Source organism: Mesorhizobium sp. WSM4817 (assembly GCF_055811135.1).
In genome coordinates, this window is record NZ_JBVVQQ010000011.1 from 111,978 (window position 1) to 166,352 (window position 54,375).

The following is a 54,375-nucleotide window of genomic DNA, read 5'->3' on the forward strand; positions in this document are numbered from 1 at the left end:
TCGTGGTCGCGCTGTCGGGCAGCGTGGCGCTGCTGGCCGACACGGTCCACAACATCGGTGACGCCACCACCGCCATTCCGCTGTGGATCGCCTTCCTGCTGGCCCGGCGCAAGCCGTCGCCGACCTTCACCTACGGCCTGGGCCGGGTCGAGGACCTGGCCGGGATGATCATCGTCGGGATCATCCTGTTCAGCGCCATCGTCGCCGGTTACCAGGCCATCGACCGTTTGATCAATCCACGCGTGGTGACGCATCTGGGCTGGCTGGCGGCGGCGGGCATTGTCGGCTTTCTCGGCAACGAGGCCGTCGCGGTGTTCCGCATCCGCGTCGGCCGCGAAATCAACAGCGCCGCACTCATTGCCGACGGCTACCACGCTCGCACCGACGGCCTGACCAGCCTTGCCGTGGTCCTCGGAGCGTTCGGCGTCTGGCTCGGTTTTGCGCTGGCCGACCCGATCGTCGGCCTGCTCATCACGCTTGCGATCTTCGGCATCGTCTGGCAGTCGGCGCGCTCGGTGCTGACCCGCATGCTCGACGGTATAGATCCTGATGTCATCGGCGACATCCACCATGCCGCCGCGCATGTGCCGGCAGCGCGCATTGTCGAGGCCAAGGCGCGGTGGATCGGTCACAGGCTGCACGCCGACATTGCCATCGCCGTGGAAGAAAGCCTGCCCGTCTGCGAAGCGAAGACGATCATTGCAGCGCTGGAGCACCAGCTGTTCGAGCACATGCCGGCGCTTGCGGCGGCGAATATTAGATTGGCGAACGCGGTTGCCGATCATCGCCATGGACATCCCCACGGCGAGCACGACAGCCACTAACGGTCGCTCCGACCGGCGCGTTTCCGTTCGCCGCGCGAAAGATGTTGAGACCGCCGCGTCTTAGTCCATTATCCCCGGGTCCATTATCTCTGGCTCGTGCAAGGCTTGACCCGAGCGCCAAACGTGGCCGGAAACCGGATTGAGAAGATGCCTCAGGCGCCACTTATCGCAACCCTTGTCGCCGGCCTCGGACTCGCCTTCATCCTCGGCACGTTGGCGAACCGACTTCGCCTGTCGCCACTGGTCGGCTACCTCGTGGCTGGTGTCTTGATTGGCCCGTTCACGCCCGGCTTCGTTGCCGACCAGGCGCTGGCGCGCCAACTCGCCGAGCTCGGCGTGATCCTGCTGATGTTTGGCATAGGGCTGCATTTTTCGCTGAACGATCTGCTGTCGGCAAGAAAGATCGCGATTCCCGGCGCTATCGGTCAAATGGCTCTGGTGACCATGCTCGGCTCCTCGTGACGCAGGCGATCGGCTGGCCGATCGGAGCCGGAGTGGTGTTTGGGCTGGCCCTGTCGGTTGCAAGCACAGTCGTGGTCCTACGGGCGCTGCAGGAAATGCGGCAGCTCGAAACCGATGGCGGACGCATCGCAGTCGGCTGGTTGGTCGTAGAGGACCTCGCCATGATCCTCGCGCTCGTGCTGTTGCCGGCCTTCGCCGGTGTGCTCGGTGGCAATTTCAACGGGCCAAACCTTAACGGCAATGACCTGTTTACATTGTTTGAGCCGCAGACCATCTGGAGCGCGCTCGGGCTGACGCTGGGCAAATTGGCGGCTTTCTTCGCGATCATGGTTGTCGTCGGGCGACGTGTCATTCCGCCGATCCTTCACTACGTTGCTCACACTGGCTCGCGAGAGCTTTTCCGTTTGGCCGTGCTGGCGATCGCCCTTGGTGTCGCTTTCGGGGCAGCCGAGCTGTTCGGCGTCTCGTTCGCTCTTGGGGCGTTTTTCGCAGGAATGATCCTTGCCGAATCCCAGTTGAGCCAAAGGGCCGCTCAGGAAACGCTGCCGCTGCGCGACGCATTCGCGGTGCTTTTCTTCGTCTCCGTCGGCATGCTGTTCAACCCGATGATCCTGGTCGAGCAGCCGCTGCTCGTCGGCGTGACATTTTTGATCATCGTCATCGGCAATGCCACGGCCGCATCGGCCATCGCATTGATGTTCGGCTATCCGTCCCACGTGGCCCTGACACTCGGCCTAAGCCTGGCGCAAATCGGCGAGTTCTCCTTCATCCTGGCGGGACTAGGTGTCGACCTCGCGCTTCTACCAGAGGCTGGACGTGACCTGGTGCTTGCCGGAGCCATCCTTTCGATCCTCGTCAACCCGCTGCTGTTTGCGGCGTTGGATCGGCTGACGCCGTGGCTGAAAGCACGAGAGCGAACCATCGCCACGCAAGAAGGCAAATCCGAACCGCCCGAACTCGCGGCTACCAGCCTGACAGACCACGCGGTGCTTGTCGGCCATGGACGGGTCGGAAGCCTGGTCGCGGAGACGTTGCAAAAGGCAAGGCAGCCTTACCTGGTGATTGAGGAACGGCAAGTGATAGTAGAACAGCTGCGCGCCCGCGGCGTTGATGTCATTGCGGGAAATGCCGCCCAGCCGGGCCTGCTTGAGGCGGCCAACGTTGCCTCGGCCCGGTGGTTGATCAGCGCCATTCCCAATCCGTTCGAGAGCGGCAATCTCATCGAGCAAGCCCATGCCATCAATCCAAGGCTCGAGATCATCGCCCGTGCGCATTCCGATGCCGAAGTGGATTACCTGAAGAAGTTCGGCGCCGACCTGATCATCATGGGCGAGCGGGAGATCGCGCGCGGCATCTCGGATCACATTCTGAGCCGGATCGATGCCCCAGCCGCCCCGGTCGCCGACCAGAGCCAAAACGCGCGCCAGGTCGACTCAAAACCGATGGCCGGGTAATGGCGGCAGCTGCGCCAACAGCATCTCCAGCTTCTTCCGCTGATAGCGTGAGGTCTGGCAGGCGTCGGTCTTTGAAGCAACGCTGGGTTCCGGCACCTGCAATCACGGCCGGCCGACCTATATCCAACTGAAGCTTGCCGATATCGAGCGGCTGTGTCGACGGCGGAAACGTCGTTTGCAACGGCAATAGCTTGTTTGTTCGCATCACTTTCAGGGAGATAAGGAGCCATGATTTCCGGCGCACACATGATCATCTACAGCACGGATGCCGAGGCAGACCGCGCATTTTTTCGCAATGTCCTACGTTTTCCAGCAGTCGATGCTGGCGAAGGCTGGTTGATCTTCGCATTGCCGCCGGCCGAGATTGCCGTTCACCCGGCCGCCGAAGTCGACAGCCACGAAGTCTATCTCATGTGCGAAGACATCAATGCTACGATCCAAGAGCTGAAATCGCACGATGTTGAATGCACTTCGGTCACCGATGAAGGCTGGGGCCTGCTCACGCATGTCTCGCTTCCCAGTGGCGGCTCGCTTGGCCTTTACCAGCCGAGGCATGCTTTGGCGCACAAAGCCGGGGCTGCTTAAGTGGCCGTTTTCCGGCTGCACCCGCTCATTGGCTGCCGATCACCATGCGGTTGCCCTCGCTGTCGCGAAATTCCGCCACCGTGCGGCCTGGCTGCCAGGGCGCCTCCTGCGGTTCGGTGATGATCTCGACGCCGCCCGCCTTCAACGCCGCGATCGTCGCGTCGACATCGTCGTCGACCAGCACCAGCACCGGCTCCGCGCCTGGCGTGTCGTCGGCGCGCCTCACGAAATGCAGGTTCGTCACGGCGTCGGGAAATTTCAGCTCGATCCAGCGCCAGCCGCTATCGCCCATCTTCTCGTCGGCCGTCACCTTGCAGGCGAAATGCCTGGTGTAGAACGCCTTGGCGCGGTCCTGGTCGAATACCGGCAGTTCGGCAAACTGGATGTGCATGGTCGTCGCTCCTGCTCCTCGATGGCTGCTGCCTAGCCGTCCGCAGGTGGAAGTCGATCCGGGCGGCCGAAAAAATTTATAGCGTGCGAGAATCTTTTCGGGAACGCGAAACGTCTTCTGCTCAGACCAACCATTCAGGAGACGAACCATGGGCTACAAACTCATTCGCTACAGCGTGAAAGACACCGGGCTGGAAGAGAACCGCGCGCTGGTGGCAAAAGTGTTCGAGACGCTGGATGAAACGGCGCCGCAGAGCGTGCGCTATCTCGTGCTCGAACTCGACGACGGCGAGTTCGTCCATGTCGTCGGCGAGGGAAACGACACATCTGCGCTGACCGGGCTTGCGGCCTTCGAGGCGTTCACGCAAAACCATGCGGAACGGCGCTCGACGCCGGTGAAGCGGTCGCCTGCCAAAATCATCGGCAACTACCGTGTGCTTGAGGAGAGCAAGGCCGGATAGAATGGACGCCATGATCCAACCGAAATTCGATCGGCCGGCGCTTGAGGCGATGCTCTCCGGGTTTCGCCCAAAACTGCACCGCTACTGCGCCCGCATGGCCGGCTCGGTGATCGACGGCGAAGACATCGTGCAGGAGACGCTGATCAAGGCGCTGCAGGCGGTCGACGGCAGCATGACGGTCGAGCGGCCCGAGCAATGGCTGTTTCGCATCGCGCATAATGCCGCGCAGGACCATCTGCGCCGGCGCCATCGGGAAAGGTCGCGCATGACCGAGACCGACATGACCACCATCGAGGATCCTTCCGGCAGCGCCGACAGCAGGCTCGCCGCGGCGAGCGGCCTGCGCAGCTTCATGCAACTCTCGGTTGCGCAACGCAGCGCAGTGATCCTTGTCGACGTGCTAGGCCTTTCGCTGCACGAGACCTGCGAGGTGACCGGCGCAACGCTGGCCGCCACCAAGGCGGCGTTGCATCGCGGGCGGGCGCAGCTGCGCCTGCTGGCGTCGCAGCCTGAGCACGTTGCCGCGCCACGGCTCGACGCCGATGACGAGCGACGGCTGCGCCGTTATGTCGATCTGTTCAACGCGCGCGACTTCGACGCGGTCAGGGCGCTGATCGCCGAGGATGTCCAACTCGAATTGGTCAGCCGGCTCCGCATGCGCGGCAAGGCTGAAGTGTCGACCTATTTCGGCAATTACGAGCGCATCAGCGACTGGGCGCTGTCGCTGGGTTTTGTCGACGGCCGGCCGGCGATCCTGATCCGCAACCCGCAGGAGCCGGACGGCGCGGTGCGCGGCTTCATGCTGGTCGAATGGCGGGAGGAGCGGGTCGTCCAGATCCGCGATTTTCGTTATGCGCCTTGGTGCCTGATCGATGCCGAGATCAGCACGATGGAGGGGTAGGGGAGGGTCGGCCTCCGGCCGCCCGCTATCCGCGCCGGCCGTCGCGCCAGCCAGCCGGCGAGGCGCCCGCGAGCTTCTTGAAGCTCCGGCTGAAGGCCGCTTCGGACTCGTAGCCGACATCACGCCCGACCGCCGAGACTTTGGCCAGCCCATCAGTGAGCAGTCGTGCGGCCAGTTGTACGCGCCATCGCGTGAGATACTGCATCGGTGGGCAGCCGACGAGACGCGTGAAGCGGGCCGCGAGGACGGACCGCGAGACGCCGGTTTCGCGTGCGAGTTCTTCAATTGTCCAGCCACGCGCCGGATTCTCGTGGACAAGCGCAACAGCCCGGCCGACGGCGGGGTCGCGCAAGCCGGCCAGCCAGCCGGTCTGCTCCGGCGGCAGTGCCTCAAGATAGCGGCGAACGACCTCAACGAACATCAGCTCGCTGAGACGCAGGCGGATGCATTCAGCGCCTGGCCGTTGAACGGACACCTCTGCCAGCGTTAGCTCGATCAGCCGGTCGAGCAGATCGCTCGGTGCGCCGGCCGCGCGCCGGATGCGTATCAGCGGAGGCAGGGCCCCAAGCAGAGGATTGAACGGCCGTGCATCGCAGCCAAGGAAACCGCAGACATATCTGGTCAGAAGGGGGCCGTCGCCGCCTTCGTTGACCACGAAGGGCAGTTGTCCGGCCGCCATGGCGCGAAAGAAGTCGAGCGAATCTTCCTGGCTCAAACCTGACCGCACTCCGGGCGCACTACACATCGCGTACGAATCCTCATGCGGGATCACAAGTATGTCGCCTTCGGCAAACTCCATCGGCGGATCGTCACCGATGCTGACCGAGCCCGATCCTTGGGTGATGATGTGGTAGGAAATCACATGTTGGGCGCGCGGCAGGATAAGATGGGCAAATGAACCCGCCCGCGGCACTTCCACGCTCCAGGGCGAAGAGGCATCGACCCAGAAGAAAAGCGCGCCGGTGAGCTTTACCACGCGCAGCACATCCGAAAGCACATCCTTGTCCGGCGCGGCCGAAGGTGCGGCATCGGCAACGACCTCTTCCGGTGGCCGCTCAGGCGATCGCGCCAGAACGGACGCTGCAGCAAGCGATCGAGACGCTGGGTCATGGAGCGTGCCCATGGCCAAGTCTACTATGCGCCGAACAGTATATCCACCGCGCATCCCGTGGAGTCCATGCGATCAACGGAGGTCGGCCATGTCTACCTATTGCTTCTTCGACGTGCGTGAAATCACCGACCAGGCCAAGGTCGAGCAGTATCTGGCAGGGGTCTTTGCAACGGTTGAACAGTATGGAGGGCGCTATCTGGTGCTGGGCGGGAAATCCGACCTTGTCGAAGGAGACTGGCAGCCGGTCTATCCGGTCATCGTCGAATTTGCCGATGGCGAGCATGCCCGGCGCTGGTATTCATCGCCCGAATACGAGCCGCTGAAGGCGCTACGCGTCGCCGGAACCCGATCCAACGCAGTGTTCCTTGAAGGTGCAACGCAGGGACCGGAGCAAGCGGCGGCCCAGACCCGCCGGGGCAAGATATCGAAAACTCCGGCTGAAATCTACGACTCACTGTTCGTTCCAGCGCTGTTCCGACAATGGGGGCCTATCGTCGCCGCCGAGGCGCGAATAGGGAGGGGCGACTGCGTGATCGACATTGCCTGCGGTACGGGTGTGCTGGCGCTCGCGGCCCTCGACCGCGTTGGCGCGGAGGGCAAGGTGGTCGGGCTTGATCCCAATCCCGATATGCTTTGCGTTGCCCGCCGCAAAAGCACTCGCATCGATTGGCGAGAAGGGCGCGCTGAGCAGATCCCTTTCCCGGATGAAAGCTTCGACGCTGCGGTCAGCCAGTTCGGCCTGATGTTCTTCGACGATCGAGCAGCCGGACTGCGGGAAATGATGCGCGTGCTTAAGTCCGGCGGCCGGCTCGCCGTCGCGGTCTGCGGACCGCTCGACCAGTCGCCCGGCTATGCCGCAGTGGCGGATATGCTTGAACGGCTGTTTGGAGCCGACGTTGCGAACGCGTTCCGCGCGCCCTTTGTGCTCGGCGATGCGGAGTTACTGCGCTCGCTCTGCGCGAAGGCAGGCATAGAGCGTGCCGAGGTGAAGCGACACCGCGGAACGGTCCGTTTTGCCTCGATCGAGTCGCTGATCTCGACTGAAAGAGCCTGCATCTGGACGTTGGGCGGGCTTTTGAACAACGAGCAGTTCAAGCGGCTCCTGGAGGAGGCCGAGCGGGCACTTATGCCTTACGTGACAGCAGCCGGCGCCGTCGCTTTCGACATGCCGGCGCTCGTCATCACGGCATCCAAGGACTGACGCTGGCAACCAGTCTGCGATCAGGCGCTGCCTGCTTCACCTTCCCGCAAAGTCTATCAAACGACACGCACGCGGCGCGTCACCTGGCCATTGCTTTCCCAGTATGTGTGTTTCTTGGCAATCAAGGGATCGTCCATTGCCGGTTGAACCTGTCCCGTGGTGCTGACCGCGCGCGAGGTCACCGTGTGTTCTCCAGGCGACGGACTTGGCCAATCCAGGGACCAGATCTTCCAGGCGTGTTCGGCCTCCTCGCTGCGGTCGATGATCGCCGGTGCCCATGGCGCTTGATCGATTTGCACTTCGACCCGATCGATCGGTGCCCCCCAGGCTGCCCCAATGATGCGGTAGTCCGAGTCCTTGCGGGTGACCTTCGCGGGCGCGGACTTTATCAGCGCTCGTCCGACTGAGTCCTCGGTCCACACGGTCTCGCCATTGCGCTCTTCCTCCCGGATGGTGACATAGTCACGGGCCATCAGAAGGCTCATGAAGCGGGTGTCGCGCACTTCGATGCGCTCCAGCCACTTGACGTTGGCGATGCCATACCAGCCCGGAGCAATCAGCCGCAGCGGAAAACCATTGGCCGCCGGCAAGGCGGCTCCGTTCATTTCGTAGCAGAGCAGATTGTCTGGGTTCGTCGCTTCGGCAAGCGACATGCTGCGCGCGAAGTTCTGCTGCATCTTGACGTCGCGGATGGCGACCTCGCCGGTGTCAGTGCCGAAAAAGACGACCTCGATGCCATCTTCCAGAACGCCGGCTTCCTCGAGGATCGGGGCGAGCGGCGTCCCTGCCCAGCGGGCATTGCCGATGCCGCCGGTGAAAAACGGAAAACCGTGGTTGCCCGAGCATTCCACTGTGGAAACGACCTCCTGGCGCGGCCGCGCCTTGATGTCGGCGAGAGTCAGTTTCAAGGGCTTCTTGACCAGGCCGCCGATCTCCATCGACCATGTCTTCTCGTCGATCGTTGGTCGATTGAAATGCGAGATGCTGAAGAACTTGTCGTTTGGCGTTATCCAGCTATCCAGATCCTCCCAGACAAGCTGCTTCTGGATGCCGACCGGATCGGGATTTTCGGTCGGCTGGTCCAGCCACCGAATAACCTCCTCGCTCGCCCGTGTTGGAAAAGCGTAAGCCCGACGCGAGGTATAGAGAGCAGCAATTGCGGCAAGGGCAGCACTTCCCTGAACGAGAAGTTCTCTGCGTTGAATATCAGGCATGTTGTTTCCTCCCAGTTGATCCCGAAACAGGCTGCACGTGCCTTGGGCCGCAGCCTGAACACGGATAGGCGCAATGAGCGTTTGCCCCACCCGGAGATTATCCGGACAGGTCAAGAAATCAGCGGCGACAAACATGTGAAGCCTTGGACGAAACTCTCGCTTGGGTTTCGCCGTTTTAAGGGTGCGCCTTTGAGAGGGAAGAGTCCAGGTGTATGATGATCGTCTAATATTTCTAGATCAGGGGGACAGCATGACGTCTTGGGAAATCAACGGACGCGAACTCGTCAATTGCACCTGCGAATATGGCTGCAACTGTCAATTCAATGCGCTGCCCGACAAGGGCCATTGCCATGCCGTGGCCGGTATCCAGATCGACGAAGGTCCTCATGGCGAGACCGTTCTCGACGGCCTGCGCATCGCCGCGATCTTCAAATGGCCCGGGGCGATCCACGAGGGCAACGGCGAAGCCATCGCTTTCGTCGACGAGAAGGCAACCGACCAGCAGCGTGACGCGCTGCTGCGCATCATGACCGGCCAGGACACCGATCCGTTCGCGACGATGTTCGCCGTCTACGCCTCGACCGTGACAAAAATGAATGAGCCGGTCTTCACCAGGATCGATCTCGACCTCGATGTCGACGGCCGCAGGGGCCGCATCTTCGTCAAGGACTACATCGAAACGGTCGGCGAACCAATCCGCAACAAGGTGACGGGCGCGGACTCGCGCGCCCAGATCGTGTTGCCGAACGGCTTCGAATATGCGGTCGCCGAGATCGGCAGCGCTTCGAGCACAACCAGCGGGCCGGTTCAGGTGACCACCAAGGACAGTTACGGCCAGTTCGCGCGGCTGCATCTCAACAATCACGGGGTGGTGCGAGCCTGACGCGGCGCATGAACGGCGCGTCGCCACTGGAACGGCTGCTCAGGCGCGACCGCGTCATCACAATTGCGGGCGTGGTGGCGCTGTGCCTGCTGGCCTGGCTTTACATCGCCGCCGGCGCAGGGATCGGCATGAATGCGTGGGAGATGTCGAGGCTCGCGTTATTCCCGCACCTGCAAACTCCGAACATGACATCCGATATGACCTCTGAGATGCCCGGCATGGACATGTCTGGCATGGACATGTCTGGCATGGATATGTCCGGCATGGACATGAGCGCGATGGCGACGGAGCCGCGGGCCTGGGGGACCGCGAACTGGGCGCTGATGATCGCCATGTGGTGGGTCATGATGATCGCCATGATGTCGCCGAGTGCGGCGCCGACCATCCTGCTCTATGCGCGCGTGCATCGCCATGCGCGGCACGGGGTCAGATCCAGGACAAGCTCGCGCCGACCGGCGTGTTCCATGGCAGGCTACCTCCTGGTCTGGCTGGGGTTCTCCGTCGCCGCAACCGCATTGCATTGGCTGCTCGAACGCGAAGCCTTCGTTTCGGCGACGATGATGAGTTCGCAGAGCCGCTGGCTTTCAGCCATCGTCCTGATCGGCGCGGGGATCTATCAGCTCTCGTCCTTCAAGAACGCCTGCCTGTCGCATTGCCGGGCACCGACGGCGTTCCTTGCCCGCCACTGGCGTCCGCACGCCCTTGGCGCGCTGCGTCTCGGCGCATTGCATGGGGCGTTTTGTGTCGGATGCTGCTGGATGCTGATGGCGTTGTTGTTCGTCGGCGGCATCATGAACCTGGTGTGGATCGCCGCGCTCGCCATTCTGGTGCTGGCGGAAAAACTGTTTCCTGCCGGCCCGTGGGTTGGCCGGGCAGCCGGCATCGCCCTGATCGCCTGGGGCAGCGCAACGCTTTTGGTCTGACGACCAGGGCCGCCTCTGTCGGCATTCAAAGCGTCGAGGAACTTTGAATTCTCGAATCCGTTACCGAATATCGTGGATGGGAGGCTCCGCCGATGAATGTCAGCGATGAAAGGACTGTATCGCTCTGGGCGGCGACCGAAGTCGTGCCCGATGCGGTGCCGCTCGGGCAAAGCGAACAGGTCGATGTCGTGGTCGTCGGGTCTGGGATTGCCGGACTGTCGGTCGCCTACGAACTGGCCGTCGCCGGGCAAAAGGTGGCTGTCCTCGATCGCGGCCGGATCGGAAGCGGCATGACGGCTCGCACCACTGCGCACCTGTCATCCATCTGCGATGACTATTTTTCGGAGCTGACCAAATTGCGCGGCGAGGACCTGGCGCGGATTTTTTACCAAAGCCAATCGGCCGCTATCGACCGTATCCAATCCATCCGGGAGGCCGAGCGTATCGCTTGCGATTTCCGGCGCCTTGATGGCTTTCTCTTTCCGGCTTCCGGCAGCCAGGAATCCGATATCACGCGCGAACTGGACGCCGCTCTGAAGATCGGTGTCGAGGTCGAGAAGACCAGGGGCGTGCCATTTGCAGGCTTTTCGGATGTGCAGGCCCTTCGATACGCCAATCAGGCGACCTTCCACCCGCTCAAATATCTCCGCGGGCTGGCCGCGGCCATCCGCGCGCGCGGCGGCGTGCTTTATGCTGATACTATCGTCGAAAAGGTCGAGGAGACTGATGGCGGCGTGCGTGTAACCACGGTTTCAGGCTTTACCGTGTCTGCCAGATCGGCCGTTGTCGCCACCAACTCGCCGATCAACGATCGGGTCGCGCTCCACACCAAGCAAGCGCCGTATCGAACCTACGCGATGTCGTTCGAGATCGCGGGCGACACCATTCCGGATGCGCTGTATTGGGATACTGAAGACCCTTATCACTACGTTCGGCTTCAGCCTGGCGACGGTCGGACCGACTTCCTGATCGTCGGAGGTGAAGACCACAAGACAGGACAGGCCGATGATGCCGGTGACCGTTTCGCGGCCCTGACGGCCTGGACCAAAAGGCTGGTGCCCGATGTCGGCGTGGAAATCAACCGGTGGTCCGGGCAGGTGATGGAGACCGTCGATTATGCGGGGTTCATCGGCCGCAATCCTGGCGACAGCCGCGTCTTTGTGGCGACCGGGGATTCCGGCCAGGGCATTACCCATGGCGTTGTCGCCGGCCTGTTGATTTCAGACCTGATTCTGAAGGAGGAAAGTCCCTGGCGCGAACTCTACGAGCCGTCGCGCAAGACGGCAGGCGCGATCGGCGATTACCTGTCGGAGAATGCGACGGCGATCAAGAGTTTTGCCGAATATATCGCGCCTGGCGAGATCGATTCCGTCGATAAGCTGCGACCGGGAGAAGGTGCCATCGTCCGCGAAGGGCTCAGCAAGATCGCCGCATTTCGCGATGACGACGGCACGCTCTACAAGCGCTCGGCCGCATGCACGCATGTCGGCTGCCACGTCCACTGGAACTCGCTCGAGCGCTGCTGGGACTGCCCCTGCCACGGTTCGCATTTTGCAATCGATGGCACGGCCTTGAACGGACCGGCCGTGGCGCCGCTGGGAAGCGAGTAGGGCAGTAGGCAGTAGGCAGTAGGCAGTAGGCAGTAGGCAGTAGGCAGTGGGCAGTGGGCAGTGGGCAGTGGGCAGTGGGCAGTGGGCAGTGGTGAGGAAGCCATTCCAGGGGCCATTCCCCTACTCCCCTACTGCCTACTGCCTTCCCTTACTTACAATTCCTTTTCGGCCAGCTCGCGAAACGCATCGGGGACCGATCGCGATTGGCCGAGCGCGACCGAGGCATAGCCGACCGCCTCCCAGCCGAAGCGGTCGCGGATCTTGTCGATGGCGTGGTCCGCGGTCCAGCGCGCCGCACCCTTCCTGGTGCCGGGGCGGAGGCGGTCGTCGTCGAGGCCGAGCGGCAGTTCCAGCTGCAGGGCCGGCTGCTTCTCCAGATGCGAGACGGCGATCGCCAGCAGCGAAATGGTCTTTTCGTGCGGATGATCGACAAGCACCTTGCGCACCAGCGCCTCGGCGATCTCGGCCAGCATCGCGGTTGCCGAAATCGGCTGGTCGAGCGTGATCGAACGCGTCACCGAGCGCAGATCGGCAAAGCGGACGCGGACCGTCACCGTGCGGCCGGGCCGGGATTTCGCCCGCAGCCTGGTGGCGACCCTGTCGGCCAGATGCAGCAGGGTGGGTACGAAGATTTTTGCCTCGGCCGGTTTCCTGCCGAGCGCCGATTGCGCGCCGGCCGATCGTGCCCGGCGCTGCGTCTCGAGTTTTCGCGGATCGCGGTTCCAGGCCAGCGCGTTGAGTTTTTCACCTGCCGCCGGGCCGAGCAGACGCTCCAGCGACCCACCATTGGTCTTCGCCAGTTCGCCGATGGTGCGCACACCAATGCCGGCCAGCCGCTCCCTGGTGACCGGACCGACGCCCCACATCAGCTCGACCGGCAGATCGTGAAGGAACTCCAGCTCGTGGCGCGGATCGACCACTACCAGCCCGTCGGGCTTGGCCACCTGCGAGGCGATCTTGGCCAGGTGCTTGGTGCGCGCCACGCCGACCGAGATCGGCAAGCCAAGCTCGGCCCGCACGCGGCGGCGGATGGTTGTCGCGATCTCGGCCGGCGGGCCGAACAGGTGGGTGCAGCCGGCGACGTCGGCAAAGGCCTCATCGATGGAAATCCGCTCGACCACCGGGGTAAAATCGCCGAGCACTTGAATAGCCGCATCGCCGAGCCGCTGATAATCCTTGAAATGGCCGCCGACGAAAATCAGCCCGGGGCAGAGTTCCCGCGCGCGCCGCCCCGGCATGCCGCCGCGCACGCCAAAAGCCCTGGCCTCGTAGGACGCGGCCAAGACGACGCCGCCGCCGACGGCGATCGGCTTGCCGCGCAGGGCGGGGTCGAGCAACTGTTCGACCGAGGCATAGAAAGCGTCCAGATCAGCGTGGAGGATGTTGGCTTCCATCCGGCCCGTTCGCCCGCGGCGGTTCGAACGCCGCATTGTCCTGAGGGTGGGTTTTGTGCGAACATAAAGAGAACAAATAGGGCGGATTGTCAAGGAGCGTGGAGGGCAGGTGGAGGGTAATCGCTTCAGGTCTGCGCTGCCCCTCATCGCCCTGCCGGGCACTTCTCCCCGTATAGGAACGGGGAGATGGGACACTTCGCAAAGGATTTCGCCAATCTCTGGCGTTCAGAAATGGAGCCGACGCTGCGGCCAGCCCCTTCTCCCCGTCACCATACGGGGAGAAGGTGCCGGCAGCGCGGCAGCGCCGACGTTACTCACCTCCAGCCTACGCCGCCTGCCGTGCCCAGAGGCGGTGGCCGTAGCGGCGGAAGAAGCGCGCCAGCAGAAGCTGCTGCCTGGCGCGGGCGAGATCGGCGCCGCGCCTTTCCTGGCGCCAGCGCGGCATATTGCGATAACAGGCGATGAAGCGGGCGGCGTCCTCGAGCGCCTCCTCAGTCGACTGCGCCGGGCGGATCGCCGCCACGAACAAGGCCTCGCCGAGCTTCAGCCGGTCGACCAGCGCCTTGCGCTGGCCATGGCCGAGGCGCGCCCGGCCTATGCCGTCGAGGCGGATAGCCGCGAGGGCGGCGAGCATGGCCGGGCTGTCGCTGGTATAGCCGCAATCGCGGGCGAACTGGGCGGAGAGGGCGTCCATCTTCGTCTCCTTGGCTGGCGGCGGCGCGACGGAGACCCGGTCCCGTCGCCCGTTCGTCTGGAGTATTTTATATAAGCATAACTCGAAAATCGGCACAAGTTAAACTTTTGCACGGGTTGAGCGGAACCGACTCGACTCTTCGGGAAAAACCCCTAATGATGTGAACAAAACAGGAACCGAGGCACCAGGGACGATGGCATTGCCGGGCAAGGAAGCAACGATCGCCGAGGTCGTCTCGATCGCGGTCGAGTGTATCGATTGCGGTCGAAACAGATGGTGGAAGCCGGCGGAGCTGAGGCGATTCGGGGTGACCGCGCAGACGCCGCTGGCGGCGCTGTCGGGGCGGCTTCGCTGCTCGGCCTGTCGCGCCGATGGCCTGCCGGGCGCGGCGGTCTCGATCCAGGCGGCGTTCATCGACGAGCGGCAGCAGCGCCGCGCCGAGGCGCGGATGCTTGGCGAGCGCGAGGTTCCGCTGGAGAGATCCAGGCGGGCTTGATGGGGAGTGGCGATTCCTTCTCCCCTTGTGGGAGAAGGTGGCCTCGCGAAGCGAGGTCGGATGAGGGGTGTTGGACGGATCGCCAACGCCTGCCTTTGCTCCAGGGAAGTGAAGCGAAGGCGACGGATTGCCGATGCCTCATTCCGTCCAGCACCCCTCATCCGGCTCGGCGCTACGCGCCGATCCACCTTCTCCCACAAGGGGAGAAGGGCGCGCTCCGCCGCCGCCCTAGTACCCCAGCAGTTCCTTGAGCGGGATGACGCGCCAGACGTGTTTTATCGCGTAGCGGTTGAAGGTCAGCGACTTCGGCGGATTGTACTGCTCGACGACCAACTCGGCGGCGGTCCGCTTGACCAGCTTTTTGATGAAGGCCTTGCCGTTGCGCTCGTTTTCCTCGGGAAACATCTCGACCACCACGTGGTCGCCGGGCACAGCGTCGCGGCCGCCGCAATAGAGCATCTCGCCGGGCTCGTAGCGCGGCACCATCGAGTCGGAGAGCACGTGCAGGGCGAACACCTTGCGCAGATGGGCGATGCCGGGCGGGCGCTGGACATAGCCGGCGACCTCGCCGTTGAAGGTGAAGTCACCGTCGTCGCCGCCGACCGCGGCGCCCAGAAGCTCGATGTCCATCGGGCCGGCGGGCAGGGGGGCGGCGTCGGTGACGATCTCGGCGTCGGCGACATTGTCGGCGTCGTCGAGGAAGACGACCTCGCCCTTGCCGAGCGCCACCGGGTCGACGCGCAGGAAGGCGGCGGTCTTCAAAAGGTTCTCGGTTTTCGGCAGGTTGCGGCCGGTTTCCCAATTGCCGACAGCGGCGACGTCGGTGTCGTTGTGCTCGGCAATATGGCGCATCACCAGGCCGCGCTGCTTGCGCGCCTTGCGGATCGCCGCCCCGACCTTGATCGACAATGAGGTTTTCGCCATGGCGCCATCTGAAACATAAGAATCGGTTTCGTCCATGAAAGAATGGCTTGCATAATTTTTTGAGTTATGCTTATATATAGCCATGCACAAGCCACGCTCCATCTCGCTTTCCCATCCGTCCCGGCTGTCCTCCTCCCCGGCCGGGACGAAGCCCGAGGCTCGCGCCTCGGATCCGGTGGCCCTGCCGTCAGCGGCGGCGACCGGAACGGCCGGAGCCGTCCCCTCACGGCTCCGGCCCCGAATTTCGGCGCGTGCAATGCGGGCCTTTCGTGCAGCCGCACCGAGGACGGCACGGTCATCGTCTTCGCCCGGCGCACGGGCAGGGCGGTTTCCCCTGGGAGAGGTAATCGGCGACGCCGCGCCGCCCCTCACCTGCCTGCCGGCATCCTCTCCCCGTGAACGGGGAGAGGGGGCAGCTTCGGCATCTACGCAACCCTTTCGATCTCGATGGAAGAACATCATGCCCGCCTATACCGACACAAAATTGCAAAGCATCGCCCGCACGCCGGCCAGGCTGGCGCCGCCGGTCTGGCTGCCGCAGCGCCCGTTGGTGCGCGAGATCCAAGGGCCCGACGGCGAGGCCCTCAAGCTGCCGTCGCCGCGCCCCGCTGCCGCCGTCGGGCGCCAGCCGCATGTCGCGGCCATGCGCTTCATCGACTGCCTGTTCAACCGCTGCCGCGCACCGCTCGACCTGACGCTCGAGCAAAATCCCGAAAACGACGCGCCCGGCAGCCGGCCGGCACTGGCCATGCTGTGCTGCGGCTTGCGCACGCGGCCGCTGAAACGCTACTGCGCCTATCACGCGGCGCGGTTCTGCGACCATCGCCGTACGGCTCTCGCGGACGCAGCGTGAGCGGCATCGGTCGAGAGTCTTCTCGCCAAGCACGGCGGCCCGGTTCCTCGCCCCCGCTGCGCGGAGGAGCCCAGGTTCTGCGAAGACAGCAATGAAACGAGGAGCCACAGATGAGCAAGAAGACCGCCCAAAAGGCCAAACCGCCCAAATTACCCACGGGCGAGGCCGAGCAGGTGCGCATCCGCAAGCAGGTCGGTCATGATTTCGCGCTGAAGGACGATGCCTTTGGCCGCAAGCGGCTGGCGACCGGCACGCTGGAGGCGAGGCGCGTCTATGAGGTGTCCAATAACGGCCACACCGCGACCGGCGGGATTGTGCGGGTGCGCAATGTCGACCCGCTGACCGGCATCACCTCGCTGTCGCGCCAGCAGCGCGAGGCGGGCATGCGCTACCGCGAGGATTTTCGCGTCTCGGCACAGGACGGCGTCAAGCCGATGGCGCTGATCGAGCGCGTCGACGGCGGACCCATCGGCGGCGGCGTTGCCGACCGCATCCTGTCCGCCGGCCGCGCCTATGCCGACGCCACCAGGGCGCTTGCGCATTGGGAGGTGTCGGTCGTGGTGCAAAAAGTCTGCTGCGCCGGCGAAACGGTGAAGAGCCTGGCCGAACAGACCGGCGAGCCGCGGGATGTGCTGTCGAAACTGCTCAAAATCGGGCTGGACTTGCTGGCGGTGCATTACGGCATGATGCTGATGCGGCGGCCGCGGTGAAGGGGCAAACGGGGCGTTTGGCAATGCGTTTTGGCCAGCGTCCTCCAATTGAAGGGCGCGGGTTTCCCGACGGCCTGTTACGCTGCGCCATTGCTGGTAAATCACAATGCCAAAGATGCCGCAAAACGCTCATTTCGCAGATACGGCGCCGACGTCTTCGGCGCTGACCGCGTATGACGAGCACTGCATGCTGACTTACATCCGGCTGCTCGATGCTTCGGCGGACAGCGCCGATTGGCGTGAGGTCGCCCACACCGTCCTGCACATTGACCCGGAGCAGGAGCCAGAACGGGCATTCCGCGCCTGGGCGACGCATCTGGCGCGTGCCCGCTGGATGACCGAGGTTCGTGTCGATCGGCATGATCGTGGCACGGAATGACGCGGGAGATTTTTCGTGGAACTGCCATCCCGGTCTGACCGTTTAGACAGGAAACCAACTGGGAAGCGCCCGATGAACTCTTGGCAAATCAACACCTTGGAGGCCTGCTGCCTGCTTGCCGTCCCGCTGTCGATGATCCTTACGGTTCTGGTGGCGGGTTTCATCCTTGGCTGAATCTGCACTGTTCAGTGAAGGAGACGGCACGCATGGCGGCACCGGCGTGAGTTGCGCCTTGGCATTCATCGCGCGCGACACCTTCAGCGACGACAGAAATGATCCTGCCTCTCAGTCCTTGGCGCGCTCCACATAGGCGGCATCAGCCGTCATCACCACCACGCGGGTGCCGGCGGTGATGTGCGGCGGAACCAGCGTGCGCACGCCGTTGGACAGCGTCGCCGGCTTGTAGGATGAGGACGCCGTCTGGCCCTTGGTCACCGGCTCGGTCTCGACCACCTCGAAGGTGGCGCGCTGCGGCAGCACCAGCGAGATGGCGATGCCGTTGTACTGTGAAATCTGCACCGCCATGCCTTCCTTGAGATAGGGCGCCATCTCGCCGACCACGCTTTCCGGCACCGCGACCTGGTCATAGCTTTCCGGGTTCATGAAATGATAGCCTTCGGCGTCGTGGTAGAGGAAGGTATGCTCGCGCTCCTCGACATAGGCGCGCTCGACCTGCTCGGTGGTGCGGTAGCGCTCCGAAACCTTCACCCCGTCGGAGATGCGGCGCATGTCGAGCTGGGTCACCGGCGTGCCCTTGCCCGGATGGATGTTTTCGGCAAAGAGGATCACATAGAGCTTGCCGTCCTTTTCGACGACATTGCCTTTGCGTAGGGAACTGGCGATGACCTTCACGGGCTTTATTCCTAACAGCGTTGATTGGCCTGGGAGCGCCGAATGGCGCAAATCGGCTGCGGGAGCCGTTCGGTGCGGCCTAGCGCATCTTGGCGGCAATCGCCAGTCCTCGATGCAAATCCTGTCGCCATGACCGCCGCCTCGCCCTGGTGGACGCCTGATGTTCACGCCGACCGGCGGCCGCGGTTGATCCTGCGCAACGCCATCACCGCGGCCGTGCGCGACTGGTTTGCCCGCCGCGACTTCGTTGAAGTCGAGACCGCGGCGCTGCAGGTCTCGCCCGGCAACGAGGCGCATCTGTCGGCCTTCGCCACCGAGGCGCTCGGCCCAGATGGGCGGCACCAGCCGCTCTATTTGCACACCTCGCCGGAATTCGCCTGCAAAAAGCTGCTCGCCGCCGGCGAGAAACGCATCTTCAGCCTGAGTGCCGTCTATCGCAACCGCGAGCGCGGCCCATTGCACCATCCGTCCTTCACCATGCTCGAATGGTACCGGGCCGATGAGACCTACGACAGCCTGATGCAGGATTGCGCCGGGCTTGTCGCGCTGGCCGCCGAGCGCGCCGGCACGAAACGCTTCGCCTTTCGCGGCCGCGAGGCCGATCCGTTCGCCGAGCCGGAACGGTTGAACGTCGCCGAGGCTTTTATCCGCTATGCCGGTATCGATCTGTTGGTCACGGTCGCCGCCGACGGCAGCACCGATCGTGAGGCGCTGCATGCGGCTCTGGTCCAGGCGGGCTTGCGCACCGCGCCCGACGACAATTGGGCCGATCTGTTCAGTCGGGTGCTGGTGGAAAAGATCGAGCCGGCGCTGGGGCAGGGGCGCGCCACCATTCTTTACGGCTATCCGATCTCGGAGGCCGCCCTTGCCCGGCCGAGCGCCGATGACCCGAGGACCGCCGAGCGCTTCGAGCTCTATTGCTGCGGCGTCGAGCTGGCCAATGCGTTCGGCGAGCTGACCGACGCCGACGAGCAGCGCCGGCGCTTCATCCTCGAAATGGACGAGAAGCAGCGCATCTACGGCGAACGCTATCCGATCGACGAGGATTTCCTCGCCGCACTGGCCATCATGCCGCAGGCAAGCGGCGCCGCACTCGGCTTCGACCGGCTGGTGATGCTGGCGACGGGGGCGATGCGGGTCGAGGATGTGATGTGGACGCCGGTGACGGGGTGAGGCGAGGCCTGCACTCTACGGCGCCCCCTCTGTCCTGCCGGGCATCTCCCCCTCAAGGGGGGAGATTGGCTGACCGCAACGCCGCACCTCGTCCTTCAACATCGGCGATTGAGGCCGGAGCGACGCGAAGGCGCAATCTCCCCCCTTGAGGGGGAGATGCCCGGCAGGGCAGAGGGGGGTGCCTCGCTCAGGCGTCACAATACTACCGCCCCATCAGCAAAGCGACGATCAGCCGCTGCAGATTGCCGCGCGGGGCGAATTCTACCCGGTCGAAATCGCGGCTTGCCTGCCGCTGCGCCTGGGAGAGTTCGGCAAGCCGCGTGGTCATTTCGGTCCTGATCTTTTTGCAGCCGGGATCGTCGGCGACGGACAGGCCGATGGTCGCCGTCTCGATCTTGCGGACCATGTCGACGATGATGTCGCCATGCACCTTTTCGTGGGCGGCGAGGCCAGCGGCGAAAACGTCCCAGCTCTTCTGCACGGCGGCCGGCACCGGCCCGGACGCTTTGGGCAAGGTATAGGTTATGATGAGTTTTGGGCGCGCCGACACCAGCACACAGGCATTGCCTTGCCGCTGATAGTCCCTGACCCAGGTCAGCTTGAAATTGGTATAGGCCATGGCGCGGACCCTGCTTTTGCCGATCGTCGGACCGCGCTCGCCCATCGAGGCATGGAGCTGAGGACCGGTCTGCCCTGAAACGGCGTAGGTCTCGACCTTCTCGACCGGCTTCCAGCCCGCCTGCGCCGGCGACGCCAGCAAAATGGCCAGGAGCAGGTAGGTCAGAACGGCTGTTTTCATGCGAATCCTCCGGGGCGATGCCTTTGGTGTGAGATCATCAACGCATGGCCGGAATGCGGTCAAGGCGCCGTTGCCGAACTCGCCGTTCGCATTTCGCGTCGAAAGAACCAATCAACGGCGATGTGCCGCAAACTCAATCCGCTTGGCGGGCTCGTTTTGAAATCTTCTTTCTCATTAAACTCTATAAACTTAGTAGAGTTAACGCACACAAGCGTTTTGCGAGGAGCCCAAATGTCGAAAAATCTGGTGGTGGGGCTGTCGGGCAACCTGACCCGTCCGTCGAAGACCAAGGCGTTCATCAGCCACATCGTTGCGGAGGTGGCGAGCAGCACCGGTGCAGCCTCGACCGTTTTCGACATCGAGGATCTCGGTCGGTCGTTTCCGCTGGCAAGGCGCATTGGCGATCTGGATCCATCGGCCAGGAACATCGTCGAGCGATTGCTGGGCGCCGACGTTCTGGTGGTTGGCTCGCCGACTTTCAAAGGCAGCTACACCGGGCTTTTCAAGCATTTCTTCGACCTGCTCGACCCGTCATCCCTGCGGGGAAAGCCGGTGATCCTTGCTGCAACCGGCGGCGGCGATCGTCATTCGCTGGTGGTCGAACATCAGCTGCGGCCGCTGTTCGGCTTCTTCGAGGCTTTGACCCTGCCGACCGCGATCTACGCCTCCGACAAGGACTTCGCCAACGGCGTGCTGGTGTCCGAAGCCATCCATGCTCGCGCCAGCCAAGCGGTCGCCGAAGCATGCCGTGCGGTGCCACGCAGCGTCGGTCTTGCCGCCTGAATACCGGCCCCGTGTCCTCAATTCGCTTCCCGCACAGCTCAGAAGGAGCCCGCAATGACCAGACCCAGCAAGTCGAGGCAGATCAAGCTTGGTGCTTTCCTGCCCGGTGGCGGACAGCATATCGCAGCCTGGCGCCATCCTGACGCGCCGGCCGACGGCGCGACGAATTTCGAGTTCCACAGGCAGCTCGCGCTGACGGCCGAGCGCGGCCTGTTCGACGCCTATTTCCTGGCCGACAATCTGACCGTCGGCCTCGGCGCCCGCGAAGGCGGCAATGCCAAGATCGCCGGGTTCGAGCCGGTGACGCTGTTTGCCGCATTGGCGCCGCTCACCACGCATCTGGGCTTCATCGCCACCGCCTCCACCACCTATGAGGAGCCCTATACGCTCGCCCGCAAGTTCGCCTCGCTCGACCTGCTGTCGAACGGCCGGGCCGGCTGGAATGTGGTGACCTCGGCGGGTGACGAGACCGCGCGCAATTTCAATCGCGAGACGCAGCCTGCCCACGCCGAGCGTTATGCCCGCGCGCATGAACATGTCGAGACGGTCAAGGCGCTGTGGGACAGCTGGGAAGACGATGCCTTCATCCGCGACAAGAAGTCGGGGCGCTTCTACGACAAGGACAAGCTTCACGACATCGACCACAAGGGCCGGCATTTCAGCGTCAAAGGCCCGCTCAACGTGCCGCGACCGGTGCAGGGCCATCCGGTGGTGGTTCAGGCCGGGCAGTCGGAGGACGGACGCAAGCTCGCCGCCCAGTCGGCTGAGGTCATCTTCACCGCCCATCAGAACCTGGCCTCGGCGCAAGAATTCTACCGCGACATCAAGGCGCGCGTGGCGGCAGTCGGCCGCGATCCCGGGCAGGTGCTGATCATGCCGGGCGTAGCACCCTTCGTCGGCCGCACCGAAGAGGAAGCCCGCGCCAAGTACCAGCAGCTGAACGAGCTGATCCTGCCCGAGGATGGCGTGGCCCTGCTCAATGGGCTGGCCGGCCAGACGCTCGACATCCGGGGTTACCCGCTCGACGGACCGCTGCCGCCGAGCCGGGAAACCGAAGGCATGAAGAGCCGCCAGGCGCTGATCCGCCAGATTGCCGACGAGCACAACTTCACCATCCGCCAGCTCTACCAGTGGGTGGCGACGGCCCGCGGCCACTACACCGTGATCGGCAGCGCGGCGCAGGTTGCCGATCAGCTGGAGGAATGGTTCGGCAACGACGCCGCCGACGGCTTCAACATCCTGCCGCCGTGGCTGCCCGGCGGGCTCGACGATTTCGTCGACCTGGTGATCCCCGAGCTGCAGCGTCGCGGCCTGTTCCGCACCGCCTACGAGGGCAGGACGCTGCGCGAGAATCTCGGCCTCAGGCGGCCGGAAAACCCCTGGACCGCCGCCCGCTCCAAGGTGCTGGCCGCCGAATAGATTCTCTTGAAGCAAAGGGCAAGACGATGAGTTTGCAACACATCGAGCAGCGGGTGACGATCGATGCACATGACGGCAGAACCGGCCTTGGCGCCGATTTCCCGCGCCTGGCCAACCGCACTGTCATCCGCTTCCTGTCCCGCTACGGCATCCTGATCGGCTTCCTCGCGATCTGGCAGGTGTCGAGCAGCGCGGGATGGGTCAACGCCGCGGTGCTGCCGCCGGTCGACACGATCGTCTCCGCACTGTGGAATGGTCTGGCCGGCGGCACCTTGCTTGGCGATATCGCCATCAGCCTGCAGCGCGCCGGCCTCGCCTTCGCGGCGGCGGTGGCGGTTGCCATCCCGCTTGGTCTGTTCATGGGCCAGGTGCGCGCCGTCGAAACCGCGCTTGACCCGATCCTGCAGGTTTTCCGGCAGACCTCGGCGCTTGCGCTCTATCCGGTGTTCATCCTGCTGCTCGGGTTGGGGGAGGCATCAAAGGTCTTCGTCATCTTCTGGGCGACGCTGTTTCCGCTGCTGCTCAACACCATCAGCGGCGTCAAGCAAGTCGATCCGAAACTGCTCGAGATGGCCCGGGTCTACGGCGCTACGCGGGTCACCGCGTTTCGCCGGGTCGTGCTTCCGGGGGCCGTCCCTTCGATCTTCGTCGGCTTGAGGCTGAGTGCGACCACGGCGCTCTTGTTGCTGATCGCATCCGAAATGATCGGCGCCAACAAGGGCATCGGCTTCCAGGTGATGAACGCGCAGTACAACTTCCAGATCCCGCTGATGTTTGCAGCGATCGTCATCCTTGCCGGCCTCGGCCTGATCGCCAACCAGGCGCTGGTCGGCCTGCAGCGGCGGCTCTGCCGCTGGAGCAATCCCATCGACTGACCAGCTTTCAACCATCCTCTCCAACAGGCCCCATCCTCCAACACGAAAGTCCGGACCATGCCAATCACTCGCCGTTCCCTGCTTGCGGGCGCTCCCTTTGCCGCCGGCATCTTCGCCTCCGGCCTGCCTCGCTTTGCCGTTGCGCAAGCCGCGCCGGTCACGTTGCGCTACCTCGCCAGCCGTGGCAGCATCTCGCCGCATGAGCTGGCGGACGCGCTCGGCTATTTCAAGGACGTCGGCGTCAAGCTTGAGAATGTCGGCTACTCCAGCGGCGGCCCGGAATCGCTGTTCGCGCTCGCCTCCGGCAGCGTCGATCTCGGCTCGGCCGCAACCGCTGCGGTGATCAATTCGATCTCCGGCGGCAACGACTTCGTCGCTGCCTATCCAAGCAACGGCATCAACGGCCAAGTGCGCAGCATCTTCTACGTGCTGGAAGACAGCCCGATCAAATCGATTGCCGACATCGCCGGCAAGACCATTGCGGTCAACACGCTCGGCGCCCATCTCGACTATACCGTCCGCGAGGCGCTGCACGGCGTCGGCCTGCCGCCTGATGCCGCCAACCTCGTCGTCGTGCCCGGGCCGCAGCTTGAACAGACCTTGCGGTCACGCCAGGTCGATATCGCGGCACTGGGCTACTGGCAGGCGACGTTTGCCGGCGCGCTGGTCGACAAGGGCGGTGTGCGCGGCGTGTTCAACGACACCGACGTGCTGGGCGAACTGGCCGGCGGCTTCATTGTCCTGCGGCGCGACTTCATCGCGGCGCATCCGGATGGCGCCCGCAATTTCGTCGAACAGTCGGCCCGCGCCGCCGACTGGTCGCGCCAGAACCCGAACGAGGCGCGCAAGGTGCTTGCGGAGATCCTCGATAAACGCGGCGAAAATGGCGAGCTGGCGCGCTACTGGACCGGCTTCGGGCTGCGCGAAGGGGCGAAGGCCGACGACCGCGACATAGACTTCTGGGTCGGCGTGCTCGAGCGCGACGGCCGGCTGCCCAAGGGCAGGCTGAAAGCCGCGGATATTCTTTACGGGCGCGGCGAAACGAAAACCAATTGATCGGGAGACGGCCATGGCCAGCACAAGCGGCGGCGAGGTCACGATACGCGACCTCTCCAAATCCTTCACCCTCGGCGGGCGCCTGCTTGCCGTGTTGAGGGCGCTCAACCTCGACATCCGCTCCGGCGAATGTCTCGTCATCGTCGGCGTCAGCGGATCGGGCAAGACCACGCTGCTGCGCATCCTTGCCGGTCTTGAGGCCGCGGACAGCGGCGGTGTCGCGACCGACGGCAGGCCGGTCCATGGCGTCGGCGCCGAGCGCGCGGTCATCTTCCAGGAACCGCGCCTGCTGCCCTGGCTGACGGTGCTCGGCAACGTCGCCTTTGGCCTCGAAGTGCGGGGCGTGCCCAAGGCGGAGGCCGAGGACAAGGCCCGCTTCTATACCGCGCTCGTCGGCCTGGCCGAATTCAGCGATGCCTATCCCAGGCAGCTTTCGGGCGGCATGGCACAGCGCGTCGGCATTGCCCGGGCCTTGACCGTGCAACCTGAAATCCTGCTGCTCGACGAGCCGCTAGGCGCGCTCGACGCCATGACCAAGATCGGCATGCAGGAGGAACTGGCACGCATCTGGAGCGAGGAGAACGTCACCATGGTCATGGTCACCCATGATCTGGAAGAAGCGATCTATCTTGCCGACAGGGTGCTGATCCTGCCCAGGGAGAAGGGCGGCACAGCACGGCTGGTCGAGGTTGAACTGCCGCGCCCCCGCGATCGCAGCGAGAGCCGGTTCGTGCGCTACCGCGAAGAACTGCTGCGCGAGTTTGGCTTGCACTGAGACTGGGGGCACCGAGACGCTGGTGAAAGGCGCGTCTTGCGCGCCTTACTTCCCGGCCGCCCCGGTCGAGAACAGCGCGCGCTCGACCGTCGGCTCCAGTGTTTGCGCAAAGGGCGTCGCCATGTGGTGGCGGTCGCGATAGGCCAGCTTGCCATCGATGAAGACATGGCAGGTCTTGGCGTCGCAGAACCGGTCGGTCATGTCGATGTAGGTCGCGTTGGGGACGGCGCGCACGATGTCACGCTCCACCGCGGCCATGGCGTCGTTGGCGGCGTCGGTTCGCGGCGCGTCACATACCGATGGCGTCTGTCCACGCCACAGCGCGCGGGCCACGCAGGTGTCGACAAACAGGCTGTTGAACGGCACATCGCGGATGAAGGCGACTTTCAGCCCGGCCTGGCTGAACGCCTCCAGCGTTGCGCGCAGGCCGCCCTGCCAGTCCTGATCGAGGCTTTCGGATTGCCGGGCGTCGGGCGACAGTTTGCGCGAACTGGTCAGCGAGATCTCCGAGATCACCACCAGGCTCGGGCGCAGGGCGATGATCTCCTTGATCGATTGCTCGCGCCATTGATCGCACTCGGTGTAGTCACGCTTCAGCTTCGAGCTCCAGACCGTCAGCCGCGATGCCCGGCAGGCGGCTTTGAGCCAAGTGACGACCTTGTAGTCGTTCTTCTTCGCCGCCTCGATCAGCGGCGTCGACCAGTGATCGGCATGCGAATCGCCGAACAGCGCGATCGAGCGCTCGGCATTCTTGGCGCCGAACTCGCAGGCCCTCGGCGTCACTGTCTCGTAGTCGACAACGCAGCCTACCTTGGCGCGCGCGGTAGAGGGCTGCGCGGCAGTTTCGGCAATGATGCGTTGCGAGGGGTCGAGGCCGTCCACGGCAAGGCGCGCATTGGCGTAAGTCGCCACGACGCCGGCGCCGGTCAGCATTGCGGCGGGGATTAGCGCGCGCGCCGCGTTCGCCATCAGCCAGCCATTGCGACGGATCGGGTTTTCGATGAAATTATAGGTGAAGAGCGACAGCGCCAGCGTCAATGCGGCGCAGGCAAGCCGCCCCGGCCAGGCCAGGTCGGGCACCATCATCGTCGCATAGACGATGACCGGCCAGTGCCAGAGGTAGAGTGAGTAGGAAAGTTTCCCCACCCATTGCAGGGGCGGCAGCGCCAGCATGGCGCTCGGCCCTCTTTGGACATTGCCGGAGCCGCTGAGCAGCAGGAGCACGGTGCCGGCCACCGGCACCACCGCCGCAAAGCCGGGGAAGGGGGTGTCCTGCTCGCTGAAGGTCAGATAGGCACCGGCGATCAGCGCCAGGCCAAGCCATGCCAGTGCTGCGCCCAGTTGCGGGCGCTCTCGCCAGAATTTTACCGGCGCCATCGTCGCCAGGCCGCCGGCGGCGAATTCCCAGGCCCTGAGCGGCGAGAAATAGAAGGCCCAGGGCTGCGCCACGGTGGTGAGCCAGGCGCAGACGGCGAACGACACCGCGCCGGTGAGGCCGATCACCAGGATCGCCGTGCGCTTGCCCGGGCGCAGCCATGCCGCCAGCAGAAGCAGCCCCGGCCATACGAAATAGAACTGCTCCTCGACCGAGAGCGACCAGAAGTGGATGAAGGGGTTGTTCGCCGCGTCGGGGGCGAAATAGTCGAACGACCAGCGTATCAGCCAGAAATTGATCGCATAGGCCGAGGCGAACATGGCGCCTTTCGAATAGAGCGACTGTTCGTCCGGCGACAGGATGAAGTAGCCGGCGACCAGCGTGGCGAAGATGACGAACAGCGAGGCCGGCAGCAGGCGCCGGGCGCGCCTTGCATAGAACCGCCACAGGTCCAGCCTGCCGTCCTCGGCGATTTCCCGCAGCAGCTGGCCGGTGATCAGGTAGCCGGAGATGACGAAGAAGATGTCGACGCCGGTGAAGCCGCCAGGCAGGTCCGACAGACCAAAATGGAACGCGACGACGCCGGACACCGCCAACGCACGCAGCCCTTCGATATCAGGCCGAAACGATGCTGACACGGCAAAACCTCGCGAAGTCGTTGAAAAGCCACCCGTGCGAAGACTCGACGCAATGCATTGATATTGCAATGCAACAAATCTAACGCAGTGCAACATAAGTGGAAGTTTGCCGGGTGCAGTGCGGAATGCTCGTCGGCGCGTCCTCAGCGAACGCCGCGCCAGCGCTGCCATCCGCATCCGCGGCGGCGGACTTTGGGCGGCGGGATTTTGGAGCACAAAAAGACAATTTGGCCGGGATACGGCGGGCGGGAGGCGTGCGAATTTGACTGGCGTCCGCTCTATGTGTTCGTTTTAGCCGCATTTCTGCAACGCCAGATTCCTCCTGGCTGCAAAAACACTCTAGCGGGCCCGATCTCAGGCTTTAGAAGGAGCCCGCCGCTCGCGCGCCGCGCTCCTCCCTTAAAGCGCCTCGCGTTCGAAAGGAAATCGACGCGCTTTAAGTCTTTGTTTCTGTGCCTGTCGTTACCCCCCAAAACCGCTGCGCACCCTCGGGTCAGGCCCGAGGGCATGCTTTTGGGCGACAAGCATCAGTCGTCACCGATCACGCATGCGCTGGCGGATGATGACGGGAGTCCCAGACTGCCCAGGCCGATGCCGCAACCACCAGCACGCCGAGGACAACGTGGGTCGCCATTGCGTTGGCGTTTGCCACGAAGCCGAGCAGCCAGGGCGACGCGATCAGCCAGAGCCCGACGACAAGGTTCACCCACTCTTCCCATTCGGCGAATACTGAAAGCGCCGCGAGAGCCAGGGCGCCGAGCAAGATCGCGGCAATCCAAGCGTTCCAGGCAGCAGTGGTTTCAGCAGCGAAGCCGACAACCCAGGGTGAGATGAACAGGCATGCCGCTAGGATCAGGTTGATCCAATCCTGAGGCTTCTTTCCTTCCATCAGATCGTTTGCCATGACAACCTCCACAGATGAAGCTTGACCAAAGCACTACGTCGCGTGCAACGCACGCTTAGTCATTGATATATCGCACTTTCGGCGGCTTTCAAGGAGTGGCTCCGGGGCGGCCGGTTACGCACTGAGTGCCGGGCGCGATCACGCCTTTTTCAGGAACTCGGTCTTCAGCACCAGGCCCTTTACCTGCTTGGTGCTGCACTCGATCTCGCCGGGATTGCCGGTGAGGCGGATGTTCTTCACCAGCGTGCCTCGCTTGATCGTCTCCGACGTGCCCTTGACCTTCAAATCCTTGATCAGGGTGACGGAATCGCCCTCGTTCAACTGGGCGCCGTTGCTGTCTCTTACGATCGCGTCTGCCATTTCAGGGTCTTTCATCGAAGGGGATAGCGGACTATCCGGCGGATGGCGGCAAGGTCAAGCGTGGTGGCAACTGTGCCATCGCTGGCGCGTGAAGCGGGCAGGGCACCCTTGTTGCTCATGTCAGGAGGCCGTATCGCCCGTCGAAGTCGGCGATGCCTCGTGGTTGAAGCCGATTTCACCGGAAGGTGGAGGATCACAGCCTGGCGCGCCGCCGGCTAAGCCTGTCGATCAAGTGGCCTGTCGAACAAATGACTTGTCGAACAGGTGACCTGTCGAAATGCGGACCCGTCGATCGCGGACACCGCAAGCGGCGTACGGCCGGTTAAAGATTGAGCCCCACAACGGATGGAGAGACTCTAGAAATTGAAATAGATCGCCGGCGGATACAGACTGGATCCATTGTTGTCGGCTGGCGCCGCCGTCGCATCAGACGACGTGATCCCGCTGGTGGACTTGTTGTCGAGCGGCGGCCGGTTTTTCTCGGCTGAGGACGCTTTGGCATCGGTGGCAACGGCTTTCGTCTTGGCCTCCACGGCTTGCGAAAGTGCGAGCACGGTGAGAAGTGCAGACAGGGCAAGTTTCATGACGAGGTCCCTCCATGGTTAACGTAAGGTTAACCGCGGCCGCCGGCCCGAAACGGCCGCTGTGTGGAAGGACGTGGAATTCTCCGGAATTTCTGGAATATTAGCTTGTGGAAAAGTACAATGTGAGCAGTTGCCGGCACGTGTAGGCTTGCAGCCGCATCAGGCCGAAGCTTGGAGCGGCCGCGACAGAACCCAGACATCCAGTTGCGCTTGGCCGCTCAATGTCGCGGCCAACGCTGGTGTTAAGCTCAATCCCTGAAGCCGTTCGAGTCGAGCAGGGCGACCTGCTTGCCGTCGATGAAAAAGCGTATCACGTGCGCGCCGCCGTCGACTTCGATGCGCGTCGGATCGATGACCGGCGCCGCAGGAGCCGCCTTGCCATATGTCGCTGCCGCGCGCGAGCCGGCAGCGGCACGCGACGGTCCATCCGGCCCGAAGGTCAGCAGCAGCAGTGCAGCGGATCCAGCCGCAACCGCGGTGAAAGGGATTTTGGGGGAGGCAATCCAGGACATCGAATTATTCCTTCCTTGTTGAGGCGGCATCTACGCTGGTTTGTGCCGGTGCCGAGAGCTCGGCTTCGCCGTCGTTCAAATGACTGAGGAAGGGTGTTGGTATTCAGGCCTAAATAGCGTGAGTTTCATAACTTGCCCCTGCCCTGCGCGACCTTAGCGCCGCCCGGCGGGGCGAAAAGCGCAGGCGCGTGGAGGGGCGTGGAATTCTCCGGAATTTCTGGAATATTAGCTTGTGGAAAAGTATAGCCGGCGCGTGCTATCCTCGCGGCGGCATAAAGGGGCGGGTAGGATGGCACAGCATATCGCGCAGAAATTGCGGCTGACCGCGGCCGTGCTGGGGACCGTCACCCGCAAGGACCTTGCGGCGGCGTTCCGGGGCGTCAACCCGAAGACGGCGTTCGACCTCGGCCGCGCCGATAAATGGCTGCAGGGGCGCTCCCAGCCACGCGAGCTCAGCGTCTACGACGACTGGACGAAGCTGCTCAAGCTGGAGCAGCCCGGCGCCTGGATCGCCGAGAGCGACCTGCCAGGTTTTACCGCGGCGATCTGTGCCCGCCACGGCATCGACAGGGCCGAACTGGAGCGCCGCGCCAATGCGCATTTCGAAACCGCTGCCGGGCATGAGGAGCGGAGCCCTGGATTGGCCCTTGCCGGAACCTACGCCTGTTATTCGAGCGCCTTGTCGCCCTACTATCGCGGCCAGTTGATCAGGGGCAGCCTGTCGATTGATGTCGGGCCGGGGGCGAACGGCCTGACCGCCGCCTATCGCGAGGCCTTGCCGACCGGGCAGCTGCTGCTCGGTGGGCAGATGACGTCGGCAAAACGCGGGCTTTATGCGCATCTGAAGGAAGCCAGCGGCGAAGCGCAATTCTTCTTGTGCCTGTTTCCGCACTCGCGGCCGGGAAGCGTGCTTGGCGGCTATTTGTGCGGCACCACCATCATCGGCCCGGAGCCGCAGCCCTCGCTGACCCGGATCCTGATGGTCCGCTTGCGCAATCCGGCGCCCCAGGCATGGGGCGGATATCTGCCGTCCGACGGATCGATCGCCGCCGATCTGGCATCGCTTGGCCTGTCCGTCGAGCAGACGGAAGCGGTTGACCGGCAGCTGGCGCAATTCCTCGTCGGAGACAGCGACGGCGGCGCCAGCCAGATCCCGCCGGCCGAGTTCCGCGCCATCGTCGACGTGTTCGACCGTCATTGGCTGAGCCATTCCGCCTGACACCGGGCCGTCTGACCCCGGGCTGAGCGAGAGACGAAGACCGCTTGTCGCTCGCGCGGGGCTCGCTGGCACGAAGGTGGGGACGTTGCATGCCGGCTCAATATGCCCGATCATGGTCATGGCAGGGTGGAGGCATCAAGTGGCGGCCAATCGGCGAAACGGCATGCATCCGTCGGAGCCCGGGCTGGTGGGCGTTGTTTCGGCTGCCATGGCCCTGCCGCGCATGTCGCTGCCCACCGTCGCGACCGTCGTGGCGGCGGTTGCGGCCCTGTATTTCGGGCGCGAGGTTTTCCTGCCGATCGCAATCGCGCTGCTGCTGACCTTTGCGCTTGCACCCTTGGTTTCGGCACTCAAACGGGTCGGCATTCCCCGTCTTCCTGCGGTCATCGCCAGTGTGCTGGGCGCATTCACGGTGCTTGCGCTGTTCTCCTTCATTGTCGCCACGCAGGTCAGCGAACTGGCGCAGAACATCCCGCTTTACCAGTCAAATATCCTGACCAAAGTCCGATCCCTGAAGGAGACCGGCGTCGGCGGCGGCGTCATCGCCAGGCTGAGCGAGGCGATCGAACGTGTTGGCCAGGAACTCGACAGGCAGGAAACCTCGCCGCCCGCCGCGGATCAGCCACGGCGCGAGCCGGTGCCCGTCGAGATCATCGCACGCGAAAGGCCGCTCCAGGTTCTGCAGAACCTGATCGGCCCGCTGATCAGCCCGCTGGCATCGGCCGGCCTGATCGTCGTCGTCGTCATATTCATGCTGCTCGAGCGCGAGGACCTGCGCGATCGTTTCATACGCCTCGTCGGCTACGGCGACCTTCATCGGACCACCGAGGCGCTCCAAGAAGCGGGCAAGCGGGTCGGCCGATATCTGCTCATGCAATTGGTCGTGAATATCGTCTATGCCATACCGGTTACAGCAGGGCTTTGGGTTCTCGGCATACCCAATGCGCTGCTGTGGGGGTTGCTGGCGCTGGCGTTGCGCTTTGTTCCCTATATCGGCCCGATCATTGGTGCGCTGCTGCCGCTGTTCCTGGCGCTTGCTGTGGCGCCCGGCTGGTCGCTCGTGCTGTGGACCGCCGGACTGTTCGTGGCCATGGAAATGATCACCGGCAACATCGTCGAACCGTGGCTCTACGGTTCACGAACGGGGCTTTCGCCATTGGCCATCATCGTTGCGGCTATCTTCTGGACCTGGCTCTGGGGGCCGCTGGGCCTGGTCCTGTCGACGCCGCTCACAGTCTGCCTCGTCGTGCTCGGCAGGCACGTGCCGCAGTTCGAATTCCTCGACGTTCTGTTCGGCAACGAACCGGTGCTCGAACCCCACGCCCGGCTCTACCAACGGCTGCTGGCCGGCGATCCAGAGGAAGCCACGGATCACGCCGAGGAGATGCTGGAGGAAAAATATCTGTTCGAATTCTATGACAAGGTCGCCATTGCCGCACTGCTGCTCGGCGAGCAGGATCGGGTGCGCGGCGTCATGGGCGATGAGCAAAGACGGCGGGTGGCGGCCAGCGCGCAGATGCTGGTGGCGAACCTCGACGACAGCGCACGGGAGGAAGCGGAGGAGGACGATGATCCGGCCACAGCCGAACCTGCGCCGGCGGACAAGGACAAGCAGGCTCAAGCGGAGGGCGAGGACGACACTGAGCTGCCGGATGGCACGGAGATGTCGGTGCTGTGTGCCGGCGGCCGCGGCGAACTCGACGATGCCGCCGCCGCCATGCTGGCGCAGGTGCTCGAAGTCCAGGGGGCGACGGTCTCGAAGGCGAGCTTTGCCGATATGGATCCGACTGGCATTCGCCGGCTCGAGCTCGACGCGGTCGACACCGTTGTGGTCGGATTCCTGAACCGCGACTCGGTCAAGCACGCCCGTTTTCTTGTTCGTCGGCTGAAACGTGCCAGGTCGGCGCTGCGGGTAGGTATCGTGTTCTGGTCGAAGGACGGCGAGGACAAAAAGACAGAAGTCGAATGGACCAATGACATCAACGCCGATTTTGTGGCGTTTGGCATGGTCGAAGCCGTTCTGGGCGCATTGTCGAGCGATCCGCCGGTTGCGCTGAAGGTCGCTGCCAAGCGCCGCATGCGCCGCCGGCCGCGCCCGGCCAGGAAGGCGCCGCTTGCCGCTGCAAAGTGAGAGACTGAGACCGCAGCTCGCCCTCACGTCCAGAAATAGCGCACCGTGTGAAAGAAAACCGGGGCGGCGAAGACCAGGCTGTCGGCGCGGTCCATCATGCCGCCATGGCCCTCGATCAGATGGCCCCAGTCCTTCACCCCCTGGTCGCGCTTGATGGCGGAGGCGACCAGCCCGCCGAGGAAGCCCATCAGGCAGGCGATGAAGGCGACGCCCGCCGCCTGCAGCGGCGAAAACGGCGTCAGGAACGACAGCAGCGCGCCAAGCAGGCTCGACGTCGCCAGCCCGCCGACCAGCCCTTCCCAGGTCTTCGACGGCGAAACCTTCGGCGACATCAGATGCCTGCCGAACAGCTTGCCGAAGATGTATTGCAGCACGTCGCTGCCTTGCACGGTGATGATCAGGAAAGCGACCAGCAACAAGTTGCGGCCTTCGAAGCCCGGCACATCGAGCGTCAGCAGCGCCGGCACGTGGCTGACACAATAGACCGAGATCATGACCGCCCATTGCTGCGCCGAGACGCGCTCGAGAAAGCGCTCGGTGTCGCCGTGCAGCGCGGTGATCGCCGGCATCAGCAGGAAGCAGTAGACCGGGATAAAGATGGTGAAGAGGCCGTACCAGGCGGTCCACACCAGCCAGTACTGGAACGGGATGATGATGCCGAACATGCCGAGCAGCACCCAATGGTCGCTGCGGCGGCTGTGCGTCAGCGTCACGAATTCGCGCAAGGCGGCAAACGAGATCAGCGCGAACAGGATGGTCATGCCGGCGCGGCCGAAGAAGAAGGCGACGGTGATCGCCACCACCATCACCCACCAGGCGTTGATGCGCTGGTTGAGATTGACCAGCGTCGAGGACAGCGGCTTCGGCGCGCGCCACGACAGGATGCCGGCGACCAGGCTTGCCGTGGTCAGCACCGCAGTGAGGCCGACAACCATGATAAGCGTCTCGTGCATTGGCATGTTGTTCTAGTCGTCTCTTGGAACATCGTGTCTGGGAGCATCGTGTATTGGAGGATCGTGTCCGGGAGCATCGTGCCGGATACCGGATCCGGCACGATCTCCAGCTCTTTGGGCTCTACGCTCTTTGGGCTCGACGCTGTTTTGGTCGCATGATGTTTTTCGGTAAACCGGATTCCACTTTTCCGCATCATGCGTTGGCGGGCGGGGGTTCAGCGCCAGCAGTGCTTGGCGGGCGCGCTCGAGAAAGGTTCGGCGTTCCTCGCCGGGCGCAATGGCGATCGGCGCGCCGAAGACCACCCGGCAGAGCAGCGGCACCGGCACGAACTGGCCCTTGGGCAGCACCCGCGACATGTTCTCAATCCAGCACGGGATGAGTTCGACGTCGGGCCGCGCCATCGACAGATTGTAAAGGCCGGAGCGGAACGGCAGCAGCGGCTGGTCGGTCATGTTGCGCGTGCCCTCGGGGAAGATGATCAGCGAATGGCCCTCATCGAGCACCGACAGCATGACCGAGATCGGGTTCTGCGCCTCATCGGTCCACTGCCGGTGGATCAGCACGGAGGACAGCATGTCCTGCGCGATGAACCGGCGCAGCCGCGATTTTCCCCAATAGTCGGCGGCAGCGACCGCATGGGTGCGGGCGCGCTGCTTCTCGCTGAGGCAGGCCGACAGCAGGATGAAATCGCCGTGGCTGGCATGATTGGCGAAGTAGATGCGCTGCCGGTCCGACGGCTGGCTGCCGTTCCAGATCGGCCGGACGCCGGTCACCGCCCAGGCCAGCGCCGACAGGCCGACCGAGGTCACGGTCTGCAGCAGGGTGAAGGTCCTTGTGCCGAGCTTGCTCATCGTCGGGCTCAGAACGACAAGGCGACGAGGGACGCCGCCACGAACAGGCCGAGTGCGATGCGCTGCTTCATCAGCAGGCGTTGCGTGCCCGCGATGCGCCGGTCGAGCGAGCGGATGCCGGCAGCGGCCGGTTTGACGCGCATGCGCGCCAGCACGTCGTCGACCGAGGCACCACCGGCGGCCTCGCTGATGTGGCTGGCCATCAGCCAGAACAGCAACGCGTCGAAGGCAAGCAGGGCCGAGACGGCGAGAGTGACCACGCCGCTCGCTGCCGCGACCAGCCACGCCGCTGCCGCCAGCGTGGTCGCCTGCGGCTGCGCTGCCACGGCAATGACCGGCGCGGCCGCCAACGCGGCCAGCACAAAAAACAGCGGCCACACCGCCTGCGTCATCAGCCCGGCGGCGAACGCTTCGGCCTTGTCTCGATGGGCACTCATGCCGGCTGGTCCACGTGAAGATGCACCGGCCGGCCCGCGGTGGCGAGCTTGGTTCGCGCTTGCGCCAGCGTGTCGGCGCGGCCGGTGGCAACCAGCCAGGCGGCGACGGCGCCGGCGCTGCGCTGGAAGCCGAGCGCGCAGCAGACAAGCACCGTGCCGTAGCTGCGCGCGTCCTCGATCGCCGCCACCGCTTGCGCCTGCGCCTCGGGCGAGGGCGGCAAAAGATCGACCATGGCGACAGCCGTCCAGCGGCAGGCGACGCCGCGCGGCCGCTCCAACTCGCCGGCAAGGTCGATCACCGTGCCGAATGCGCCAGCCTCGGCGACGGTGGGAAAGCGGCCGAGGAAGACACCGTCGGCAATGGCGACATGCGGCGGCAGCTTGCGCGTCCATATCCATGCATTGATCCTGGCGCCAAGCCGGTGGGGCAGCAGCAAGACACGGCTGGCCAGCGAGACGCTGCCGTCGGCCGTTTTCTGGAACACTTTGGCGCCGGCTCCGGCATAGGCGAAGGCAACGATGGCCAGCGCCAGCGCCGGCCACAGCAGGATGAGCCACAGCGCCAAAACGAAGGCGCCGGCAGCGGCGCCGGCCAGCGCCAGCGCTGCAACCAGCGCGTAGAACAGCGCCAGCCGCCGCGCGCCGGCATCAGCGGTCGGCCGGAAGCCGGCGAACGGCAATTCGCCGTGGCGCGGAAACAGCCACAGGGCGAAGAAGCCGAGCAAAGCGCCGGTCGGGATATCGATGACATGGTGCTGCCACGTCGTCAGCACCGAGGCGCCGATCAGCAAACACCAGGCATGCCAGACGACGCCGGCCATGCTTTTCAGCCGATATCGCCAATGATCCCAGATGATGACCAGCAGCGCGATGTGCAGCGACGGCGCCTGGTTGAACGGCTTGTCGAAGCCGCCGAGGACCGCGAACATGAAGCCTGGCAGGCCCGATGTCTGCGGCCGCACGAAGGTCGCCGTCAGCGGGAACAGGATGAAACAGGCGACGGCGACGATCTGCGCAGTCAGATAGCGGCCGGCAAGCCGATCGACGCCGCGCTTGGTATCGTTGAGCAGCAGCGACAGGCCGTAGAACAGATTGATCGACCAGTAGGGCACGATCGTCCAGGCGATGAACGGGATGTTGTGCTCCCAGGCGAAGACGATGCTGCCGACATCGTCGCGCTGCGACGCCAGCCAGTTGGCGAAGCCGTAGCTCGCGTAGAAGAACGGCGCCAGAAAGGCCAGCCACAGCGCCGCCCGCAGCGCGATTCCAGCGTACGGCTCGCGCGCAGGGGCAGAAAGGGCGGCAGGGCCAAGGACAGGCAAGACCATGCTCAGACGCGCCGCGCGACCGATACGGTGAAGATGCCCCACTGGTCGATGCGCTGGTCGAGCTTCTCGAAGCCGGTCGCCGCCACCAGCTGGTCCATCTCGCCTTGCGTGCGCCGGCGCATCACCCAGGCCTGGCCGCCGCGATGCGAGGTCAGGCTGCGCGCGATCATTTCGAGCTGCGGATGCCAGGGCTGGTTGGTGTAGACAAGCAGGCTGCCGGGCTGCATCGCCCTGGCCAGCCCGCCGAGCGAGCGGATGATCATGGCGTTGTCGGAAAACAATTCGTAAAGCCCGGAGACGATGGCCAGGTCCGGCGCCGGCTCGAGCCCGGCAAGCATCTCGGCGTCGAAGGCGTCGGCCTGGTGGAACGAGACATTGGTCGGCAGGTGCCGCTCGGCGATCAGCTTGCAGCCGAGCGAAACGTTGAGCTCGGAAAAATCCTGCAACCGCACGCTGGCCGGCGGCTCGGTGCATTTGGCGACGGCATCGAGCACGTAGCGGCCGTGGCCGGCAGCGATATCGACGATATGGACCGTGCGGCCGGCGGCCTTCAGCGTCCCGGTGGCGCTGCCGATCAGCTCTTCGAGATGCAGCTTGCGCTGGCGGATGCCGCGCCAGCCGATGGCGTCGAGAAAGGTGCGATCGATCATGCGGCCGAGCGGACCGGCGCCCCGCGCCTGGTTCTCGTAGACATAGTCGAGGGTCGAGCCGGAATCGAAGCCGGTGGCGATCCCGGTCTTCATGCCTGACGAAAGCCAGGCGCCCCCGCGGATCGAGGCGCGGCTCATTGCCCAGTAGAGGCCTTTCGGTGACAGCAAAGCGAGCGGCGAGGCCAGCCGGTCGGCCTCGTCGCGTGTGTAGCCGGCGCGGTCGGCCGCGGTCAGGTCGACCGGCTTCTGTGGCGTCGAGAACTGTCTTTCGAGGAACGGCTTGATCAGGTCGAGTGCCTTGCGGCGGTCGCGTTCGCCCAGCGTGTCGTGGAAGAAGCCCGGCAGCACATGCCGCTGCTTGGCCGGGCTGGCGAGATTGACGAAGAATTCGTGCTGCGGTCCATGCCGCACAACCCAGTCGCTGCCGGAGATCAGCAATTGCGTCGGCACGGTGATGGCGCGGGCATCCGAGACGATGCGGGCGGCGTGGTCGTAGAGCTCGACCAGGATGTTGGAAGCGATCGGCCGCGTGATCAGCGGGTCGGCCTCGAAGGAGGCGATGCGCTCGGGATCCTGCGTCAGGAACTTGGCCTTGACGTAGGAATTGACGAAGAAGCGGCCCTTGATCTTCTGCCACAGCGCAATGCCTTGCCTGGCGAAAGGCACGTAGAGCTTGACCGAGAAGGCCGGCGAGGCCAGTACCAAGGCGCGAATCTGCGGTGCATAATCATGCACCCAGGCGGCCGCGAGCACCGCGCCGAAAGATTGCGCGATCAGCGCGATGTCGCGCTGGGAAAAACCGTCTCTGCCGATCTCGCGCACCAAACAATCGATGTCGCGCACAAGTGCGGCAAAAGACGGCGCATAGCCGCGCTCGCCGGCCGAGCGGCCATTGCCGCGCGCGTCCCAGGCGTAGAAGGCATGGCCGGGCATATCGAGTTCGTCGACCAGATGCGCCATGCGGCCGCCATGCTCGTGGCCGCGGTGGAACAGCACAACCGCGCCCCTGGCGGGTTGCCCGACCGCCGGCCAGTAGCGGTAGAAGATCTCGGTGCCGTCATGGCTGCGGAAGGTGCGCTCCTGCGCCACCCGCTGCTCAACTGCGGAAGCAGCAATCGTCGGTTCATGAAGCATGTTTTTCCCCAGGCGGATGCGTCCGGAATTTCAGTCGCCGCTCCCGTTAAGGCCGCTGCGTATCCGGTTGATGGCGGTCACCAGCGAGAGTGTAGCCATTGCCGGAAACACGAACGGCGTGATCGCGTCCACCCACAGGCCGCAGGCGATGAGAAAGGCGACGATGCCGAGCGCCAGCGCCCGATCGCTCTTGCCGAACGGCCCGGCATAATTGCGCCCGGTGCCTGCCGCGATGCCGAGCACGCCGGCGAACTCCACAAGCACTGCTGTGACGGCAAAGGCGACGACGCCCCAGACAGGGAAGAGAGCGGCAAAGGCCAGGATCAGCGCCAGGTCGGAGACGGCGTCGCAGAGCTCGTTGAGATACATGCCGAGTTTTGAGGCCTGGCCATGCTCGCGCGCAAGCATGCCGTCGATGGCGTTGAGCGCCATGCGCGCAAACAGCACCACCGGCATCAGCAAGAAGACCGCGCGATGGCCGGCAAGGGCCGCGACCACAACGCCGGTGGCAACCGACAGGGCGGCAGCCAGCAGCGTGATCTGGTTGGCGGTGACGCAGGCCCCGGCCAGCCGGTCGGCGAGCGGCCGCAGTCTGGCCTGGAAGGCCGGTTTCAGCGCATAAAGCGTCGGCATGTGCGAACCCCCCGGCCGCGGTGCAACTGCGGCGAGGATGATCAATTGGCGCGCAAGACGCAAGGGCGACGAGCGGTTGTACAGGGTTACGATCAGCAGCGCCCGCCCGGAACCTTACCATGCGCAGGCCTTACGGTTTGGCGGCGCCGCCTCAAAGGTCGAATTCCCTAGAGCTCTCAAATGAGAACTTTACAAATACTCAAAAATATGTGAAGTTATGTCCACCAAAAGGGCCATCCATGACAGCCAGTCGTTTCGCCACACGCCTGAATTCCTTTGCCTCGCGGCCACAGCCCGAATGGCCGGATCTTGTCGGCAAGCCGTCCATGCTGCAGATGGCGGCGCGTGCGGCGAAGGTTGCGGGGCTGACCGACCTCGACCTCAACTTTCCCGATCATGTCGATGAAAAACCTGCGGAAATGGCACAAAAACTCGGCGATCTCGGGCTTTCCATCAATGGTTTTGCCATGCGCTACTACTCCAATCCCGCCTTCAAGCTCGGCGCCTTCACCAATCCGGATCCGGCAGTTCGCCGCGAAGCCATCGACCTGACCAAGGCCGGCATCGACGCCGTGCGTGAGGCGGGCGCCAATCTGATGACGCTGTGGCTCGGCCAGGATGGCTTCGACTATGCCTTCCAGGCCGATTACGCGACGCTATGGCAACACGAAATTGATGGTATTCGTGAAGTGGCAGCGCATGATCCCGACTGCCTGATCAGCCTGGAGTACAAGCCCAACGAGCCGCGTTCCTACAGCCTGATGCCCGACGCGGCGACGACATTGCTGGCGATCCGCGAGATCGGCCTGCCCAATCTCGGCGTGACGCTCGATTTCGCCCATGTGCTCTATGCCGACGAGCAGCCGGCCTTTGCCGCAGCACTTGTGGCGCGCCACAGCAAACTCTTGGGCGTGCATCTCAATGACGGCTATGCCAAGCGCGACGACGGCCTGATGGTCGGCGCAGTGCACACGCTGCAGACGATCGAGCTGCTCCGCCAGATCCGCCGCGACGGCTACGCCGGCGCCATCTACTTCGACACCTTCCCCGACATGACCGGCCTCGATCCGGTCCACGAATGCGAAGTCAACATCGCCACCGTCAAGCGGATGCTGCGTGTCGTCGAGCGGCTGGAGAAGGACAATCGCCTGTCCACTGCCATCGACCACCAGGACGCGGTCGCGTCGCAAGCCATCATCCAGGAAGCCATGCTCGGGCCGGAGAACTGAGGCTCGGCCCCAAAATCGATCAACAAGGGAGGAAAGACCATGAAATTTCTGCTTGCCACCGCCACCGCTGCGCTGATGGCGCTGTCCATCGGCTCGGCCTTTTCCGCGGACCTCGCGCCGCTCAATTCCGATACCGAGAAGGACCGCATCGACTGGTCGCAGCTCGAGGCCAAGTTCGGCGCGTTGCCCAAGCTGCCCGACGGCACCAGGGCGGGCGCCGTCTCCAAGACGCTGACCAACGAATACTGGCGCTCGCTGGGTGAGGGCTACAAGTCGTTCGGCGATCGCGTCGGCGTGCCGGTCGTCTACCAGGCGGCGCAGAGCGAGGGCGACCAGCTCGGCCAGCTGACAATCGCCGAAGGCCTGGTCACGCAGGGCTACAACGTGCTGCTCGTCTCGCCGCAGACCGACTCCAACCTGCAGCCGATCATGGAACAGGCCAGGGCCGCCAACGTGCCGGTGGTCAACGTCAACGACGCGGTCATCCCGCAGGCCGAGCACTATGTCGGCAATGTCCAGCGCGACAATGGCGTGCGCGTCGCCGAATGGTTCATCAAGAACCGGCCGGATGGCGGCAAGGTCGCCATCGTCGAAGGCCAGGCCGGCGTCTATGCCGCCGTCCAGCGCACCGATGGCTTCAAGACCACGATCACCGAAGCCGGCAAGTTCGAGGTCGTCGCCAGCGTGCCCGGCAACTGGGATCGCCAGACCTCCTACGACGCGGCCAGCAACATCCTGCAGCAGCACCCCGACCTGATCGGCTTCTATGCCAACAATGACGGCATGGCGCTGGGCATCGTCGAGGCGGTCAAGGCCGCCGGCCTGCAGGACAAGGTCGCCGTCTTCGGCACCGACGGCATCTCCGACGCCTATGCCTCGATCCGCGCCGGCGAACTGACCGGCACCGTCGACAGCTTCCCGGTGCTGACCGGCGAGGTGGCGCTGGAATCGGCGCTGCGGCTGGTGGCCGGGCAGAAGCTGCCGCGCGTCGTCGCCACGCCGCAGGCGCTTATCACCAAGGACAATGCCGACCGCTATTCCGGCGCCGGCGACGCCGTGCGCAAGGCGCTGCTCGAGGACGCGGCAGCGGGCAATTAAGGGCAGGACTGCGGGTGCCGGCCGGGCTGGCGCCCTTTGCCTGGAGAATAGAACCAATGTCTGTCCCGCGGCTGCAATTCGAGGGCATTTCCAAGGTGTTTCCGGCGGTGCGAGCGCTGAGCGATGTGTCCTTTTCCGTCGGCGCCGGCGAAATCCATGGCCTGCTCGGTGAGAACGGCGCCGGCAAGTCGACGCTGCTGCGCATCCTGTCGGGGGTCTACAGGCCGACCGCCGGAAGCGTGCTGATCGACGGCAGACCGGTGGCGCTGAACAATCCGGTCGCGGCGCGCGCCGCGGGCGTCGCCATGATCCATCAGGAATTGCAGCAGGTGCCGCATCTCAGCGTCGCCCAGAACGTGTTCCTCGGCCATCCGCTGACGCGCGGCGGCATCTTCGTCGCCCGCCGCGAGCAGGAACGCCGCGCCGCGGAAGCCCTTGCCGCCCTCGATCCGACCATCGATCCGGCAGTCCCGCTCGGCAGCCTGAAGGTTGCGCAGCGGCAGATCGTCGAGATCGCCCGGGCGCTGCTCGATCGGGCGCGCGTCGTGGCGATGGACGAGCCGACATCGAGCCTGACGCCGAGCGAGTTCGAGCGGCTGGCCGAAGTCATTGCCGGGCTGGCGCGCGACGGTGTCGCGGTCGTCTATGTCTCGCACAAGCTGGACGAGGTGTTCGGCATCTGCCAGCGCGCCACAATCATGCGCGACGGCGTCGTGGTCGGATCCGTCGATCTGGCGCAAATGTCGGAAAAAGCCGTCGTTTCGATGATGGTCGGCCGCGAGCTCGCCCAGGAACAGCACCGTTCGCACACCTCGAGCGAGGTCAGGCTGAGCGTGCGTGGCCTCGCCTCGGCGACAAAAGTCCGTAACGTCTCGTTCGACCTGCACCGCGGCGAGGTGCTGGGCATTGCCGGCCTGGTCGGCTCGGGCCGTACCGAACTGCTGCGGCTGCTGGCCGGCGCCGACCGCGCCTCGTCGGGCAGGGTCGAGATCGACGGCAAGGCGATAAAACTTTCCAGTCCGCGCGAAGCCATCGCCGCCGGCATCGGCCTGGTGCCGGAGGAGCGCAAGCGCGAAGGCATCGTGCCGCTGCGGTCGATCTCCAGCAATATGGCGTTGGCCTCGATGGGCGTGTTCGCACCGTGCGGCGTCATCGATCACGCCAGGCTGAAACGGGTCGCGGCCGAGAAGATGAAGCGGGTCAATTTGCGCCCGTTCCTGCTCGACCGGCCGATCCGGCTGTTCAGCGGCGGCAACCAGCAGAAGGCGATCATCGGCCGCTGGCTTGCGGCGGGAACGCGCATCCTTTTGTTCGATGAGCCGACGCGCGGCATCGACGTCGGCGCCAAGGCGGAGATCTACCATTTGATCGAGGAGCTCGCCGCCGAAGGCCATTCGGTCGTCGTCGTGTCGTCCGAGCTTCCCGAGGTGATCCGGCTCGCCGACCGCGTGCTGGTCATGCGCGACGGCACGGTCGCCGCCGAACTCGACCGGGCCGATCTCAGCGAACAGGCGATCGCGGCGCACGCCATACCCCAATCGGAGACGCAAGGCCGGCAAGGCGCAAGGCCATCGGGCCGGCAAGGCATAACGGACAGGACCAGCGTATGACTGATGTAACCGAACACACAGCAGCGCGCCCACGGGCTGAATTCCTGCACCGGTTTTCGCTGCGCGACGCCGGCACGCTGATCGGCCTGGTGGTGATCCTCGCCGTCTTCGGCGCGCTGGTCCCGGGCTTCTTTGCCGAGCGCAATTTGATCAACATCCTGCAGCAGTCGAGCATCAACGCCTGCCTGGCGTTGGGCATGACGCTGGTGATCATCTCGGGCGGCATCGATCTGTCGGTCGGGCCGACGGCAGCCCTTTCGGCCGTCATCTCGGCCTCGATGCTGATTGCCGGCGTGCCGTTTCCGCTGGCCATCGCCGCCGGCTTCGCTATCGGCCTCGTCTGCGGCCTGCTCAATGGCGTGCTGGTCGCCTATGTCGGGCTGCAGCCTTTCATCGTCACACTGGGAACGCTCAGCACCTACCGGGCGCTGGCGCTGATCTATACCGGCGGCAATCCGGTGCTCGGCCTGCCTGCCGGCTTCCGCGCCATCTTCAACGGCTCGCTGTTCGGGCTGCCATTGGCGGTCATCATCGTGGCCGTGGTCGCGCTGATCGCCTGGATCATCCTCAAGAAGACGCCTTTCGGCGAATATCTGCTCGCCGTCGGCGGCAATGAGGAGGCAGCCTACATAGCCGGCGTGCCGATCGCTCGCACCAAGATCGCCGCCTACATGATCTCGGGCCTGCTGGCGGCCCTTGCCGCGCAGATCCTGATCGGACGGCTGGGTGCCGCCGAACCCATTCTCGGCAATCTCTGGGAGCTCGATGCCATTGCCGCGGCGGCCATCGGCGGCGCCTCGCTGATGGGCGGCAAGGGCAGCGTCGTCGGCACCATCCTGGGCGCCGTCATCCTCGGCACCATGCGCAACGGCCTGACGCTGATGAATGTCCAGTCCTTCTATCAGCTCTTGGCAACTGGCCTTATAATCCTCGCCGCGATGCTCATCGATCGCGTGACGAGGGGAGGTGGATGACCTTGACCAGCCTGGATCTGAAAGCAGTAGGACCGCGGATCCGCATGATGATGCCGCATTTGACGCCGCTCGAGGCGAAGGTGGTGGAAACCGTGTTCGGACGGCGCGGCTTCGACGAGACCATTCCGCTCAAGCAGATCGCCGAAGAAGCCGGCGTGTCGGAGGCGATGGTGGTGAAGATCGCCAAGAAACTGGGCTTTTCCGGCTATCGCGACTTCCGCACCGCGGTTTACGAATACAGCCGCCTGCCGACCGCCGAAATGCACCAGGAACTGTCGGTCGACGACAGTTCGGCCGAGATCGTCCAAAAAGTGTTCCGCACCTCGATCCAGGCGCTGGAGGAGACGCTGGCGATCCTCGACATGGACGATTTCGACCGCGCCGCCGATCTTTTGTACCGCGCCAGGAACCGCGATTTCTATGGCGTCGGCGGTTCGGCGCAGATCGCGCGCGACGTCTCGCACAAATTCCTGCGCATCGGCATCCGCGCATCGGTCTACGACGATTCGCACATGATGCTGATGTCGGCCTCGCTGCTCGGCGCTGACGACATCGCCGTCGGCTTCTCGCATTCCGGCAACACCAGCGCCGTGATCGATGCCATCCATCTCGCCCGCAAGAGCGGTGCGCGGACGCTGGCGATCACCAATTACGACAACTCGCCGCTGGCCGCCGTCGCCGACATCGTGCTGTGCTCGACCGCGCAGGGCTCGCCATTGATGGGCGAGAACGCGGCGGCGCGCATCGCCCAGCTCAACATTCTCGACGCGCTGTTCGTCGCGGTGGCACAGCGCGACTACCAGGCGGCGGAGCGCAATCTCGGCCGCACGATGTCGGCGGTGACCTCGAAACGCCGGGACAAGGGCGGTTCATGAAAGATTGGGGCGGCTCATGAAAGATTGGGGCACATGACGGCTCCGCTGGTCACCGTGTTCGGCAGCCTGCATTACGACATCATGGTCGAAGCGCCTGACCGCCCGCGCAAGGGCGAAACCGTAACCGGCCATGCCTGGCAGCCGAAATGCGGCGGCAAGGGCGGCAACCAGGCGGTCTCGGCGGCGCGGGCCGGCGTGCGCTCGGCAATGATCGGCGCCGTCGGCGATGACGATTTCGGCCGCGCGCTTGTCAGCAATCTCGCGCGCCGCGGCGTCGACAGCCGCTTCGTGCGGGTCGCACCTGGCGCCGGCTCGGGCATGAGCGTGGCGATCTTCGACGCCGGCGGCGATTATGGCGCGGTGATCGTCTCGGGCAGCAATCTCACCTTGGGCGAGAAGGACATCGTGGCCGCGACCGAGATGGTTGCGCAAACGGCGGTGCTGCTGCTGCAGAACGAGGTGCCGGAAGCCGCCAACATTGCCGCAGCGCGGGCGGTGAAGGCGCATGGCGGCCGCGTCGTGCTCAACGCCGCCCCCGCGCGAAAACTGTCCGGCGAATTGATCGCACTCACCGATATCGTCATCGTCAACGCCATCGAGGCGGAATTTTTGGCCGGCGTTGCGGTCGTCGATACGCTCGAGGGTGCTGCCGAGGCGGCACGCATGCTGATCGATTTCTACCCGGCGGCGATCGTCACGGCCGGCGGGGAGGGCGTTGCCTATTGCGGCCGCGACGGCCAGGCGTTCGCGCGGGCCGGCCTTCCGGTGAAGCTGGTCAGCACCCATGGCGCCGGCGACGAGTTCGTCGGCGCGTTCGCGGCAGGCCTTGCCCGCGGGCATCGGGTCGAGGCCGCACTTGCTGCCGCCAACGCCGCCGCGGCCTTGCTGGTCGCCACGCCGGAACAGCAGCGCGAGGCGATCTGAGACGGGTGGCTGCCTCCGCCCGCGATCGTGACACGAAGCGGATGGCGAGGACTTTTCACAGGCCGATAAAGCCGACAATTGATACGAAAGCCCGCCACCCCAAGGGATGACGGGCTCCGTAGCCTGTGCGCCAGGAACGCCACGGTAGCGACGCTGCTACTCAATGCTCCGTAGATACTCACTATGCGGCCTTCGCACCGTCAGGCGCATCGGCCGAACAAATGAAGCCCGTGCCTTTGGGCGGAGCGCGCGGGCCGATCGGGATGCAGCCCGATCTGCAGCCGGGCGCGGCTGGCGCGTCCGGCTGCCGATGTCGTCAGTGCTTGCTCTTGCCGGGGCTGGCGGCACTGCCACTGATGGCGATGCGCTTGGCTTTCGTCCGTGCGCGCTCCGTCTTGGGCAGCGTCACGGTGAGCACGCCGTTATGGAAGGCGGCGTTCACCTTGTCCTCCTCGACCTCGTAGCCGAGCGGGATGCGGCGCTCGAAGCGGCCGTAGAACCGCTCGGAGAACTGCCTGTCCTTGTCTTCGGTCTCGGAGCGCTTCTCGCCACGCAGCGTCAGCACGCCGTCATCGAGCATCACCTCGACGTCCTTTTCGTCCATGCCGGGAATTTCCGCGGTCACGCGGATCTCCTTCTCGCCGTCGGCGATTTCGACGCTCGGCCAGCTGCCGCGCGCCGACGAAAATCCGCTGAGCATCGGCATGCGCGTTTCGAAGCCGCAAAAGGCGTCGTCGATCAGGCGGTTCATCTCGCGATGCAACGCCATGAACGGGTCGCGGTCCTCGTCACGATAGAAGCTGGGAACCGGACTGTTCTCCCGGCCCCAGGGAATGAGATCACGAATAGCCATTGCTGTTCTCCTTTCTCGACTGGTTGTGTCAAAGGCCAGAGATCGCCTTCGCTCAGGCGGCCTGCTTCGGCTTCTCGACCTGTCCGGCCTTCGGCGCGGCGTCTTGCTTGGCGATCGTGATGCGACGCGGCTTCATCTCTTCGGGCACTTGGCGCACGAGGTCGATCGTCAGCAGGCCGTTGTTGAGCGAGGCGCCGGTGACCGTCATGTGATCGGCAAGCTCGAAGCGCCGTGTGAACGGTCGCACCGGAAGGCCGCGATGGAGATATTCCACCTCGTCGTGTTCCTTGCGCTCGCCAGAGACGATGAGAAGGTTCGGCTCGTGGCTGATGTCGAGATCGTTCTCGGAAAAGCCGGCGACGGCGATCCTCACCCGATAGGTGTTCTCGTCGCTTCGCTCGATGTCATAGGGCGGCCAGGTTTCGACTGCCTGCGGCGCGTTTTCCAGCAGGTTGAAGATGCGGTCGAAACCGATGCTCGACCGATAGAGCGGGGAAAAGTCGAATGCGGTTCTCATAGCTACATCCTCCATGGAGCAACATAGTACGAGGGACGCCAAAGAGCTTGGCGCTCCCTGGGTTCTGCCGGTCCCATTCGGCAACCGGCAATTTTCATTTGGTTATTGTCAGGCCGAAATCAAGACCCAGATTCTGTCCCGCTGCCAGAATTTTTGTTGCCGGATTGTACTGGCCCCGATTGTGCTGGCAATGCCGGTTTCAACCGTCGTTTGAGGGTCGCGCCGGCACGCCGCATGGAGGACATCATGACCATGACACGCGACGACATCATTTCGGTGCTGGGCCCGGTCGACGACGCCGTGATCGCCGACATCGCCTCGACCGGCGCGACGATCGAAGAGTTGCGCGAGGCCTTTGCCTGGGTCGGCGCCGATGAGGCGCTGGTCAACGAGGGCCGCCCGCTGCCGTCGGCAAGGGTGGCGACGCTGATCGGACTTCTCGAACCGCCGGACGACGACATATAGCGCCGGGTTTCGGCAAGCAGGGCTGGAGGCAAGTAAGGCTAAGCCGGGGGAGGTCTTGAAGCGTGCAGCTAGACGAACCATCTCGTCAGTCCGGCGCCGATCGGGCCGCCTTCCTGGTTATTCTCAAAAAGAAAAAAGGAGGAAGTGATGAACGACGTCCCATTCTCCGAGCCGATCACGCTCAAGCTCCAATCCGTCGGAGAGCGCAAGGTCGCCAGCAGCTGGGAAGCCATCGAATGCATGCAGCAATGGCCGGACCGGGCGCGCGGCCGGAGCTGGCGCGCAGCCTATCGCGCCTGCCGCGACGCGCTCGACGGCTGGCGCACCGCCCGCGAGGCGCGAACCGCCTTCGTCAAGGCGGCGCGCACCGCCGGACTGCTGGTCACGGGACGTAAATCCACCTGAACGCCAATCCACCTGAACGCCAATGAACCTGAAGCCGGGGAACCTGAAGCCGGGGCGGACGCGCTGTGCTGCAGAGGCGGCGCCATTCATGAAAAGCGCCGCCTTTTTTCTATTTCACTGCAGCGTAATGACACCGTCCACCGCCCGCCATTCGGAGGGCTGAATCAGACGGTGATGGGCGACGCGCACAGAATGCAGCGGGCCCTCGATCTCACGTTCCCAAAATTCGAGGAAATGCTTCAGCGTCGGGAAATCCGGGGCGATGTCGTATTGCTGCCAGATGAAGAGCTGGAGCAGGTCCCGATAGTCGGGAAGACGATAATGGATCTCTGCCGTCGTCAGGCCAAAACCCTGCATCTGGAGCCGGAACTCGTTGCTGACCTGGAACTCATTACCGACCATGCCCGTCTCCTTTCCGAACGATCAGGCGTCCATCCTCCGCGGGGGAAAACGCTTCCACTTCCTCATCGGTTCCGGCCGCCGGCAGACGGTGCCGGGATCGACGATGATGTCGGAAGGTTGCGCCCCGATTTCAAGCCGCATCCATCGTTTCAAATCCTGGAATAGCGTCATTATTACAGTGCGTTATTACGGTGCGTTGGCACTCGACAACGGCGAGTGCTAAAATTTTTTCGGCGTCCTCTTGAAAGGCTGGATAGGCAGACTAATTCGATAGGCGCGTGATGCCTGAGCAGGGGTCGCGCACCGTCGCACCGACCCACTGGTCGGCTGCGAAGGGAGGTCCAAGAAAATCTGTTTGTCATATGAGGAGAACGACATGGCGTTCCGTCCATTGCATGACCGTATCCTGGTCCGCCGCATCGAGGTCGACGAGAAGACCGCGGGCGGCATCATCATTCCTGACACAGCCAAGGAGAAGCCGCAGGAAGGCGAGGTCATCGCCGCCGGCCCCGGCGCGCGCGACGATAGCGGACAGTTGCAGCCGCTCGACGTCAAGGTCGGCGACCGCATCCTGTTCGGCAAATGGTCGGGCACCGAGATCAAGCTCAACGGCGAGGACCTGCTCATCATGAAGGAAAGCGATGTGCTGGGCGTGATTGAAATGACCGACCAGATAAAAAAGAAGGCCGCCTGAGCGGGGCCCGAACAAGCCATCAGTCAACGAAAAGCTGCCTATTTGAAGGAGTTATCCAATGGCTGCCAAGGATGTGAAATTCCATACCGAAGCCCGCGAGAAGATGTTGCGCGGTGTCAACATCCTCGCCGACGCGGTGAAGGTGACGCTCGGTCCCAAGGGCCGCAATGTCATCCTCGACAAGTCGTTCGGCGCCCCGCGCATCACCAAGGACGGCGTTACCGTCGCCAAGGAAATCGAGCTTGAGGACAAGTTCGAGAACATGGGTGCGCAGATGGTGCGTGAGGTCGCCTCGAAGACCAGCGACGTCGCCGGCGACGGCACCACCACCGCTACCGTTCTGGCGCAGTCGATCGTCCAGGAAGGCGCCAAGGCGGTTGCCGCCGGCATGAACCCGATGGACCTGAAGCGCGGCATCGACAAGGCGGTCGACGCCATCGTCGCCGAACTCAAGGCCAATGCCCGCAAGGTGACAAGGAACGACGAGATCGCCCAGGTCGGCGCCATCTCGGCCAATGGCGATGTGGAGATCGGCCGCTTCCTCGCCGAAGCGATGGAAAAGGTCGGCAATGAGGGCGTCATCACGGTCGAGGAGGCCAAGACCGCCGAGACTGAGCTCGAAGTGGTCGAGGGCATGCAATTCGATCGCGGCTATCTCTCGCCCTATTTCATCACCAACCAGGACAAGATGCGCGTCGAGCTCGAAGAGCCCTATGTGCTGATCCACGAGAAGAAGCTGTCCAACCTGCAGGCCATGCTGCCGGTGCTCGAAGCCGCAGTGCAATCGAGCAAGCCGCTGCTGATCATCGCCGAGGATGTCGAAGGCGAGGCGCTGGCGACGCTGGTCGTCAACAAGCTGCGCGGCGGCCTGAAGGTTGCCGCCGTCAAGGCGCCGGGTTTTGGTGACCGCCGCAAGGCGATGCTGGAAGACATTGCCATCCTGACCGGCGGCACGGCCATCAGCGAGGATCTCGGCATCAAGCTCGAAAACGTCACGCTGGAGATGCTCGGCCGCGCCAAGAAGGTGCTGATCGAGAAGGAGAACACCACGATCGTCGATGGTGCCGGCCGCAAGGACGAGATCCAGGCACGCATCAGCCAGATCAAGGCGCAGATCGAGGAGACCACCTCCGACTATGACCGCGAGAAGCTGCAGGAACGGCTGGCCAAGCTCGCCGGCGGCGTCGCCGTCATCCGCGTCGGCGGCTCGACCGAGGTCGAGGTCAAGGAGCGCAAGGACCGCGTCGACGACGCCATGCACGCCACCCGCGCTGCGGTCGAGGAAGGCATACTGCCCGGCGGCGGCGTGGCGCTGCTCAGGGCGGCGAAGGCGCTCGACAATGTCGCCGTCGACAATCCCGACCAGAAGACCGGCGTCGAGATCGTGCGTCGCGCCATCGAGCAGCCGGTGCGCCAGATCGCCGAGAATGCCGGTGCGGAAGGCTCGATCATCGTCGGCAAGCTGCGCGAGAAGACCGAATTCGGCTATGGCTGGAACGCCCAGACCAATGAGTTCGGTGATCTCTACGCGCAGGGCGTGATCGACCCGGCCAAGGTGGTGCGCGCCGCTCTGCAGGACGCCGCGTCGGTCGCCGGCCTGCTGGTAACCACCGAGGCGATGGTGGCCGAGAAGCCGAAGAAGGAAGCTGCCGCACCGGCAATGCCCGGCGGTGGCGGCATGGACTACTAAGGTCAGGCTTCCAAAGCGAGGCTTCTGAACGGCAGATGGACCGTGTCCGCCAAAGCGGGCACGGTCTTGCCGGTCCGGGATTAATGCGGAGCAGGTGTTGCGATGGATGTGATGGACAGTTTTGGAAAGATCGCGGCGCCGACCCGCCCGAAGAACGATTTCAACTATGAAACCGATTGCAGGGCGGCGCTGGCGCCCCTGGTCGACGGCTTGCTTGGCATGGCCGAGCAGGCCGGCTGGGATCGCCGCAAGGCGGCCTATACGCTGATGTTCCTGTCGGCCCAACGCGTCGGGGCCGGCCAGGAGGAGCGTAAATGATGGTCGCGCGGGCGCGCATGCCTGCGCCTGTTGGAGACAGTTGAACCGGAAAGGAGAGTGTCATGGACCGTTCTTCTTTTGAAAAGCCGGTCACCATCCTGACCGGCCTCGGCACGCCGACCAGGATAGAAAGCGCGGCTGAGGCCTATGCGCTGCTTGCCGACTGGCCGCGGGCGAGCCGGACGGCCGCGCATGACATCGCCGCCAAAGCCTGCCGGGCGGCGATGGACGGAGAGATCGACGCCGAGACGGCGCGGGCGACCTTCGTGGCGTTCGCCCGCCGCAAGGATCTTCTCGCGCCGCTGACGAGTTCTACCGTTGCCGGCGGGACAGTCATCGATTGGGCAACGCGTTCGCAGCGTCTCAACGCACCGGCATGAACGCGGCTTTTCCCCAAGTTGGAGAATGGCGAAAGCCGCAGCAACATCCAATCTCCCCCCTTGAGGGGGAGATGTCCGGCAGGACAGAGGGGGGTGCCTCGCGCCAACGTTGCGCATCTCCGCGCCTGCCAAGCCGGCTACGATCACGACCTCGCGCATCTGGCGCCTGTGCCGCGGTTACGGGGAGGTACGGATAGTGGTGCGCTGCCTTTGATCTCTCCGCCCTACGGTCGAGGACCCCCCTCTGTCCTGCCGGACATCTCCCCCTCAAGGGGGGAGATTGGCAGCTTCGCCGGTAGCGCTTCTTCTGAGATTGGCGAAAGCCGAAGCGACATCCAATCTCCCCCTTGAGGGGGTACTGCCCCGCCAGCGTTGCGCGATCAGCTCCGCGACCAACACTCAACGCATCTCTGCGCCTGCCAGGCCGGCCACGATCACGATGTGCTGGCAGACATTGTCGATGTCGCGAATGACGTCGTCGTTCCAGAAACGCAGGATGGTCCAGCCAGCCGCCTCCAACCTCGAGCTTCTGTAAGCATCCGATGCCGAGGCTTCGGCCTGAGCGTGCTGGGAGCCGTCGAGTTCGACGATCAGCTTTTTGTCCGGACAGGCAAAATCGACAATGTAGCCGGCTATCGGCATCTGTCGCCGAAACGCCAATCCCATGAGACGGTGCGCCCTGATCTCGTTCCCGAGCTTCAGCTCGGCGTCCGTCATGGCCTTGCGCATCTTGCGCGCATTGCCGCGGTTGTTCGGAGGTACGTGATAGTGGTTCACTGCTTCTATTCCCTCCGCGCGAAACTTGCCTATCCCTATGCGCCGCGCTTGAACACCCCCCTCTGTCCTGCCGGACATCTCCCCCTCAAGGGGGAAGATTGGCAGCTTCGCCGGTAGCGCTTCTTCTGAGATTGGCGAAAGCCGAAGCGACATCCAATCTCCCCCTTGAGGGGCAGATGTCCGGTAGGACAGAGGGGGTACTGTCCCGCCGACCTAGGTCTGTATTGCCCCTCGGACTACCGCCTTACCCGCGATTTCAGCCAGCGGTCGAAGGCCACGGCGAGGATCAGGATCAGGCCGATGACGATGCTTTGCGTGTAGGACGAGACGTTGTTGAACTGCAGCCCGTTCTGCAGCACGCCGATCAGTGCCGCACCCACCACCGTGCCGCCGACCGAGCCAATGCCGCCGAACAGCGAGGTGCCGCCGATGACCACCGCCGAGATCACGGTCAGCTCGTAGCCGATGCCGGCGACGGCTTCCGAGGAATTGAGCCTGGCCGATAGCACGAAGGCGGCAAGGCCGGCGAAGAAGCCGACGATGATGTAGACCGAGATCAGGATGCGGTCGACGCGCAGGCCGGACAGCCGCGCCGCCTCGGCATTGCCGCCGACGGCGTAGACGGCGCGGCCGTAGCGCGTGTAGCGCAGGACGATGTGGCAGAGGATCGCCGCCGCCGCGAAGATGATCGCCGGCACCGGCACCGGGCCGATCAGCCCGGTGCCGAACCAGCGCATCGAAGCGTCGAAGCCGGAGATCGGGCCGCCATTGGAGATCGTCAGCGTCAGGCCGCGAAAGACGGTGAGGCCGCCGAGCGTGACGACGAAGGGCGGCACTTTCAGCCGGGTGATGGCAAAGCCCTGGACGCCGCCGGCCAGGGCGCCGACGACGACGGCAGCCAGAAGGGCGGCGAACCAGCCATAGCCTTGTGCGCCGGACGTCGACAGCGACAGCGTGTTGGCGGTGCCGCCCTTGGCCACCACCGCCGCGACCATGCCGCAGAAAGCCAGCAGCGAGCCGACCGACAGGTCGATGCCGGCGGTGAGGATGACGAAGGTCATGCCGAGCGCGATCAGCCCGGTGATCGAGATCTGCCGCATGATGTTGAAGATGTTGATCGGGTCGATGAAGCTCGGCTTCAGCACGGTGAAGACGACGATCAGCAGCGCCAGGAACATCAGCGGTCCGAAGCTCATCAGCAGGCGCGCGACATTGATGCCGCCGCGCTGGCTCTGTTCGGTCGTGCTGGTCATTGCGTCGCTTCCTGCGTTTGATCGAGCGCCATCAGTTCCATCAGTTTTTCCTCGGTCGCCTCGATGCCTGGCATCTCGCCGGTGATGCGGCCGCGCCGCATGGTGACGATCCTGTCCGACACCGCAAGCACTTCGGGCAATTCCGACGAGATCATCATGATGGCGATGCCGCGCCCGGCGAGCTGCACCAGGATCTGGTGCACCTCGGCCTTGGCGCCGACATCGACGCCGCGCGTCGGCTCGTCGACGATCAGCACCTTGGGGTCGCGCGCAAGCCAGCGGGCGAGGATGACCTTCTGCTGGTTGCCGCCGGATAGCCCCTCGATGGGCTGCTCGGGCGAGGCCATGCGGATCGACAGCGTTTTTCTGTAGCTCGCCAGCGCCTGGCGCTCGCGGCGCTCGGCCATGAAGCCGAGAGCGTTGGAGTAGCGGCCGAGCGCTGCGACGGAAAAGTTGGTGAGAATGCCGAGCGCGGCGAAGATCGCCTGATGCTTGCGGTCTTCCGGCACCAGGCCGATGCCGAGGGCGATGGCGTCGGCGGGTGTTTCAGGCGCGATCGTCTTGCCGTCGAGGGCGATGGTGCCGGCGGCGATGCGGTCGGCGCCGAAGATGGCGCGGGCAAGCTCGGTGCGGCCGGAGCCGACGAGGCCGGCGACGCCGAGGATCTCGCCCGCCTTGAGGTCGAGATCGATGCCTTCGAGCACGATGGCGTGCGGCGCCTGCGGATCGCGCACCGTGCGCAGGCCGCGCACGGAAAGCCTGACGTCGCCGGCGACATCGCGCAGCGTCGGCCTGGCATAAAGCTCGGACGCGGCGCGGCCGACCATTTTCTCGATGATTTTCGGCAGCTTGATCGGCCCGCCATCGCGGTCGAGATGGCCGGCCAGCCTGCCGTCGCGCAGAACCGTCATGCGGTCGCAGATCGCGGAGGCCTCTTCCAGCCGGTGGGTGACGAACATGATGGCGACGCCGTCCTTGCGCAGCCGGCCCATGATCGACA

Annotated in this window: 57 protein-coding genes and 2 pseudogenes (2 of these 59 running past the window's edge); 34 read left to right on the forward strand and 25 right to left on the reverse strand. The window is 64.4% G+C overall.

The features are described 5' to 3' along the window. The 3 genes and pseudogenes from AC0L2K_RS16930 to AC0L2K_RS16940 all read left to right on the forward strand — a co-directional run. Window positions 1-824 carry the 3' portion of a cation diffusion facilitator family transporter gene (locus AC0L2K_RS16930; RefSeq protein WP_473531874.1) on the forward strand. 205 nt of this gene lie to the left of the window's left edge, so 824 of the gene's 1,029 nt are visible here — the last part of the coding sequence; its start codon lies off the left edge, out of view; it ends in the stop codon at window positions 822-824. 147 nt (window positions 825-971) lie between these two features. Beyond that, window positions 972-2,740: pseudogene (locus tag AC0L2K_RS16935) on the forward strand (cation:proton antiporter domain-containing protein). A 228-nt stretch (window positions 2,741-2,968) separates the two neighbouring features. After that, entirely contained in the window at window positions 2,969-3,325 is a 357-nt protein-coding gene (locus AC0L2K_RS16940) for a VOC family protein (RefSeq protein ID WP_023799084.1), read from the forward strand. A 25-nt stretch (window positions 3,326-3,350) separates the two neighbouring features. Here AC0L2K_RS16940 and AC0L2K_RS16945 read toward each other — a convergent pair whose 3' ends face one another. Beyond that, on the reverse strand, window positions 3,351-3,716 hold the full coding sequence (locus AC0L2K_RS16945; RefSeq protein ID WP_419693933.1) for a VOC family protein: 366 nt from the start codon (window positions 3,714-3,716) through the stop codon (window positions 3,351-3,353). Window positions 3,717-3,864: 148 nt separating this feature from the next. Between AC0L2K_RS16945 and AC0L2K_RS16950 the strand changes: the two genes are divergently transcribed. Beyond that, on the forward strand, window positions 3,865-4,176 hold the full coding sequence (locus AC0L2K_RS16950) for a hypothetical protein (RefSeq protein WP_023799082.1): 312 nt from the start codon (window positions 3,865-3,867) through the stop codon (window positions 4,174-4,176). Between the two features lie 10 nt (window positions 4,177-4,186). Continuing rightward, on the forward strand, window positions 4,187-5,077 hold the full coding sequence (locus tag AC0L2K_RS16955; RefSeq protein ID WP_473531875.1) for a sigma-70 family RNA polymerase sigma factor: 891 nt from the start codon (window positions 4,187-4,189) through the stop codon (window positions 5,075-5,077). A 25-nt stretch (window positions 5,078-5,102) separates the two neighbouring features. Here AC0L2K_RS16955 and AC0L2K_RS16960 read toward each other — a convergent pair whose 3' ends face one another. Continuing rightward, entirely contained in the window at window positions 5,103-6,200 is a 1,098-nt protein-coding gene (locus AC0L2K_RS16960) for an AraC family transcriptional regulator (RefSeq protein WP_473531876.1), read from the reverse strand. A 76-nt stretch (window positions 6,201-6,276) separates the two neighbouring features. Between AC0L2K_RS16960 and AC0L2K_RS16965 the strand changes: the two genes are divergently transcribed. Continuing rightward, window positions 6,277-7,389: a DUF1330 domain-containing protein gene (locus AC0L2K_RS16965; protein ID WP_473531877.1), complete on the forward strand. Its 1,113-nt coding sequence runs from the start codon at window positions 6,277-6,279 to the stop codon at window positions 7,387-7,389. 56 nt (window positions 7,390-7,445) lie between these two features. Here the strand turns inward: AC0L2K_RS16965 and AC0L2K_RS16970 are convergent, their stop codons facing one another. After that, window positions 7,446-8,603: a sulfite oxidase gene (locus AC0L2K_RS16970; RefSeq protein WP_473531878.1), complete on the reverse strand. Its 1,158-nt coding sequence runs from the start codon at window positions 8,601-8,603 to the stop codon at window positions 7,446-7,448. Window positions 8,604-8,853: 250 nt separating this feature from the next. On the opposite strand from AC0L2K_RS16970, the gene AC0L2K_RS16975 reads away from it, so the two are divergent. The 3 genes from AC0L2K_RS16975 to AC0L2K_RS16985 all read left to right on the forward strand — a co-directional run bounded on the left by AC0L2K_RS16975 (window position 8,854) and on the right by AC0L2K_RS16985 (window position 12,019). After that, window positions 8,854-9,486, forward strand: coding sequence for a DUF1326 domain-containing protein (locus AC0L2K_RS16975; RefSeq protein ID WP_473531879.1), 633 nt, complete (start codon window positions 8,854-8,856; stop codon window positions 9,484-9,486). An 8-nt stretch (window positions 9,487-9,494) separates the two neighbouring features. Next, on the forward strand, window positions 9,495-10,409 hold the full coding sequence (locus AC0L2K_RS16980; protein WP_473531880.1) for a DUF2182 domain-containing protein: 915 nt from the start codon (window positions 9,495-9,497) through the stop codon (window positions 10,407-10,409). Window positions 10,410-10,501: 92 nt separating this feature from the next. Next, entirely contained in the window at window positions 10,502-12,019 is a 1,518-nt protein-coding gene (locus AC0L2K_RS16985) for an FAD-dependent oxidoreductase (RefSeq protein WP_473531881.1), read from the forward strand. Window positions 12,020-12,171: 152 nt separating this feature from the next. Here the strand turns inward: AC0L2K_RS16985 and dinB are convergent, their stop codons facing one another. Together dinB and AC0L2K_RS16995 are read right to left on the reverse strand one after the other, a co-directional pair. Continuing rightward, the gene (dinB, locus tag AC0L2K_RS16990) at window positions 12,172-13,413 is read right to left on the reverse strand and encodes a DNA polymerase IV (RefSeq protein WP_287345379.1); all 1,242 of its coding nucleotides are present in this window, start codon (window positions 13,411-13,413) and stop codon (window positions 12,172-12,174) included. Window positions 13,414-13,738: 325 nt separating this feature from the next. Then, entirely contained in the window at window positions 13,739-14,107 is a 369-nt protein-coding gene (locus tag AC0L2K_RS16995) for a hypothetical protein (protein ID WP_473531882.1), read from the reverse strand. A 193-nt stretch (window positions 14,108-14,300) separates the two neighbouring features. Here AC0L2K_RS16995 and AC0L2K_RS17000 point away from each other — a divergent pair, with 193 nt between their 5' ends. Beyond that, window positions 14,301-14,603 (forward strand): hypothetical protein, encoded by a 303-nt coding sequence (locus AC0L2K_RS17000; protein WP_023799072.1) that lies wholly within the window; start codon window positions 14,301-14,303, stop codon window positions 14,601-14,603. A gap of 228 nt (window positions 14,604-14,831) precedes the next feature. On the opposite strand, the gene AC0L2K_RS17005 is transcribed toward AC0L2K_RS17000, so the two are convergent. Beyond that, on the reverse strand, window positions 14,832-15,527 hold the full coding sequence (locus tag AC0L2K_RS17005) for an XRE family transcriptional regulator (protein ID WP_473531883.1): 696 nt from the start codon (window positions 15,525-15,527) through the stop codon (window positions 14,832-14,834). Window positions 15,528-15,987: 460 nt separating this feature from the next. Between AC0L2K_RS17005 and AC0L2K_RS17010 the strand changes: the two genes are divergently transcribed. From AC0L2K_RS17010 to AC0L2K_RS17020, 3 genes are all read left to right on the forward strand, one after another. Continuing rightward, entirely contained in the window at window positions 15,988-16,380 is a 393-nt protein-coding gene (locus AC0L2K_RS17010) for a hypothetical protein (protein ID WP_473531884.1), read from the forward strand. Between the two features lie 110 nt (window positions 16,381-16,490). Then, complete coding sequence (locus AC0L2K_RS17015) at window positions 16,491-17,090, forward strand: DUF6456 domain-containing protein (protein ID WP_023799069.1); 600 nt, start codon at window positions 16,491-16,493, stop codon at window positions 17,088-17,090. Between the two features lie 106 nt (window positions 17,091-17,196). Further along, entirely contained in the window at window positions 17,197-17,469 is a 273-nt protein-coding gene (locus AC0L2K_RS17020; RefSeq protein WP_023799068.1) for a hypothetical protein, read from the forward strand. A 285-nt stretch (window positions 17,470-17,754) separates the two neighbouring features. Here the strand turns inward: AC0L2K_RS17020 and efp are convergent, their stop codons facing one another. Continuing rightward, window positions 17,755-18,321, reverse strand: coding sequence for an elongation factor P (gene efp, locus AC0L2K_RS17025; RefSeq protein WP_023799066.1), 567 nt, complete (start codon window positions 18,319-18,321; stop codon window positions 17,755-17,757). A gap of 129 nt (window positions 18,322-18,450) precedes the next feature. On the opposite strand from efp, the gene epmA reads away from it, so the two are divergent. Further along, on the forward strand, window positions 18,451-19,494 hold the full coding sequence (epmA, locus tag AC0L2K_RS17030; RefSeq protein ID WP_128173020.1) for an EF-P lysine aminoacylase EpmA: 1,044 nt from the start codon (window positions 18,451-18,453) through the stop codon (window positions 19,492-19,494). Window positions 19,495-19,696: 202 nt separating this feature from the next. Here the strand turns inward: epmA and AC0L2K_RS17035 are convergent, their stop codons facing one another. After that, the gene (locus AC0L2K_RS17035; RefSeq protein WP_023799064.1) at window positions 19,697-20,293 is read right to left on the reverse strand and encodes a DUF922 domain-containing Zn-dependent protease; all 597 of its coding nucleotides are present in this window, start codon (window positions 20,291-20,293) and stop codon (window positions 19,697-19,699) included. 231 nt (window positions 20,294-20,524) lie between these two features. On the opposite strand from AC0L2K_RS17035, the gene msuE reads away from it, so the two are divergent. From msuE to AC0L2K_RS17060, 5 genes are read left to right on the forward strand one after another with little or no spacing between them, the layout of a single operon-like run. Beyond that, window positions 20,525-21,076, forward strand: coding sequence for an FMN reductase (gene msuE, locus AC0L2K_RS17040; protein ID WP_128246992.1), 552 nt, complete (start codon window positions 20,525-20,527; stop codon window positions 21,074-21,076). 54 nt (window positions 21,077-21,130) lie between these two features. Continuing rightward, window positions 21,131-22,495 (forward strand): LLM class flavin-dependent oxidoreductase, encoded by a 1,365-nt coding sequence (locus tag AC0L2K_RS17045; protein ID WP_287346227.1) that lies wholly within the window; start codon window positions 21,131-21,133, stop codon window positions 22,493-22,495. 26 nt (window positions 22,496-22,521) lie between these two features. Continuing rightward, window positions 22,522-23,370: an ABC transporter permease gene (locus tag AC0L2K_RS17050; RefSeq protein WP_287346225.1), complete on the forward strand. Its 849-nt coding sequence runs from the start codon at window positions 22,522-22,524 to the stop codon at window positions 23,368-23,370. A 57-nt stretch (window positions 23,371-23,427) separates the two neighbouring features. Next, on the forward strand, window positions 23,428-24,426 hold the full coding sequence (locus AC0L2K_RS17055) for an ABC transporter substrate-binding protein (RefSeq protein ID WP_473531885.1): 999 nt from the start codon (window positions 23,428-23,430) through the stop codon (window positions 24,424-24,426). Between the two features lie 13 nt (window positions 24,427-24,439). Next, window positions 24,440-25,201: an ABC transporter ATP-binding protein gene (locus AC0L2K_RS17060; protein WP_473531886.1), complete on the forward strand. Its 762-nt coding sequence runs from the start codon at window positions 24,440-24,442 to the stop codon at window positions 25,199-25,201. A gap of 45 nt (window positions 25,202-25,246) precedes the next feature. Here the strand turns inward: AC0L2K_RS17060 and AC0L2K_RS17065 are convergent, their stop codons facing one another. From AC0L2K_RS17065 to AC0L2K_RS17085, 5 genes are all read right to left on the reverse strand, one after another. Then, window positions 25,247-27,214, reverse strand: coding sequence for an acyltransferase family protein (locus AC0L2K_RS17065; RefSeq protein WP_473531887.1), 1,968 nt, complete (start codon window positions 27,212-27,214; stop codon window positions 25,247-25,249). Window positions 27,215-27,755: 541 nt separating this feature from the next. Next, complete coding sequence (locus tag AC0L2K_RS17070) at window positions 27,756-28,118, reverse strand: SPW repeat protein (protein ID WP_027154285.1); 363 nt, start codon at window positions 28,116-28,118, stop codon at window positions 27,756-27,758. A gap of 138 nt (window positions 28,119-28,256) precedes the next feature. Beyond that, a complete protein-coding gene (locus AC0L2K_RS17075) occupies window positions 28,257-28,478 on the reverse strand; it encodes an alkylphosphonate utilization protein (RefSeq protein ID WP_236377481.1) in 222 nt (73 codons plus the stop codon). Window positions 28,479-28,834: 356 nt separating this feature from the next. Then, the gene (locus tag AC0L2K_RS17080; protein WP_027154287.1) at window positions 28,835-29,062 is read right to left on the reverse strand and encodes a hypothetical protein; all 228 of its coding nucleotides are present in this window, start codon (window positions 29,060-29,062) and stop codon (window positions 28,835-28,837) included. Window positions 29,063-29,310: 248 nt separating this feature from the next. Then, entirely contained in the window at window positions 29,311-29,574 is a 264-nt protein-coding gene (locus tag AC0L2K_RS17085) for a hypothetical protein (RefSeq protein ID WP_023799059.1), read from the reverse strand. A gap of 289 nt (window positions 29,575-29,863) precedes the next feature. On the opposite strand from AC0L2K_RS17085, the gene AC0L2K_RS17090 reads away from it, so the two are divergent. Both AC0L2K_RS17090 and AC0L2K_RS17095 read left to right on the forward strand, forming a co-directional pair. Further along, window positions 29,864-30,793 carry a hypothetical protein gene (locus tag AC0L2K_RS17090; RefSeq protein ID WP_473531888.1) on the forward strand — a complete coding sequence of 310 codons (930 nt, stop codon included), beginning with the start codon at window positions 29,864-29,866 and terminating at the stop codon, window positions 30,791-30,793. A gap of 139 nt (window positions 30,794-30,932) precedes the next feature. After that, window positions 30,933-32,924 carry an AI-2E family transporter gene (locus AC0L2K_RS17095; protein WP_473531889.1) on the forward strand — a complete coding sequence of 664 codons (1,992 nt, stop codon included), beginning with the start codon at window positions 30,933-30,935 and terminating at the stop codon, window positions 32,922-32,924. A gap of 23 nt (window positions 32,925-32,947) precedes the next feature. Here AC0L2K_RS17095 and AC0L2K_RS17100 read toward each other — a convergent pair whose 3' ends face one another. The 6 genes and pseudogenes from AC0L2K_RS17100 to AC0L2K_RS17125 form a co-directional block, all read right to left on the reverse strand. After that, window positions 32,948-33,877, reverse strand: coding sequence for a phosphatidate cytidylyltransferase (locus AC0L2K_RS17100; protein ID WP_287066368.1), 930 nt, complete (start codon window positions 33,875-33,877; stop codon window positions 32,948-32,950). Between the two features lie 192 nt (window positions 33,878-34,069). Next, a pseudogene (locus AC0L2K_RS17105) lies at window positions 34,070-34,729 on the reverse strand (lysophospholipid acyltransferase family protein); the annotation flags it as partial. A gap of 8 nt (window positions 34,730-34,737) precedes the next feature. Beyond that, window positions 34,738-35,166, reverse strand: coding sequence for a hypothetical protein (locus AC0L2K_RS17110; RefSeq protein ID WP_128186027.1), 429 nt, complete (start codon window positions 35,164-35,166; stop codon window positions 34,738-34,740). Continuing rightward, on the reverse strand, window positions 35,163-36,494 hold the full coding sequence (locus AC0L2K_RS17115; protein WP_473531890.1) for a phosphatase PAP2/dual specificity phosphatase family protein: 1,332 nt from the start codon (window positions 36,492-36,494) through the stop codon (window positions 35,163-35,165). The genes AC0L2K_RS17110 and AC0L2K_RS17115 overlap by 4 nt, the downstream gene beginning before the upstream one ends. 2 nt (window positions 36,495-36,496) lie before the next feature. After that, on the reverse strand, window positions 36,497-38,278 hold the full coding sequence (locus tag AC0L2K_RS17120; protein ID WP_473531891.1) for a bifunctional alpha/beta hydrolase/class I SAM-dependent methyltransferase: 1,782 nt from the start codon (window positions 38,276-38,278) through the stop codon (window positions 36,497-36,499). A 30-nt stretch (window positions 38,279-38,308) separates the two neighbouring features. Continuing rightward, window positions 38,309-38,911, reverse strand: a complete 603-nt coding sequence (locus AC0L2K_RS17125) for a CDP-alcohol phosphatidyltransferase family protein (protein ID WP_473531892.1) — start codon at window positions 38,909-38,911, stop codon at window positions 38,309-38,311. Between the two features lie 239 nt (window positions 38,912-39,150). On the opposite strand from AC0L2K_RS17125, the gene AC0L2K_RS17130 reads away from it, so the two are divergent. From AC0L2K_RS17130 to AC0L2K_RS17155, 6 genes are read left to right on the forward strand one after another with little or no spacing between them, the layout of a single operon-like run. Beyond that, window positions 39,151-40,140 (forward strand): TIM barrel protein, encoded by a 990-nt coding sequence (locus AC0L2K_RS17130; RefSeq protein ID WP_473531893.1) that lies wholly within the window; start codon window positions 39,151-39,153, stop codon window positions 40,138-40,140. Between the two features lie 39 nt (window positions 40,141-40,179). After that, a complete protein-coding gene (locus AC0L2K_RS17135) occupies window positions 40,180-41,238 on the forward strand; it encodes a sugar ABC transporter substrate-binding protein (RefSeq protein ID WP_473531894.1) in 1,059 nt (352 codons plus the stop codon). 56 nt (window positions 41,239-41,294) lie between these two features. Beyond that, a complete protein-coding gene (locus AC0L2K_RS17140) occupies window positions 41,295-42,848 on the forward strand; it encodes a sugar ABC transporter ATP-binding protein (RefSeq protein ID WP_473531895.1) in 1,554 nt (517 codons plus the stop codon). Then, window positions 42,845-43,822, forward strand: coding sequence for an ABC transporter permease (locus AC0L2K_RS17145; protein WP_473531896.1), 978 nt, complete (start codon window positions 42,845-42,847; stop codon window positions 43,820-43,822). Before AC0L2K_RS17140 ends, AC0L2K_RS17145 begins: the two co-directional genes overlap by 4 nt. Next, window positions 43,819-44,697: a MurR/RpiR family transcriptional regulator gene (locus AC0L2K_RS17150; protein WP_091598869.1), complete on the forward strand. Its 879-nt coding sequence runs from the start codon at window positions 43,819-43,821 to the stop codon at window positions 44,695-44,697. Before AC0L2K_RS17145 ends, AC0L2K_RS17150 begins: the two co-directional genes overlap by 4 nt. 33 nt (window positions 44,698-44,730) lie before the next feature. Next, entirely contained in the window at window positions 44,731-45,621 is an 891-nt protein-coding gene (locus AC0L2K_RS17155; RefSeq protein WP_473531897.1) for a ribokinase, read from the forward strand. A 316-nt stretch (window positions 45,622-45,937) separates the two neighbouring features. On the opposite strand, the gene AC0L2K_RS17160 is transcribed toward AC0L2K_RS17155, so the two are convergent. After that, the gene (locus AC0L2K_RS17160) at window positions 45,938-46,474 is read right to left on the reverse strand and encodes an Hsp20/alpha crystallin family protein (protein WP_473531898.1); all 537 of its coding nucleotides are present in this window, start codon (window positions 46,472-46,474) and stop codon (window positions 45,938-45,940) included. A 52-nt stretch (window positions 46,475-46,526) separates the two neighbouring features. Beyond that, a complete protein-coding gene (locus AC0L2K_RS17165) occupies window positions 46,527-46,991 on the reverse strand; it encodes an Hsp20 family protein (protein ID WP_128171064.1) in 465 nt (154 codons plus the stop codon). A 246-nt stretch (window positions 46,992-47,237) separates the two neighbouring features. Between AC0L2K_RS17165 and AC0L2K_RS17170 the strand changes: the two genes are divergently transcribed. Both AC0L2K_RS17170 and AC0L2K_RS17175 read left to right on the forward strand, forming a co-directional pair. Further along, window positions 47,238-47,456, forward strand: a complete 219-nt coding sequence (locus tag AC0L2K_RS17170) for a hypothetical protein (protein WP_023799042.1) — start codon at window positions 47,238-47,240, stop codon at window positions 47,454-47,456. A gap of 147 nt (window positions 47,457-47,603) precedes the next feature. Continuing rightward, on the forward strand, window positions 47,604-47,861 hold the full coding sequence (locus AC0L2K_RS17175; RefSeq protein WP_128247007.1) for a DUF982 domain-containing protein: 258 nt from the start codon (window positions 47,604-47,606) through the stop codon (window positions 47,859-47,861). A 114-nt stretch (window positions 47,862-47,975) separates the two neighbouring features. Here the strand turns inward: AC0L2K_RS17175 and AC0L2K_RS17180 are convergent, their stop codons facing one another. Beyond that, window positions 47,976-48,263 carry an usg protein gene (locus AC0L2K_RS17180; RefSeq protein WP_091598882.1) on the reverse strand — a complete coding sequence of 96 codons (288 nt, stop codon included), beginning with the start codon at window positions 48,261-48,263 and terminating at the stop codon, window positions 47,976-47,978. Here AC0L2K_RS17180 and AC0L2K_RS17185 point away from each other — a divergent pair. The 5 genes from AC0L2K_RS17185 (at window position 48,262) to AC0L2K_RS17205 (ending at window position 51,345) form a co-directional block, all read left to right on the forward strand. Next, on the forward strand, window positions 48,262-48,486 hold the full coding sequence (locus AC0L2K_RS17185; protein ID WP_473531899.1) for a hypothetical protein: 225 nt from the start codon (window positions 48,262-48,264) through the stop codon (window positions 48,484-48,486). The genes AC0L2K_RS17180 and AC0L2K_RS17185 overlap by 2 nt on opposite strands. Before the next feature lie 153 nt (window positions 48,487-48,639). Next, window positions 48,640-48,957, forward strand: coding sequence for a co-chaperone GroES (locus AC0L2K_RS17190; RefSeq protein WP_023799038.1), 318 nt, complete (start codon window positions 48,640-48,642; stop codon window positions 48,955-48,957). A 58-nt stretch (window positions 48,958-49,015) separates the two neighbouring features. Beyond that, a complete protein-coding gene (gene groL / locus AC0L2K_RS17195; protein WP_473531900.1) occupies window positions 49,016-50,647 on the forward strand; it encodes a chaperonin GroEL in 1,632 nt (543 codons plus the stop codon). Window positions 50,648-50,758: 111 nt separating this feature from the next. Continuing rightward, complete coding sequence (locus AC0L2K_RS17200) at window positions 50,759-50,965, forward strand: hypothetical protein (RefSeq protein ID WP_473480833.1); 207 nt, start codon at window positions 50,759-50,761, stop codon at window positions 50,963-50,965. 62 nt (window positions 50,966-51,027) lie between these two features. Further along, window positions 51,028-51,345 (forward strand): DUF982 domain-containing protein, encoded by a 318-nt coding sequence (locus AC0L2K_RS17205; RefSeq protein ID WP_473531901.1) that lies wholly within the window; start codon window positions 51,028-51,030, stop codon window positions 51,343-51,345. A 399-nt stretch (window positions 51,346-51,744) separates the two neighbouring features. Here the strand turns inward: AC0L2K_RS17205 and AC0L2K_RS17210 are convergent, their stop codons facing one another. The 3 genes from AC0L2K_RS17210 to AC0L2K_RS17220 form a co-directional block, all read right to left on the reverse strand. Further along, on the reverse strand, window positions 51,745-52,122 hold the full coding sequence (locus AC0L2K_RS17210) for an endonuclease domain-containing protein (protein WP_473531922.1): 378 nt from the start codon (window positions 52,120-52,122) through the stop codon (window positions 51,745-51,747). A gap of 236 nt (window positions 52,123-52,358) precedes the next feature. Then, complete coding sequence (locus tag AC0L2K_RS17215) at window positions 52,359-53,375, reverse strand: ABC transporter permease (RefSeq protein ID WP_023799033.1); 1,017 nt, start codon at window positions 53,373-53,375, stop codon at window positions 52,359-52,361. Further along, window positions 53,372-54,375, reverse strand: partial view of a sugar ABC transporter ATP-binding protein gene (locus AC0L2K_RS17220; protein WP_473531902.1) — the 3' portion only. It continues 568 nt past the right edge of the window; 1,004 of the gene's 1,572 nt are visible here — the last part of the coding sequence; its start codon lies off the right edge, out of view; the stop codon is at window positions 53,372-53,374. The genes AC0L2K_RS17215 and AC0L2K_RS17220 overlap by 4 nt, the downstream gene beginning before the upstream one ends.

Bases quoted from the DNA above. Each gene is read 5' to 3' on its own strand.
- AC0L2K_RS16940 (WP_023799084.1), top strand. From the start codon at position 2,969: ATGATTTCCGGCGCACACATGATCATCTACAGCACGGATGCCGAGGCA.
- AC0L2K_RS16945 (WP_419693933.1), bottom strand. From the start codon at position 3,716: ATGCACATCCAGTTTGCCGAACTGCCGGTATTCGACCAGGACCGCGCC.
- AC0L2K_RS16950 (WP_023799082.1), top strand. From the start codon at position 3,865: ATGGGCTACAAACTCATTCGCTACAGCGTGAAAGACACCGGGCTGGAA.
- AC0L2K_RS16955 (WP_473531875.1), top strand. From the start codon at position 4,187: ATGATCCAACCGAAATTCGATCGGCCGGCGCTTGAGGCGATGCTCTCC.
- AC0L2K_RS16960 (WP_473531876.1), bottom strand. From the start codon at position 6,200: ATGGGCACGCTCCATGACCCAGCGTCTCGATCGCTTGCTGCAGCGTCC.
- AC0L2K_RS16965 (WP_473531877.1), top strand. From the start codon at position 6,277: ATGTCTACCTATTGCTTCTTCGACGTGCGTGAAATCACCGACCAGGCC.
- AC0L2K_RS16970 (WP_473531878.1), bottom strand. From the start codon at position 8,603: ATGCCTGATATTCAACGCAGAGAACTTCTCGTTCAGGGAAGTGCTGCC.
- AC0L2K_RS16975 (WP_473531879.1), top strand. From the start codon at position 8,854: ATGACGTCTTGGGAAATCAACGGACGCGAACTCGTCAATTGCACCTGC.
- AC0L2K_RS16980 (WP_473531880.1), top strand. From the start codon at position 9,495: ATGAACGGCGCGTCGCCACTGGAACGGCTGCTCAGGCGCGACCGCGTC.
- AC0L2K_RS16985 (WP_473531881.1), top strand. From the start codon at position 10,502: ATGAATGTCAGCGATGAAAGGACTGTATCGCTCTGGGCGGCGACCGAA.
- dinB (WP_287345379.1), bottom strand. From the start codon at position 13,413: ATGGAAGCCAACATCCTCCACGCTGATCTGGACGCTTTCTATGCCTCG.
- AC0L2K_RS16995 (WP_473531882.1), bottom strand. From the start codon at position 14,107: ATGGACGCCCTCTCCGCCCAGTTCGCCCGCGATTGCGGCTATACCAGC.
- AC0L2K_RS17000 (WP_023799072.1), top strand. From the start codon at position 14,301: ATGGCATTGCCGGGCAAGGAAGCAACGATCGCCGAGGTCGTCTCGATC.
- AC0L2K_RS17005 (WP_473531883.1), bottom strand. From the start codon at position 15,527: ATGGCGAAAACCTCATTGTCGATCAAGGTCGGGGCGGCGATCCGCAAG.
- AC0L2K_RS17010 (WP_473531884.1), top strand. From the start codon at position 15,988: ATGCCCGCCTATACCGACACAAAATTGCAAAGCATCGCCCGCACGCCG.
- AC0L2K_RS17015 (WP_023799069.1), top strand. From the start codon at position 16,491: ATGAGCAAGAAGACCGCCCAAAAGGCCAAACCGCCCAAATTACCCACG.
- AC0L2K_RS17020 (WP_023799068.1), top strand. From the start codon at position 17,197: ATGCCAAAGATGCCGCAAAACGCTCATTTCGCAGATACGGCGCCGACG.
- epmA (WP_128173020.1), top strand. From the start codon at position 18,451: ATGACCGCCGCCTCGCCCTGGTGGACGCCTGATGTTCACGCCGACCGG.
- AC0L2K_RS17035 (WP_023799064.1), bottom strand. From the start codon at position 20,293: ATGAAAACAGCCGTTCTGACCTACCTGCTCCTGGCCATTTTGCTGGCG.
- msuE (WP_128246992.1), top strand. From the start codon at position 20,525: ATGTCGAAAAATCTGGTGGTGGGGCTGTCGGGCAACCTGACCCGTCCG.
- AC0L2K_RS17045 (WP_287346227.1), top strand. From the start codon at position 21,131: ATGACCAGACCCAGCAAGTCGAGGCAGATCAAGCTTGGTGCTTTCCTG.
- AC0L2K_RS17050 (WP_287346225.1), top strand. From the start codon at position 22,522: ATGAGTTTGCAACACATCGAGCAGCGGGTGACGATCGATGCACATGAC.
- AC0L2K_RS17055 (WP_473531885.1), top strand. From the start codon at position 23,428: ATGCCAATCACTCGCCGTTCCCTGCTTGCGGGCGCTCCCTTTGCCGCC.
- AC0L2K_RS17060 (WP_473531886.1), top strand. From the start codon at position 24,440: ATGGCCAGCACAAGCGGCGGCGAGGTCACGATACGCGACCTCTCCAAA.
- AC0L2K_RS17070 (WP_027154285.1), bottom strand. From the start codon at position 28,118: ATGGCAAACGATCTGATGGAAGGAAAGAAGCCTCAGGATTGGATCAAC.
- AC0L2K_RS17075 (WP_236377481.1), bottom strand. From the start codon at position 28,478: ATGGCAGACGCGATCGTAAGAGACAGCAACGGCGCCCAGTTGAACGAG.
- AC0L2K_RS17080 (WP_027154287.1), bottom strand. From the start codon at position 29,062: ATGAAACTTGCCCTGTCTGCACTTCTCACCGTGCTCGCACTTTCGCAA.
- AC0L2K_RS17085 (WP_023799059.1), bottom strand. From the start codon at position 29,574: ATGTCCTGGATTGCCTCCCCCAAAATCCCTTTCACCGCGGTTGCGGCT.
- AC0L2K_RS17090 (WP_473531888.1), top strand. From the start codon at position 29,864: ATGGCACAGCATATCGCGCAGAAATTGCGGCTGACCGCGGCCGTGCTG.
- AC0L2K_RS17100 (WP_287066368.1), bottom strand. From the start codon at position 33,877: ATGCACGAGACGCTTATCATGGTTGTCGGCCTCACTGCGGTGCTGACC.
- AC0L2K_RS17110 (WP_128186027.1), bottom strand. From the start codon at position 35,166: ATGAGTGCCCATCGAGACAAGGCCGAAGCGTTCGCCGCCGGGCTGATG.
- AC0L2K_RS17115 (WP_473531890.1), bottom strand. From the start codon at position 36,494: ATGGTCTTGCCTGTCCTTGGCCCTGCCGCCCTTTCTGCCCCTGCGCGC.
- AC0L2K_RS17120 (WP_473531891.1), bottom strand. From the start codon at position 38,278: ATGCTTCATGAACCGACGATTGCTGCTTCCGCAGTTGAGCAGCGGGTG.
- AC0L2K_RS17125 (WP_473531892.1), bottom strand. From the start codon at position 38,911: ATGCCGACGCTTTATGCGCTGAAACCGGCCTTCCAGGCCAGACTGCGG.
- AC0L2K_RS17130 (WP_473531893.1), top strand. From the start codon at position 39,151: ATGACAGCCAGTCGTTTCGCCACACGCCTGAATTCCTTTGCCTCGCGG.
- AC0L2K_RS17135 (WP_473531894.1), top strand. From the start codon at position 40,180: ATGAAATTTCTGCTTGCCACCGCCACCGCTGCGCTGATGGCGCTGTCC.
- AC0L2K_RS17140 (WP_473531895.1), top strand. From the start codon at position 41,295: ATGTCTGTCCCGCGGCTGCAATTCGAGGGCATTTCCAAGGTGTTTCCG.
- AC0L2K_RS17145 (WP_473531896.1), top strand. From the start codon at position 42,845: ATGACTGATGTAACCGAACACACAGCAGCGCGCCCACGGGCTGAATTC.
- AC0L2K_RS17150 (WP_091598869.1), top strand. From the start codon at position 43,819: ATGACCTTGACCAGCCTGGATCTGAAAGCAGTAGGACCGCGGATCCGC.
- AC0L2K_RS17155 (WP_473531897.1), top strand. From the start codon at position 44,731: ATGACGGCTCCGCTGGTCACCGTGTTCGGCAGCCTGCATTACGACATC.
- AC0L2K_RS17160 (WP_473531898.1), bottom strand. From the start codon at position 46,474: ATGGCTATTCGTGATCTCATTCCCTGGGGCCGGGAGAACAGTCCGGTT.
- AC0L2K_RS17165 (WP_128171064.1), bottom strand. From the start codon at position 46,991: ATGAGAACCGCATTCGACTTTTCCCCGCTCTATCGGTCGAGCATCGGT.
- AC0L2K_RS17170 (WP_023799042.1), top strand. From the start codon at position 47,238: ATGACCATGACACGCGACGACATCATTTCGGTGCTGGGCCCGGTCGAC.
- AC0L2K_RS17175 (WP_128247007.1), top strand. From the start codon at position 47,604: ATGAACGACGTCCCATTCTCCGAGCCGATCACGCTCAAGCTCCAATCC.
- AC0L2K_RS17185 (WP_473531899.1), top strand. From the start codon at position 48,262: ATGCCCGTCTCCTTTCCGAACGATCAGGCGTCCATCCTCCGCGGGGGA.
- AC0L2K_RS17180 (WP_091598882.1), bottom strand. From the start codon at position 48,263: ATGGTCGGTAATGAGTTCCAGGTCAGCAACGAGTTCCGGCTCCAGATG.
- AC0L2K_RS17190 (WP_023799038.1), top strand. From the start codon at position 48,640: ATGGCGTTCCGTCCATTGCATGACCGTATCCTGGTCCGCCGCATCGAG.
- groL (WP_473531900.1), top strand. From the start codon at position 49,016: ATGGCTGCCAAGGATGTGAAATTCCATACCGAAGCCCGCGAGAAGATG.
- AC0L2K_RS17200 (WP_473480833.1), top strand. From the start codon at position 50,759: ATGGACAGTTTTGGAAAGATCGCGGCGCCGACCCGCCCGAAGAACGAT.
- AC0L2K_RS17205 (WP_473531901.1), top strand. From the start codon at position 51,028: ATGGACCGTTCTTCTTTTGAAAAGCCGGTCACCATCCTGACCGGCCTC.
- AC0L2K_RS17215 (WP_023799033.1), bottom strand. From the start codon at position 53,375: ATGACCAGCACGACCGAACAGAGCCAGCGCGGCGGCATCAATGTCGCG.